General features: G+C 65.2%; 58 protein-coding genes and 1 tRNA gene (2 of these 59 running past the window's edge). 46 read left to right on the top strand and 13 right to left on the bottom strand.

What is annotated here, in order from left to right; all coding sequences use genetic code 11:
* The 3 genes in view from ACK4FK_RS17240 to ACK4FK_RS17230 are tightly spaced (at most 25 nt apart) and all read right to left on the bottom strand, a layout consistent with a single transcriptional unit that may run on beyond the window.
* Positions 1-631 carry the 5' portion of an Hsp33 family molecular chaperone gene (locus ACK4FK_RS17240; protein WP_409746445.1) on the bottom strand. 302 nt of this gene lie to the left of the window's left edge, so the window shows 631 of its 933 coding nt (coding positions 1-631); its start codon is at positions 629-631; the stop codon falls past the left edge of the window.
* Positions 632-656: 25 nt separating this feature from the next.
* Positions 657-1,586 carry an ornithine carbamoyltransferase gene (gene argF / locus ACK4FK_RS17235; protein ID WP_409746443.1) on the bottom strand — a complete coding sequence of 310 codons (930 nt, stop codon included), beginning with the start codon at positions 1,584-1,586 and terminating at the stop codon, positions 657-659.
* Complete coding sequence (locus tag ACK4FK_RS17230) at positions 1,583-2,773, bottom strand: aspartate aminotransferase family protein (protein ID WP_409746441.1); 1,191 nt, start codon at positions 2,771-2,773, stop codon at positions 1,583-1,585. Before ACK4FK_RS17230 ends, argF begins: the two co-directional genes overlap by 4 nt.
* Before the next feature lie 264 nt (positions 2,774-3,037).
* On the opposite strand from ACK4FK_RS17230, the gene ACK4FK_RS17225 reads away from it, so the two are divergent.
* From ACK4FK_RS17225 to ACK4FK_RS17215, 3 genes are all read left to right on the top strand, one after another.
* Entirely contained in the window at positions 3,038-4,204 is a 1,167-nt protein-coding gene (locus ACK4FK_RS17225; protein WP_409746439.1) for an iron-containing alcohol dehydrogenase, read from the top strand.
* Between the two features lie 5 nt (positions 4,205-4,209).
* On the top strand, positions 4,210-4,653 hold the full coding sequence (locus ACK4FK_RS17220) for an acyl-CoA thioesterase (RefSeq protein WP_409746437.1): 444 nt from the start codon (positions 4,210-4,212) through the stop codon (positions 4,651-4,653).
* A gap of 114 nt (positions 4,654-4,767) precedes the next feature.
* Positions 4,768-5,145 carry a RidA family protein gene (locus ACK4FK_RS17215; RefSeq protein ID WP_409746435.1) on the top strand — a complete coding sequence of 126 codons (378 nt, stop codon included), beginning with the start codon at positions 4,768-4,770 and terminating at the stop codon, positions 5,143-5,145.
* Positions 5,146-5,193: 48 nt separating this feature from the next.
* On the opposite strand, the gene ACK4FK_RS17210 is transcribed toward ACK4FK_RS17215, so the two are convergent.
* Both ACK4FK_RS17210 and ACK4FK_RS17205 read right to left on the bottom strand, forming a co-directional pair.
* A complete protein-coding gene (locus ACK4FK_RS17210; protein WP_409746433.1) occupies positions 5,194-5,631 on the bottom strand; it encodes a PaaI family thioesterase in 438 nt (145 codons plus the stop codon).
* 11 nt (positions 5,632-5,642) lie between these two features.
* On the bottom strand, positions 5,643-6,011 hold the full coding sequence (locus ACK4FK_RS17205) for a nuclear transport factor 2 family protein (RefSeq protein WP_409746431.1): 369 nt from the start codon (positions 6,009-6,011) through the stop codon (positions 5,643-5,645).
* Between the two features lie 29 nt (positions 6,012-6,040).
* On the opposite strand from ACK4FK_RS17205, the gene ACK4FK_RS17200 reads away from it, so the two are divergent.
* Positions 6,041-6,514, top strand: coding sequence for a MarR family winged helix-turn-helix transcriptional regulator (locus ACK4FK_RS17200; RefSeq protein ID WP_409746429.1), 474 nt, complete (start codon positions 6,041-6,043; stop codon positions 6,512-6,514).
* Between the two features lie 154 nt (positions 6,515-6,668).
* Here ACK4FK_RS17200 and ACK4FK_RS17195 read toward each other — a convergent pair whose 3' ends face one another.
* Positions 6,669-7,487 carry an ABC transporter permease gene (locus ACK4FK_RS17195; RefSeq protein ID WP_409746427.1) on the bottom strand — a complete coding sequence of 273 codons (819 nt, stop codon included), beginning with the start codon at positions 7,485-7,487 and terminating at the stop codon, positions 6,669-6,671.
* A gap of 69 nt (positions 7,488-7,556) precedes the next feature.
* Between ACK4FK_RS17195 and meaB the strand changes: the two genes are divergently transcribed.
* From meaB to ACK4FK_RS17175, 4 genes are all read left to right on the top strand, one after another.
* Positions 7,557-8,552 (top strand): methylmalonyl Co-A mutase-associated GTPase MeaB, encoded by a 996-nt coding sequence (gene meaB, locus ACK4FK_RS17190; protein ID WP_409746425.1) that lies wholly within the window; start codon positions 7,557-7,559, stop codon positions 8,550-8,552.
* Between the two features lie 2 nt (positions 8,553-8,554).
* Complete coding sequence (locus tag ACK4FK_RS17185) at positions 8,555-9,718, top strand: pyridoxal phosphate-dependent aminotransferase (RefSeq protein WP_409746423.1); 1,164 nt, start codon at positions 8,555-8,557, stop codon at positions 9,716-9,718.
* A gap of 29 nt (positions 9,719-9,747) precedes the next feature.
* Entirely contained in the window at positions 9,748-10,896 is a 1,149-nt protein-coding gene (locus tag ACK4FK_RS17180; RefSeq protein ID WP_409746421.1) for an acyl-CoA dehydrogenase family protein, read from the top strand.
* A gap of 92 nt (positions 10,897-10,988) precedes the next feature.
* Positions 10,989-12,173 (top strand): acetyl-CoA C-acyltransferase, encoded by a 1,185-nt coding sequence (locus tag ACK4FK_RS17175; RefSeq protein WP_409746419.1) that lies wholly within the window; start codon positions 10,989-10,991, stop codon positions 12,171-12,173.
* Positions 12,174-12,191: 18 nt separating this feature from the next.
* Here ACK4FK_RS17175 and ACK4FK_RS17170 read toward each other — a convergent pair whose 3' ends face one another.
* Positions 12,192-12,623, bottom strand: a complete 432-nt coding sequence (locus ACK4FK_RS17170; RefSeq protein WP_409746417.1) for a DUF3293 domain-containing protein — start codon at positions 12,621-12,623, stop codon at positions 12,192-12,194.
* Positions 12,620-13,306 carry a lipid-binding SYLF domain-containing protein gene (locus ACK4FK_RS17165; RefSeq protein ID WP_409746415.1) on the bottom strand — a complete coding sequence of 229 codons (687 nt, stop codon included), beginning with the start codon at positions 13,304-13,306 and terminating at the stop codon, positions 12,620-12,622. Before ACK4FK_RS17165 ends, ACK4FK_RS17170 begins: the two co-directional genes overlap by 4 nt.
* A 148-nt stretch (positions 13,307-13,454) precedes the next feature.
* On the opposite strand from ACK4FK_RS17165, the gene ACK4FK_RS17160 reads away from it, so the two are divergent.
* From ACK4FK_RS17160 to ACK4FK_RS17110, 11 genes are all read left to right on the top strand, one after another.
* A complete protein-coding gene (locus ACK4FK_RS17160) occupies positions 13,455-13,733 on the top strand; it encodes an exodeoxyribonuclease VII small subunit (RefSeq protein WP_409746413.1) in 279 nt (92 codons plus the stop codon).
* Between the two features lies 1 nt (position 13,734).
* On the top strand, positions 13,735-14,646 hold the full coding sequence (locus ACK4FK_RS17155; RefSeq protein ID WP_409746411.1) for a polyprenyl synthetase family protein: 912 nt from the start codon (positions 13,735-13,737) through the stop codon (positions 14,644-14,646).
* Between the two features lie 16 nt (positions 14,647-14,662).
* On the top strand, positions 14,663-16,579 hold the full coding sequence (gene dxs, locus ACK4FK_RS17150) for a 1-deoxy-D-xylulose-5-phosphate synthase (RefSeq protein WP_409746409.1): 1,917 nt from the start codon (positions 14,663-14,665) through the stop codon (positions 16,577-16,579).
* Positions 16,580-16,591: 12 nt separating this feature from the next.
* On the top strand, positions 16,592-17,356 hold the full coding sequence (locus tag ACK4FK_RS17145; RefSeq protein WP_409746407.1) for a TlyA family RNA methyltransferase: 765 nt from the start codon (positions 16,592-16,594) through the stop codon (positions 17,354-17,356).
* On the top strand, positions 17,349-18,638 hold the full coding sequence (locus ACK4FK_RS17140) for a class I SAM-dependent RNA methyltransferase (RefSeq protein WP_409746405.1): 1,290 nt from the start codon (positions 17,349-17,351) through the stop codon (positions 18,636-18,638). The genes ACK4FK_RS17145 and ACK4FK_RS17140 overlap by 8 nt, the downstream gene beginning before the upstream one ends.
* A gap of 65 nt (positions 18,639-18,703) precedes the next feature.
* Positions 18,704-18,777, top strand: a tRNA-Gln gene (locus tag ACK4FK_RS17135).
* A gap of 176 nt (positions 18,778-18,953) precedes the next feature.
* Positions 18,954-20,177 carry a multidrug effflux MFS transporter gene (locus ACK4FK_RS17130; RefSeq protein WP_409746403.1) on the top strand — a complete coding sequence of 408 codons (1,224 nt, stop codon included), beginning with the start codon at positions 18,954-18,956 and terminating at the stop codon, positions 20,175-20,177.
* A gap of 207 nt (positions 20,178-20,384) precedes the next feature.
* Positions 20,385-20,687, top strand: coding sequence for an HU family DNA-binding protein (locus tag ACK4FK_RS17125; protein ID WP_409746401.1), 303 nt, complete (start codon positions 20,385-20,387; stop codon positions 20,685-20,687).
* A gap of 229 nt (positions 20,688-20,916) precedes the next feature.
* Positions 20,917-21,801, top strand: a complete 885-nt coding sequence (locus tag ACK4FK_RS17120) for a UDP-2,3-diacylglucosamine diphosphatase (RefSeq protein WP_409746399.1) — start codon at positions 20,917-20,919, stop codon at positions 21,799-21,801.
* A 132-nt stretch (positions 21,802-21,933) separates the two neighbouring features.
* On the top strand, positions 21,934-22,347 hold the full coding sequence (locus tag ACK4FK_RS17115) for an FKBP-type peptidyl-prolyl cis-trans isomerase (RefSeq protein WP_409746397.1): 414 nt from the start codon (positions 21,934-21,936) through the stop codon (positions 22,345-22,347).
* A gap of 82 nt (positions 22,348-22,429) precedes the next feature.
* Positions 22,430-22,873, top strand: coding sequence for an FKBP-type peptidyl-prolyl cis-trans isomerase (locus tag ACK4FK_RS17110; protein ID WP_409746395.1), 444 nt, complete (start codon positions 22,430-22,432; stop codon positions 22,871-22,873).
* A gap of 6 nt (positions 22,874-22,879) precedes the next feature.
* Here the strand turns inward: ACK4FK_RS17110 and ACK4FK_RS17105 are convergent, their stop codons facing one another.
* Complete coding sequence (locus ACK4FK_RS17105; protein WP_409746393.1) at positions 22,880-23,440, bottom strand: nucleotidyltransferase family protein; 561 nt, start codon at positions 23,438-23,440, stop codon at positions 22,880-22,882.
* A gap of 86 nt (positions 23,441-23,526) precedes the next feature.
* A complete protein-coding gene (acnA, locus tag ACK4FK_RS17100; protein WP_409746606.1) occupies positions 23,527-26,214 on the bottom strand; it encodes an aconitate hydratase AcnA in 2,688 nt (895 codons plus the stop codon).
* A gap of 575 nt (positions 26,215-26,789) precedes the next feature.
* On the opposite strand from acnA, the gene ACK4FK_RS17095 reads away from it, so the two are divergent.
* The 21 genes from ACK4FK_RS17095 (at position 26,790) to ACK4FK_RS16995 (ending at position 46,912) form a co-directional block, all read left to right on the top strand.
* The gene (locus ACK4FK_RS17095) at positions 26,790-28,769 is read left to right on the top strand and encodes an AMP-binding protein (RefSeq protein WP_409746391.1); all 1,980 of its coding nucleotides are present in this window, start codon (positions 26,790-26,792) and stop codon (positions 28,767-28,769) included.
* A 6-nt stretch (positions 28,770-28,775) separates the two neighbouring features.
* Complete coding sequence (locus ACK4FK_RS17090; RefSeq protein ID WP_409746389.1) at positions 28,776-29,564, top strand: ABC transporter ATP-binding protein; 789 nt, start codon at positions 28,776-28,778, stop codon at positions 29,562-29,564.
* An 11-nt stretch (positions 29,565-29,575) separates the two neighbouring features.
* Positions 29,576-30,460: a branched-chain amino acid ABC transporter permease gene (locus ACK4FK_RS17085; RefSeq protein ID WP_409746388.1), complete on the top strand. Its 885-nt coding sequence runs from the start codon at positions 29,576-29,578 to the stop codon at positions 30,458-30,460.
* A gap of 20 nt (positions 30,461-30,480) precedes the next feature.
* On the top strand, positions 30,481-31,545 hold the full coding sequence (locus ACK4FK_RS17080) for a branched-chain amino acid ABC transporter permease (protein ID WP_409746387.1): 1,065 nt from the start codon (positions 30,481-30,483) through the stop codon (positions 31,543-31,545).
* Between the two features lie 127 nt (positions 31,546-31,672).
* On the top strand, positions 31,673-32,983 hold the full coding sequence (locus ACK4FK_RS17075; protein ID WP_409746386.1) for an ABC transporter substrate-binding protein: 1,311 nt from the start codon (positions 31,673-31,675) through the stop codon (positions 32,981-32,983).
* A gap of 75 nt (positions 32,984-33,058) precedes the next feature.
* The gene (locus ACK4FK_RS17070; RefSeq protein ID WP_409746385.1) at positions 33,059-33,898 is read left to right on the top strand and encodes an ABC transporter ATP-binding protein; all 840 of its coding nucleotides are present in this window, start codon (positions 33,059-33,061) and stop codon (positions 33,896-33,898) included.
* 41 nt (positions 33,899-33,939) lie between these two features.
* Complete coding sequence (locus tag ACK4FK_RS17065) at positions 33,940-35,301, top strand: phenylacetate--CoA ligase family protein (protein ID WP_409746384.1); 1,362 nt, start codon at positions 33,940-33,942, stop codon at positions 35,299-35,301.
* A gap of 45 nt (positions 35,302-35,346) precedes the next feature.
* Positions 35,347-35,949: a heme ABC exporter ATP-binding protein CcmA gene (gene ccmA, locus ACK4FK_RS17060; protein WP_409746383.1), complete on the top strand. Its 603-nt coding sequence runs from the start codon at positions 35,347-35,349 to the stop codon at positions 35,947-35,949.
* Positions 35,946-36,614 (top strand): heme exporter protein CcmB, encoded by a 669-nt coding sequence (gene ccmB / locus ACK4FK_RS17055; RefSeq protein WP_409746382.1) that lies wholly within the window; start codon positions 35,946-35,948, stop codon positions 36,612-36,614. Before ccmA ends, ccmB begins: the two co-directional genes overlap by 4 nt.
* A 21-nt stretch (positions 36,615-36,635) precedes the next feature.
* Positions 36,636-37,367 (top strand): heme ABC transporter permease, encoded by a 732-nt coding sequence (locus ACK4FK_RS17050; protein ID WP_409746381.1) that lies wholly within the window; start codon positions 36,636-36,638, stop codon positions 37,365-37,367.
* An 84-nt stretch (positions 37,368-37,451) separates the two neighbouring features.
* The gene (gene ccmD / locus ACK4FK_RS17045) at positions 37,452-37,649 is read left to right on the top strand and encodes a heme exporter protein CcmD (protein ID WP_409746380.1); all 198 of its coding nucleotides are present in this window, start codon (positions 37,452-37,454) and stop codon (positions 37,647-37,649) included.
* A gap of 4 nt (positions 37,650-37,653) precedes the next feature.
* Positions 37,654-38,121 carry a cytochrome c maturation protein CcmE gene (gene ccmE / locus ACK4FK_RS17040; protein WP_409746604.1) on the top strand — a complete coding sequence of 156 codons (468 nt, stop codon included), beginning with the start codon at positions 37,654-37,656 and terminating at the stop codon, positions 38,119-38,121.
* Positions 38,118-40,097 (top strand): heme lyase CcmF/NrfE family subunit, encoded by a 1,980-nt coding sequence (locus tag ACK4FK_RS17035; protein WP_409746379.1) that lies wholly within the window; start codon positions 38,118-38,120, stop codon positions 40,095-40,097. The genes ccmE and ACK4FK_RS17035 overlap by 4 nt, the downstream gene beginning before the upstream one ends.
* A gap of 9 nt (positions 40,098-40,106) precedes the next feature.
* Positions 40,107-40,661 carry a DsbE family thiol:disulfide interchange protein gene (locus ACK4FK_RS17030; protein WP_409746378.1) on the top strand — a complete coding sequence of 185 codons (555 nt, stop codon included), beginning with the start codon at positions 40,107-40,109 and terminating at the stop codon, positions 40,659-40,661.
* A complete protein-coding gene (locus tag ACK4FK_RS17025; RefSeq protein WP_409746377.1) occupies positions 40,655-41,125 on the top strand; it encodes a cytochrome c-type biogenesis protein in 471 nt (156 codons plus the stop codon). The genes ACK4FK_RS17030 and ACK4FK_RS17025 overlap by 7 nt, the downstream gene beginning before the upstream one ends.
* Positions 41,125-42,504, top strand: coding sequence for a c-type cytochrome biogenesis protein CcmI (ccmI, locus tag ACK4FK_RS17020; protein ID WP_409746376.1), 1,380 nt, complete (start codon positions 41,125-41,127; stop codon positions 42,502-42,504). The genes ACK4FK_RS17025 and ccmI overlap by 1 nt, the downstream gene beginning before the upstream one ends.
* 100 nt (positions 42,505-42,604) lie before the next feature.
* Complete coding sequence (locus tag ACK4FK_RS17015; protein ID WP_409746375.1) at positions 42,605-42,883, top strand: hypothetical protein; 279 nt, start codon at positions 42,605-42,607, stop codon at positions 42,881-42,883.
* A gap of 95 nt (positions 42,884-42,978) precedes the next feature.
* Positions 42,979-44,010, top strand: coding sequence for an ABC transporter substrate-binding protein (locus ACK4FK_RS17010; RefSeq protein WP_409746374.1), 1,032 nt, complete (start codon positions 42,979-42,981; stop codon positions 44,008-44,010).
* A 20-nt stretch (positions 44,011-44,030) separates the two neighbouring features.
* On the top strand, positions 44,031-44,804 hold the full coding sequence (locus ACK4FK_RS17005) for an ABC transporter ATP-binding protein (protein ID WP_409746373.1): 774 nt from the start codon (positions 44,031-44,033) through the stop codon (positions 44,802-44,804).
* A complete protein-coding gene (locus ACK4FK_RS17000) occupies positions 44,797-45,588 on the top strand; it encodes an ABC transporter permease (RefSeq protein WP_409746372.1) in 792 nt (263 codons plus the stop codon). The genes ACK4FK_RS17005 and ACK4FK_RS17000 overlap by 8 nt, the downstream gene beginning before the upstream one ends.
* Positions 45,589-45,604: 16 nt before the next feature.
* Positions 45,605-46,912, top strand: coding sequence for an FAD-dependent oxidoreductase (locus ACK4FK_RS16995; protein WP_409746371.1), 1,308 nt, complete (start codon positions 45,605-45,607; stop codon positions 46,910-46,912).
* 15 nt (positions 46,913-46,927) lie between these two features.
* Here ACK4FK_RS16995 and ACK4FK_RS16990 read toward each other — a convergent pair whose 3' ends face one another.
* The gene (locus tag ACK4FK_RS16990; RefSeq protein WP_409746370.1) at positions 46,928-47,407 is read right to left on the bottom strand and encodes a MarR family winged helix-turn-helix transcriptional regulator; all 480 of its coding nucleotides are present in this window, start codon (positions 47,405-47,407) and stop codon (positions 46,928-46,930) included.
* A 191-nt stretch (positions 47,408-47,598) separates the two neighbouring features.
* On the opposite strand from ACK4FK_RS16990, the gene ACK4FK_RS16985 reads away from it, so the two are divergent.
* From ACK4FK_RS16985 to ACK4FK_RS16960, 6 genes are all read left to right on the top strand, one after another.
* Positions 47,599-48,135, top strand: a complete 537-nt coding sequence (locus ACK4FK_RS16985; protein ID WP_409746369.1) for an NUDIX domain-containing protein — start codon at positions 47,599-47,601, stop codon at positions 48,133-48,135.
* Between the two features lie 156 nt (positions 48,136-48,291).
* A complete protein-coding gene (locus tag ACK4FK_RS16980) occupies positions 48,292-49,452 on the top strand; it encodes an ABC transporter ATP-binding protein (RefSeq protein WP_409746368.1) in 1,161 nt (386 codons plus the stop codon).
* Positions 49,445-50,359, top strand: a complete 915-nt coding sequence (locus tag ACK4FK_RS16975; protein ID WP_409746367.1) for a carbohydrate ABC transporter permease — start codon at positions 49,445-49,447, stop codon at positions 50,357-50,359. Before ACK4FK_RS16980 ends, ACK4FK_RS16975 begins: the two co-directional genes overlap by 8 nt.
* Positions 50,356-51,189, top strand: coding sequence for a carbohydrate ABC transporter permease (locus ACK4FK_RS16970; protein WP_409746366.1), 834 nt, complete (start codon positions 50,356-50,358; stop codon positions 51,187-51,189). Before ACK4FK_RS16975 ends, ACK4FK_RS16970 begins: the two co-directional genes overlap by 4 nt.
* Positions 51,190-51,214: 25 nt before the next feature.
* Positions 51,215-52,477 carry an ABC transporter substrate-binding protein gene (locus ACK4FK_RS16965; RefSeq protein ID WP_409746365.1) on the top strand — a complete coding sequence of 421 codons (1,263 nt, stop codon included), beginning with the start codon at positions 51,215-51,217 and terminating at the stop codon, positions 52,475-52,477.
* Positions 52,478-52,542: 65 nt separating this feature from the next.
* A complete protein-coding gene (locus ACK4FK_RS16960) occupies positions 52,543-53,391 on the top strand; it encodes a phosphodiesterase (RefSeq protein WP_409746364.1) in 849 nt (282 codons plus the stop codon).
* 5 nt (positions 53,392-53,396) lie between these two features.
* On the opposite strand, the gene ftsY is transcribed toward ACK4FK_RS16960, so the two are convergent.
* Positions 53,397-54,356 carry a signal recognition particle-docking protein FtsY gene (ftsY, locus tag ACK4FK_RS16955; RefSeq protein ID WP_409746363.1) on the bottom strand — a complete coding sequence of 320 codons (960 nt, stop codon included), beginning with the start codon at positions 54,354-54,356 and terminating at the stop codon, positions 53,397-53,399.
* On the bottom strand, positions 54,353-55,019 hold the 3' portion of the coding sequence (gene mtaB, locus ACK4FK_RS16950) for a tRNA (N(6)-L-threonylcarbamoyladenosine(37)-C(2))-methylthiotransferase MtaB (protein ID WP_409746362.1). The gene runs 587 nt beyond the window's last position; the window shows 667 of its 1,254 coding nt (coding positions 588-1,254); its start codon lies off the right edge, out of view; the stop codon is at positions 54,353-54,355. Before mtaB ends, ftsY begins: the two co-directional genes overlap by 4 nt.

Here is a 55,019-nt window from a genome sequence, read left to right as displayed (position 1 = left end):
TTTCCCAGGCCAGTTCGCGCTCGTCGTCGCCCAGCCCGCCGGCCTGAATCGGCAACTGCTGCAGCAGGATGCCGCCGCCGCGCCAGTAGCGCCGCCCGTCCGTGCCCTTGCGGTGCGCGGCCGCCAGCACCACGCGGGCATTGAGCTGTTCCGATTGCGCGAAATAGGCATGTGCCGCCTCGGCCAGCGTGCTGCCCGAGAGGTCGACAATGCCTTGGTAGCGCTCCATGTCCGGCCCCTGCGGGTCGATGGTGAAGGCGAGATACCCCTTGCCGAGCAGCAGCGGCACCAGGGCGCGTTCCGCGCCGGGGCCCAGTTCCAGGCCGTCCAGCCGCTCGGCATCGAAACTGGCATAGCCGCGCAGGTGGCCGGGCGTGCGGCAATCGGCCACCAGGGTCGAGACCGGCCCGTCGCCCTTGGCCTGCAGCGAGAAGATGCCGTCGAATTTCAGCGCAGTCGCCATGGTGGCGGCCAGGGCCATCGCCTCGGCCAGCAGTTGCGCCACCGGTTCGGGATAGGCGTGACGGCTCAGGATGCGGTCCAGCGCCGGGCCCAGCCGCACCAGGCGGCCGCGCACGTCGCATTGCTCGATCTGAAACGGCAGCGAAAGATCGTCGTGAAGGGAAGGCATGCGCACGCAGTAACTATAGGGCGTTTCAGGCGCCGAAACACCAGGCCAGGATCGCCTTCTGGGCATGCAGGCGGTTTTCCGCCTCGTCGAACACCACCGATTGCGGCCCATCGATCACGTCGGCAGTCACTTCCTCGCCGCGATGGGCCGGCAGGCAATGCATGAAGATGGCATCCTTTGCCGCCTTCTGCATCAGCGCGGCATTCACCTGATAGGGGGCGAGGATCCGGTGACGCCGCTCGGCATCCTTCATGCCCATCGACACCCATGTATCGGTGATCAGGCAATCGGCATCCGCCGCGGCCAGGGCGGGGTCGGCCGTCACGTTGATCTGGCCCTGGCGTTCGGCCGCCCATTGCAGGACTTTCGGGCTGGGCTGCAACTCGGCGGGGCAGGCGAGGTCGAGGCGGAAACCGAACTGCACGGCGGCATGGATCAGCGACGTGGCCATGTTGTTGCCGTCGCCCACCCAGGCCAGCTTGCGGCCGCGGATCGGACCGCGCTTTTCCTCGAATGTCATCACGTCGGCCATCACCTGGCAGGGATGGCTGTCGTCGGTCAGGCCGTTGATCACCGGCACGCTGGCATTGGCGGCCAAGTCGGCCAGGTTCTGCGCCTTGCCGGTACGCATCATGATGGCGTCCACATTGGCCGACAGGATCTTTGCGGTGTCGGCGATGCTTTCGCCGCGGTTGATCTGCAGTTCGTCGGCGCGCACCACGATGGTTTCGCCGCCAAGCTGGCGCATGGCGCTGTCGAAGCTCAGCCGCGTGCGTGTCGAGGGCTTCTCGAAGATCATCGCCAGAATCCGGTCGGCCGCCGGCCGGTCGGGCTCCATCCAGCCTTTCGGCCGGCCCATGCGACCGGCCTTCATTTTCGCCGCGTGGCTCAATATGCCGCGCAGCGTCTCGGCCGGGATGCGGTCGAGATCGAGGAAATGGCGGATTGCGCTCATGCCGCCTGCCTGGCCTTGGCCTGCAGCTTCTGGCAGGCCGCCTCGATGCGCTGGATGCCTTCCGCCAGATCCTTTTCCGGGATGGTGAGCGGCGGCAGCAGGCGCACGGTGTTGTCGCTGGCGGTCACGCCCAGCACATGCTCGTCGCGCAGGGCGGCCTGGAAATCGGAATTCACGCCCTTGGTCTTCACCGCGAGCAGGAAGCCCTGGCCGCGCACTTCCTCGATCACCTCGGGGTAGCGGTCGACCAGCATGGCGAGCTGCTGGCGGAAATACGAGCTGCGCTTCTGCACGCCGTCGAAGAAGCCGGGCTCCAGCATCACGTCCAGCACGGCATTGCCCGCCGTCATGGCCATGATGTTGCCACCAAACGTCGTGCCATGGGTGCCCGGCTTGATTCCGGAGCAGGCCTCGTCCGTGGTGAGGATCGCGCCCACGGGGAAGCCGCCGCCCAGACCCTTGGCCAGCGTCATGATGTCGGGCGTGATGCCGGCCCATTCATAGGCGAACAGCTTACCGGTGCGGCCCATGCCGGTCTGCACCTCGTCCAGAATCAGCAGCAGCTTGTGCTCGTCGCAGATCTGGCGGATCGCCCGCAGCGTCTCGGTCGGCACGGCGCGGATGCCGCCTTCGCCCTGGATCGGCTCCAGCATGACCGCCGCCGTCTCCGGCGTGATCGCGGCTTTCAGCGCCTTCAGGTCGTTCAGCGGCACATGGTCGAAGCCCTCGACCACCGGGCCGAAGCCTTCCAGGTATTTCTTGTTGTTGGTCGCCGCCAGCATGGCGAGCGTACGGCCGTGAAAGGCGCCGTCGAAGGTGATGACGCGGTATTTCTCGGGCTGGCCCTTCGCCGAGAAGTATTTGCGCGCGATCTTCACCGCGCCCTCGTTCGCCTCGGCGCCCGAGTTGCAGAAAAACGCCTTCTCGGCGAAGGAATGCTCGACCAGACGCTGGGCCAGCTTTTCCTGCTCGGGGATCTGGAACAGGTTGGAGACATGCCACAGCTTGGCGGCCTGCTCCTGGATGGCCTTCACCAGATGCGGGTGGCTGTGGCCCAGCGCGGTGACGGCGATGCCCGAGCCGAAGTCGAGATAACGTCGACCGTCGGCGGTGTAGAGGTAAGGACCCTCGCCCCGCTCGAACGCGAGGTTCGCCCTCGCGTAGGTCGACATCAATGCTTCGCTCACGACACGCTCCTGTGGTTGCGGCCCTGCCTATATGACAAAGCCCTGAAACGATGACGCCAGCCCCGGCTTTTTGACGCGGCCGGGCTGGCGGGAAGGGCAGGACTCTAAGGGCCGGCAAGGGCTTAGTCAATTCAGCGAATGTAGCGGGACAATGCCGGGTTCCCGGCGCTTTTTCGGCCATCGCCCTGTCGCGGGGGAAGGCTGGCCGATCCCGGTAAACGGGTGCTAGTGTCTGGAAAACATGACGAATTGCGGGAGGTCGGGATGAGCAGCCTGAGTTTCGAGACCACGCGGCGGGTCTATTGCGAGCCGGGGGCTTCGGCGAAACTGGGTGCCCTGGCGGGCGAACTGGGCATCACCCGGGCCATGCTGGTGACCGATCCGGGGGTGATGAAGTTGGGCCTGCCCCAGGCCGGGCTGGACAGCCTGAAAGCCGCCGGCATCGCGGTCTCGATCTACGACAGGACGGAAGCCGACCCGCCGGAAAAGCTGGTGCACGAGGCCGTGACGGCGGCGAAGGACTTCCAGGCCGATGGCGTGATCGGCTTCGGTGGTGGTTCCTCGATGGATATCGCCAAGCTGGTCGCCTTCCTGCCCCGCACCAGCCAGCAATTGTCCGAGGTCTACGGCGTCGGCAATGCCAAGGGCAGCCGCATGCCGCTGATCCAGGTGCCCACCACGGCCGGCACCGGCTCGGAAGTCACCGGCATCAGCATCATCACCACGGGCCAGAGCGAGAAGAAGGGCGTGGTGTCGCCGCTGCTGCTGCCCGATATCGCGCTGCTGGATGCCGACCTCACGCTTGGCCTGCCGCGCCACGTGACGGCGGCCACCGGCGTGGATGCCATGGTGCATGCCATCGAGGCCTATACGACCAAGCACAAGAAGAACCCGATGTCGGATGCGCTGGCGCGCGAGGCGTTGCGCCTGCTCTCGGCCAATATCCGCCATGTCAGTTCCGAGGCCGGCGCGAAGGACCGCAAGGCGCGCTCCGACATGCTGCTGGGCGCCATGCTGGCCGGCATGGCCTTTGCCAACGCACCCGTGGCGGCGGTGCATGCCCTGGCCTATCCGGTGGGTGGGCATTTCCATGTGCCGCATGGTTTGTCGAATGCCCTGATGCTGCCGCATGTGCTGCGCTTCAACCTCGCGGTCGATACGGCCGCCGCGCAATATGCCGAACTGGCGCCGATCCTGCTTCCCGGAAAAAGCTTCCATTCCGCTGCGGCCGGTGCGGGCGCCCTGCTGGCCGAACTGGAATCGATCATCGACGATGTGAAGCTGGAGAAGCAGCTTCGCCAGGTCGGCATCAGCCACAACCACCTGCCGATGCTGGCGAAGGATGCGATGAACCAGCAGCGACTGCTGGTCAACAACCCGCGCGAGGTTGGCTACGACGACGCGCTGAAAATCTACGAGCAGGCGCTGTAAGCGACATGAGCGAGGTTCTCGACCCCAGGCTGGAAGTGCGGGCGAATTACCGCCACAGCCTGCTGATCCCCACCCGGCTGTCCGACATCGACGTCTACCAGCATGTCAACAACGTGCAGTATTACGCCTATTTCGACACGCTGGTGAACGACTACATGATTCGCTTCGGCGGGCTCGACATGGTCAACGACAAAATCATCGGCCTGCTGGTGGAAAGTGGCTGCCGCTTCCACAAGTCGCTGAACTACCCCGAGACCATCGAGGGCTGCCTGCGCACGGTGAAGCTCGGCAATTCATCGGCGCGGCACGAGATCGCGCTGTTCCGCGCCAATGATCCGCATCCTGCCGCCACCGGCCATTTCGTGCATGTTTTCGTGGAACGCGGCGTGCAGAAGCCGGTGCCGATCCCGGCGAAGATCAGGGCTGCACTGGAGAAGCTGCTGGTGTAGTGCGGCTTCCAGATGCTCACGCGCAAGTGAAGTCGTGCGCTCGGAGTCGCGTCTTTCGTGTCCGGGAAGGCTGCACTAGCGTCGCCTGACGATCGTGCAGCACCGGAGGAGATTATGACGCGCGACATCATTCATACGGCCGAGGCGCCATCATCGCCTGCCTACAGTCAGGCCGTGCGCGCCGCCGGACTGGTCTTTGTCTCGGGCACCTCTCCGCACGATCCGGCGACGGGAAAAATCGCCGGCGACACGATCCAGGAACAGACGCGGCAATGCCTGCGGAATATCTCCGCCATTCTCAAAGCGGCCGGGACCTCGCTGGAGCGCGCGGTCAGCGCCACGGTCGTCATTCTTGATGAAGCGGATTTCGCCGGCATGAACGAGGAATGGGTGAAATGGTTTCCCGCCAATCCGCCGGCGCGGCAGGGTGCGAAGATGCCCGTGCGCATTCCCGGCATGAAAGTCTCGATTGCGATGATCGCCGAAGCCTGAGCCTGCTGGTTTAGCTTTCGTAATCCCCGCCCGGCAGCGCCTACTCTGCTAGACTTTCGCCGCCGGTATGTCGAAGATCATCAGGGCGCTGGAGCCATGCGCGCAAAGCCGGCCTTCTGCGTCGAACAGTTCCGCCGTGGCGCTGGCGGCGCGGCCACCGCGCTGCACCAGCTTGCCGATGGCGCGCAACGGTGCCGACTCCGCCGTCATCGGCCGCGTGTAGTGGATGGTCAGCGCCGTGGTGGTATAGCCCTGGCCGGCCGGCAGCGTGGAATGCAGTGCCAGCGCCATTGCGCCGTCCAGCACGGTAGCGGCATAGCCGCCATGCACGGTGCCAAGCGGATTGTAATGCGCTTTGGAGGGACGTGCGGTCAGCGTCACGCTGCCGGCGTCCACGGCCTGCAGGCTGAAATCCAGGGTGCGACCGATGCCGGGCGGGGTGGCGCCGCTGTCCAGCAGGTGACGCAGGAAACTCAATCCGTCCATGGCAATTTCTCCTAGGCTGCGCCGTAATAGGCTTCGCTGCGCCGGACCAGGCCGTCGTCATCGAAATCCATGTATTCGCTGGCGCGCGTGGTGCCGCTGGGCAGGTCGGCCTGCCACCACACGGTCAGGCGGCGCAGGCCGTCATCCCAGCTGCAGGCTTCCAGCCGCAGATTCGGATGCTTGATATGGCCATAGGCTTTCACCCAGTATGCGCGGATATTCTCGCGTCCCTGCACGCTCGGTTGGCCCGTCAGGCGTTGGGCCAGCGGGCTGCGCATTTCCGCATCGAGGGCCAAATGAGCCACCACCGCATCGATATCCACGGCATTCCAGGCCATCGCCCAGGCGGCGGCAAAGCGTTCGGCGTCGTTTCTGGTCATGACAGCTTCCCTGTCGTGATGGTGCTGTCATGATCCCGCGGCAGGCTTCACAAGTCAATACTATTGACCTGAGAAAGCTGCATCCCCTCGACGAGGCGCTGGAACTGATGCATTTCGGCTTCCGCGGCCTGACCGTGGAGGCCGACCGCTATCTGGATCGCCACGGGCTGACGCGGGTGCATCACCGCATCCTCTATATCCTGGCGCGGCGCGATGATGTCGCCGTGGGCGACCTGCTTGTTATCCTCGGCGTCAGCAAGCAGGCGCTGCATCGGCCGCTCAAGCAGCTGACCGAGCGCAATCTCGTCGCCGTGACCCGCGATCCGGCGCGCCATCGCTTCAAACTCCTGTCGCTCACGGCCGCCGGGCGGCGGCTGGAACAGACCGCCACCGAGTATGAACGCCATGCCATGCAGAAGGCGCTGGATGTTGCCTCGCCAGCCCAGCAGCAGGCCTGGCACCGCATCATGGCCGTGCTGGCCGAGCCGCTGCGCCGGTGCTGACCGCCTGGGCGATGATCAGCCGGCGGAGGCATTGTGGGCCAGGCTCACTTGAAATGTTCTTTTTTACGTTGCTTGCGGCGCTGATGGCGGAGTGCGCCCTCTCTGCCGCAAGCAGCGTTCCGGCGGCATCCGGCTCCGGCCGATCTCAGCTTGATCAGGGCCGCAGGCGGTAACCGCGCTTCAGCAGCAGGTGGCAGAGCACCCACAGGGCCAGCGCCACGCCGCCCAGCGCCACGGCGCCGATCAGCACGTCGCCGTCGGTATGGCCGGTCAGGCCGTAGCGGAAGCCGTCGATCATGAAGAAGAACGGGTTGGCATGGGCGGCGGCATACCAGAAGGGCGGCAGCTGCTGCACCGAGTAGAAGGTGCCCGACAGGAAGGCCAGCGGCGTCACCACGAAGTTGGTCACGGCGGCCATGTGGTCGAATTTCTGGCTCCACAGGCCGGCGACGATGCCGATCAGGCTGAGGATCAGCGAACCGGCGAAGACGAAATAGAGCGCCGCCAGTCCGTCATGCACGCGGATTTCGGCAAACGGCAGCATGGAGAGGCCAACCGCCAGCGCCACCATCAGGCCGCGTGTTACCCCGGCCATGGCATAGGCCACCAGCAATTCGCCGGCCGATAGCGGCGGCATCAGCACGTCGACGATGTTGCCCTGCACCTTCGAGATCATGATCGAGGACGAGGTGTTGGCAAAGGCGTTCTGCGTGGTGGCCATCATGATCAGGCCCGGTGCCAGGAATTCGATGAAGGGCATGCCGCCCACCTGCCGCACGGCGCCGCCCAGGGCCAGGGCGAAGACGGCGAAGAACAGCAGCGTGGTGACCACCGGCGCCAGCACCGTCTGGGTGATCACCTTGATGAAGCGCTGCACCTCTTTGACATACAGCGTCCAAAGGCCGATCCAGTTGACCAGTCCGTAGTCTCTTGGGCCGTGATCGTGGTGTTGCCGGGTGGCGGAAGGCTGCATGGGTCAAACCGGGCGGGAAGGCGGGGCGGATTATTGTCTGGCCGCCTACATAGCGCGTATGGTGCCCCTATGCAAAATCAACCTGGGCAAAAGCAAGCTGGGCAAACCACCGCCTCTGATGCCGCCCCGCCTGACTGGCTGCCCGGCCTGCTGGCCGGCGAGCGGACGGCTCTGGCCCGGGCGATCACGGCGGTGGAGAACGAGACCGCCGAGGCCGCCGCCGTGCTGCAGGGGATCCGCAGCCGGCTGGGCCATGCCCTGGTGGTCGGTTTCACCGGCGCGCCGGGCGCCGGCAAGTCCACCCTGGTCTCGGCCTATGTGGCCGAATTGCGTCGGCGGGATCTGAGCGTCGGCGTGGTGGCAGTCGATCCCTCCAGCCCGCTCACCGGCGGCGCCATCCTGGGCGACCGTATCCGGATGGGCCAGCATGCCGGCGATCCCGGGGTGTTCATCCGCAGCCTCGCCAGCCGCGGCCATCTCGGCGGCCTGTCGCGCACGGCGGCCCGCGTGATCGACGTATTCGATGCCTCGGGCCGCGACGTGGTGGTGGTCGAAACCGTCGGCACCGGCCAGTCGGAAGTCGAGATCGCCGAGATCGCCGATGTGCGCGTGGTGGTGAACGCGCCCGGTCTGGGCGACGACGTACAGGCAATCAAGGCCGGTATCCTGGAGATCGCCGACATTCTGGTGGTCAACAAGTCCGATCTGCCCTTTGCCGAACGTTCGGCCCGCCAGCTCGCCGCCATGAGTGCACAGCGCGGTCCCAATGACTCCCGGGGTCCGGTGCCGGTGCTGCAGACCAGCGCCACGTCCGGCAAGGGCGTGCCCGAGCTGGCCGATGCCGTCGCCGCCATGGGCAAGCGCAAGCGCCCCGATCCGCGCGCCCGCACGCGGCGCCTGCTGCAGAATCTGGTACTCGACCGCCTGCGACGCGGCCTGGCCGAGCTCCCGACTGCGGATATCGACGTGCTGGCCGATGCCGTGCTGGCCGGCCGCAGCGATATCGACGCGGCTTTGCTCAAACTCACCGAACTGCTCGTTTCCCGCCTCCCGCAACAGAAGTGATCATGACAGACGCCCGTATCTGCGAGTCCATCCTCGACCTGCCTGGTTCCCGCATTCGTGTTGTTACCCGCGCCTCGGCCGACATCCCCGACATGATCAAGCTGTGGTTCGGCGAGGGCGACGAGGCTACGCCCGAATTCGTGCGCAAGGCCGCCGCCGCCGCCCTGGAGAAGGGCGAGACCTTCTACGCGCCCAATCGCGGCATTGCGCCGTTGCTGCAGGCGATCAGCGATTACCTGAAGCGCGCCTACGGCGCCGACATCGGGGCCGACCGCATCGTGGTGACGGCCTCGGGCATGAACGCCATCATGATCACCATCCAGTGCCTGATCGAGCCGGGCGACAGCGCCGTGGTGGTCGGCCCGATCTGGCCGAATGGCCGCGCCGCGATCAAGGCGATGGGCGGCGAACCGCGCGACGTGTTTCTGCTGCCACAGGAAGACGGTCGCTGGAAACTCGATCTGCAGCAGCTGTTCGATGCCTGCGACGAGACCACGAAACTGATCATGATCAACAGCCCGGGCAATCCCACCGGCTGGGTGGCATCCGAGGCCGAGCTGAAGGCGATCCTCGATTTCTGCCGCGAACGCGGCATCTGGATTCTCTCCGACGAGGTCTATGGTCGCATCATCTATGGCGGAGCAAGGCATGCGCCGAGCTACTACACGCTGGCGCAGCCGGAAGATCCGGTGGTGATCGTGAACTCGTTTTCCAAAAGCTGGTCGATGACCGGCTGGCGGCTGGGCTGGATCGTGGCACCGCCGCGGCTTTGCGCCGTCGTGGAGAAGATGACCGAGTTCAACATCTCGCATCCCACCACCTTCGTGCAATGGGGCGGCGTGACGGCGCTGAACGATGGCGACACCTATATTGAGGGTCTGGTCGAACGCTACAGCCGCGCCGCCGATATGGTCTACCAGGCGCTGGCGCCGCTGCCGCGCGTGAAGCTGGCCAAGCCGGAAGGTGCCTTCTATGCCTTCTTCGGACTCGACGGCATGACCGACAGCCTGGATACCTGCGTCAACCTGGCGCGCAAGGCCCGCGTCGGGCTGGCGCCCGGCATCGCCTTCGGGCCGGCGGGCGAGGGCCGCATCCGGCTCTGCTACGCAGCCTCGCTGCCCAAGCTGTCCGAAGCCCTCGAACGGCTGGTGCCGCATCTCAGATAAACTCAGAAGAAAAAAGCCGGGAGGAAACCATGAGGCTGATCTACGAGACCGATGAACATGCGCAGCTGCGCGAGCAGGTGGCGCGTTTCGTCGAGCAGGAGGTCCGGCCTCATGGCGCCGCCTGGGAGGAAGCCGGCATGGTGCCGCGCGATGTGCTGCGCCAGATGGGCAGGCTCGGGTTTTTCGGCATCCGCTACCCCGAAGCCTATGGCGGCAGCGAACAGGGCGCGGTGGCCTCGGCGATCCTGGCCGAGGAATGCGGCCGCTCCGGCTTCGGCGGCTTTTCCGCCACCGTCCTGGTGCATACCGACATGGCCTCGCCGCATCTGGCCCATGCCGGCAACAAGCAGCAGCTCGACCGCTGGTTCGCCAAAGTCATCGCCGGCGACCTGATCACGGCTGTGGCGGTCACCGAGCCCGATGCCGGTTCGGATGTGGCGGCCATCCGCACCCGCGCCCGGCGCGACGGCGACGCCTATGTGCTGAACGGGACCAAGATGTTCATCACCAATGGCGTGCATGCCGATCTGTATTTCGTCGCGGCCAAGACCGATCCGGACGCGAAAGGCTCGCGCGCCATCTCGATCTTTGCCGTCGAAAAAGGCACGCCGGGCTTCAGCGTCGGACGCAGCCTGAGGAAGCATGGCTGGCTCTGCTCGGATACGGCGGAACTGGTCTTCGACAATTGTCGCGTGCCGGCCGAGAACCGTCTGGGCGAGGAAAACCGCGGTTTCTACGCCATCATGAAGAATTTCCAGAACGAACGTCTGGTGCTGGGCGCAATGGCCATCGGCGAATGCCGCCGGGCATTGGAGATCACCCGTCAGTATGTGACCACCCGCAAGGCCTTCGGCGGCGTTCTGGCCGACAAGCAGGCGATCCGCCAGCGCCTGGCGATGCTGGAGGCGCGCACCGAAGCGGCGCGGCAGCTGGTCTATCATGCCGCCTGGTCGGTGGATCAGGGCGGCGATGCCGTGCGCGAGGTGTCGATGGTCAAGGCGGTCTGCGGCGAACTGGTCAATGCCGTGACCTATGACTGCCTGCAGTTCCATGGCGGCGCCGGCTATCTGCGCGATTCCGAGATCGAACGCATGGCGCGCGATGCCCGCATCCACCCCATCGGCGGCGGCGCCACCGAGGTGATGCTGGAAGAGATCGCCAAGCGCTGGCCGGCTTGACGTGCACGTAAACCTGACGCAACGGCAGGTTTGCGCAGCGCAAAATTTGGGTCTAGCGTTCGCCCCCAGACCGACAATCGGAGGAAACCAGAATGCGCGAAGCCGTCATCGTCTCCACCGCCCGCACGCCGATCGGCAAGGCCTATCGCGGCGCCTTCAACAACACCGACGCTGCCAGCCTGGGCGCCCATGCCATCCGTGAGGCGGTGAAGCGCGCCGGCATCGAGCCGGGCGAGTTGGACGATGTGGTGATGGGTGCCGCCCTGCAGCAGGGCGCGACGGCGGGCAATATCGCGCGCCTCTGCGCCGTGCGCGCCGGCCTGCCGGTGACCGTCGCGGGCATGAGCGTCGACCGCCAATGCGCCTCGGGCCTGATGGCGATTGCCACGGCCGCCAAGCAGGTGATCCACGACGGCGTGCCGGTTGCCGTGGGCGGCGGCCTTGAGTCGATCTCGCTGGTGCAGAACGAGCACATGAACACCTTCCGTGCCCGTGACGAATGGCTGATGAAGAACAAGCCCGACATCTACATGGCGATGATCGATACGGCTGAAGTGGTGGCCAAGCGCTACGGGATCAGCCGCGAGGCGCAGGATGCCTACGCGCTGGAAAGCCAGAAGCGCACGGCGGCGGCCCAGGCGGCGGGCAAATTTGACGCCGAGATCGTGCCGATGCCGACCAAGATGGCCGTGGTAAACAAGGAGACCAAGGAGGTTTCCTACAAGGACATCACGCTGACCAAGGACGAAGGCAACCGCGCCGACACCACGGCCGAAGGCCTGGCCTCGCTGCAGCCGGTGCGCGGGCCGGACAAGTTCATCACCGCCGGCAATGCCAGCCAGCTTTCCGACGGCGCCTCGGCCTGCGTGGTGATGGAAGCCAAGCTTGCCGAAAAGAAGGGCCTGCAGCCGCTGGGCATCTATCGCGGCATGGCAGTGGCCGGCTGCGAGCCCGACGAGATGGGCATCGGTCCGATTTACGCGATCCCCAAGCTGCTGCAGCGTTTCGGCCTGAAGATGGACGATATCGGCCTGTGGGAACTGAACGAGGCTTTCGCCGTGCAGGTGCTGTATTGCCGCGACAAGCTCGGCATTCCGAACGACCGCCTGAACGTCAATGGCGGCGCGATTTCCATCGGCCATCCCTATGGCATGTCGGGGGCGCGCATGACCGGCCATGCCCTGATCGAGGGCAAGCGTCGCGGCGTGAAATACGTGGTGGTCACCATGTGCATCGGCGGCGGCCAGGGCGGCGCCGGCCTCTTTGAAGTGGCTTAAAGCAGCGAGGTGGCCTGATCAGCCGAGTGCGAGGCGGGTGAGGATCAAGTCCGCCACCCCGCCGCTCGTATAACGAACGATACCGAATTGGCCATAGCGCTCAGCCAGCGCCATGGCCTTTTCCGTTTCCAGATCCAGCACAGCGAAACCCGGTTCGGGCCGCCAGCCATGGCGATCCGGCACACCCAGATGCGGCAGCGTGGTCAGACCCTTTGCCGCGAGTTCCCGCCGCAGGCGCTGGTGCGCCGCCATGTTGCGCGTGACCGGCCGGTGTTTGCTGCGCGGGTTCCACGCATTCAGGCAGGTGATGCTGCCTGCGTTCATCCGGCGCAGAAACGCATCGGCCTGCGGGCTGGGATCATCCAGCCGCAGGCCGATCATGGTTCCGTCCGGCAGGACCACGGCATATGTCGTGCCGCGATAGCCCCGCAGGGTATGCGCGGCGATCACCGGGCCTCGGCCACACTCAGCGCCTGACGCAGCGCATTGGTACCCGGATTGCTGACGGCGTGATCGTAGAGGATGTTGCGCGGATGCGCCTCGCGCCCGTAATAGGCGGTGTTGCGGCTGTGACGGGCAGTGATCACCGCGCCTTCCACGGCCACGCCGGCGGCCAGGCCCTTGCTGCGCGAGTAGGACAGGATGTCGGCGCCCAGATGCGTGGTGGTGGCCGCCTCGATGCCCATGCCGATGGGCCCTGCCGCCACGGTGGCGTCCGCGCCCAGCTTGAATTCGTTGCGCAGGATGGCGTCCACCGCCTTGTTGTTCATCAGCAGCAGCATAACCTCCGAAGCTTCGCCGCCGATCTGCAGGCCGATGGAGCCGGCGCCCATGGTGTAGATGGCGGGTTCGCTCCAGCCCGTGCCGGTGCGGGCCAGCAACACGCCTGAGCCGCCCTCGCCACCGATGATGAAGCTGGCCTTCAGCAGTTGCGGCACCACGAACACGCCTTTGGCCTTGGCCAACTGGCGGCGCATGTCGGCGAACTGGCGATCGGTGGCGAAGCGATCGACGGTGATGCGTGCGGCATCGATCAGATTCTGGTCTTCGGATGCCAGGGCCGGCCGGGATGCGGCCAGCAGGATGCCGGAGCCGAGCAGGGCGGTGGTCAGCAGGTGGCGGCGGGTCAACATGGGATGTCCCTTTCCGGGTTGGCAAAGTCGTGAACGCAATATATTGCTTACGCAATGGCATTGCATCCCCATAGGTAGGATTGTGCCATGGGTTGTTGGGTCTTCACCCCACCCTTAGACTGTGGCGGCATTGTGAAACGGAGGCGGCATGTCGAAGGCGAAGGATGCGGCGGAAAATGCCCCTGAGGCGATTCCCGCCGATATCGCGAGCTTGAGCTTCGAGGATGCCCTGCGGGCGCTGGACGAAATCGTCAAGAAGCTCGAATCCGGCAAGGTCGACCTTGAAGAATCGATCGCGCTTTATGGCCGGGGCGCCCTGCTCAAGCGCCATTGCGAGGTTAAGCTGAAGGCGGCGGAAGAAAAGATCGAAAAGATCGTGATCGGTGCCGACGGCCAGCCCGGCACCCAGCCTTTCAAGGCCGACTGACATGACCGGGCAGCCGTCGCTTGCGACGGCCATGCGGGAGGTGGCGGCCGCCGTCGAGGCCGAGCTTGACCGCCTGCTTCCCAGGCCCGCCGGTCCAACTGCAAGGCTGGACGAAGCCATGCGCTATGCCGCGCTGGGCGGCGGCAAGCGCCTGCGCGCCTTGCTGGCGGTGGCGGGCGGCGACCTGTTCGGCGCGCCGCGCCAGGGCAGCCTGCGGGTGGCGGCGGCCATCGAGATGCTGCATGCCTATTCGCTGATCCATGACGATCTGCCCTGCATGGACAACGACGACCTGCGCCGCGGCAAACCCACCGTCCACAAGGCTTTCGATGAGGCTGCCGCCGTGCTGGCCGGCGACGGGCTGCAGGCCCTGGCGTTTGAAATCCTGGCCGATCCGGCCACCCATGAAGATGCCGGCATCCGTGCTGAACTGGCGCTGGGGCTGGCCCGGGCGGCCGGACCGCGCGGCATGGTGGGCGGCCAGGCCATCGACCTGGCGGCCGAGATCCGCACGGCGGCCGGACGGCCGCTGGATTATGCGGAGATCGCCCATCTGCAGGCGCTCAAGACCGGGGCTCTGATCGCCTATGCCGCCGAATCCGGGGCGATCCTGGGGCGGGCCGGCGTGGAAGACCGGGCCGTTCTGCGCGATTATGCCGCCGATCTGGGGCTGGCTTTCCAGATCGCCGACGACATCCTGGATCATGAGGGTTCCGTCGCCGAGATGGGCAAGGCGGTGGGCAAGGATGCCGGCGCCGGCAAGGCCACGTTCGTTGGCCTGCTGGGGCCGGAGGGCGCCAGGGCCAAGGCCCGGGCGTTAACCAATTCGGCCTGCGACCGTCTGTCCCGTTTCGGGCCGGCCGCCGCGGTTTTACAGGAGCTGGCCGAGTTTGTTATAACCCGCCGCTCGTGACACAATCGGATCAGCAATGATCAGCAACCGCACTCCCCTGCTGGATACCGTGCGCACGCCGGCCGACATCCGGCAGTTCGACATCGACCAGCTCAAGCAACTCGCCGACGAGGTACGCCGCGAGATGATCGATGCCGTCTCGGTGACCGGCGGTCATCTCGGTGCGGGCCTCGGCGTGGTCGAGCTGACCGTGGCTGTGCATCACGTCTTCGCCACGCCCGAGGACAGGCTGATCTGGGATGTCGGCCACCAGGCCTATCCGCACAAGATCCTCACCGGTCGGCGCGACCGCATCCGCACCCTGCGCCAGGGCGGCGGCCTGTCGGGTTTCACCCGCCGCTCGGAAAGCGAATACGATCCCTTCGGCGCCGCGCATTCCTCCACCTCGATTTCAGCCGGCCTCGGCATGGCGGTGGGCCGCGACCTCAAGGGCGGCAGCAACAACGTCATTGCCGTGATCGGCGATGGCGCGATGTCGGCCGGCATGGCATACGAGGCCATGAACAATGCCGGGTCGATGGACTCGCGCCTGATCGTGATCCTGAACGACAACGACATGTCGATTGCGCCGCCGGTCGGCGCCATGAGCGCCTATCTGTCGCGGCTGCTGTCTTCGCGCTCCTATATGGGCCTGCGCCAGCTTGCCAAGCAGCTTGGCCACAAGATCCTGCCCAAGAGCCTGGCGACGGCGGCCGAGAAGGCCGAGGAATATGCGCGCGGCATGGTCACCGGCGGCACGCTGTTCGAGGAATTGGGCTTCTATTACGTCGGCCCGGTGGATGGGCATAATCTCGAGCATCTCGTGCCGGTACTGAAGAACATCCGCGACAACGGCAATACCGGCCCGGTTCTGATCCATGCCGTGACGCAAAAGGGCAAGGGCTACGGCCCGGCCGAGGCGGCTGACGACAAGTATCATGGCGTGTCGAAATTCGATGTCGTCACCGGCGCCCAGGCCAAGCCCAAGGCCGGCCCGCCCAGCTATACCAAGGTATTCGCCCAGAGCCTGATCGCCGAGGCCGAACGCGATGACAAGATCGTCGCCGTGACGGCCGCCATGCCCTCGGGCACCGGGCTCGACCTGTTTGCCAAGCGCTTTCCCGACCGCTGTTTCGATGTCGGCATCGCCGAGCAGCACGCCGTCACCTTCGCGGCCGGCCTGGCCTGCGAGGGCTTCAAGCCGTTTGCGGCGATCTACTCCACCTTCCTGCAGCGTGCCTACGACCAGGTGGTGCATGATGTGGCGATTCAGAAGCTGCCGGTGCGCTTTGCCATCGACCGCGCAGGCCTGGTCGGCGCCGATGGGGCGACCCATGCCGGCAGCTTCGATATCGCCTATCTCGGCTGCCTGCCCGACATGGTGCTGATGGCCGCTGCCGACGAGGCGGAACTGATGCACATGGTGGCCACGGCGGCAGCGCTGGACGACCGCCCGTCGGCCTTCCGTTATCCGCGCGGCGAGGGACTTGGCCTCACCCTGCCGGGTCGCGGTTCGATCCTGCCGCTGGGCAGGGGCCGCACCCTGCGCGAAGGCAGTTCGATCGCGATCCTTTCTTTCGGTGCGCGCCTGGCCGAGGCCATGAAGGCCGCCGACGATCTGGCGGCGCGCGGCCTGCCGACCACCGTGGCCGATGCGCGTTTCTGCAAACCGCTCGATACCGACCTGGTGCGCCAGCTTGCCCGCCACCATGAAGTGCTGATCACCATCGAGGAAGGCTCGGTCGGCGGCTTCGGCAGCCATGTGCTGCAGTTCCTCAGCCATGACGGCCTGCTGGATCACGGCCTGAAGGTGCGGCCGATGGTGCTGCCCGACATCTTCATCGACCACGATACGCCGGCGAAACAGTATGACGCGGCGGGGCTGAACGCGCCGCAGATCGTTGCCATGGCGCTGTCTGCGCTTGGCCGCTCCGGCCTTTCCGTTCGCGCATAAAGCAGGTCCGTCATGAAGCCCGCCAAGATCCGCCTTGACCAGGCGCTGGTCGAGCGCGGCCTGGCGGAAAGCCGGGCCAAGGCGCAGGCCGCCATCATGGCCGGGCTGGTCTTCTCGGGCGAGAAACGGCTGGACAAGCCGGGGCAGGCCGTCGCGGCCGATGTTCCGCTGGAACTGCGCGGCAAGCCGCATCCCTGGGTCAGCCGCGGCGGCGTGAAGCTGGCGCATGCGATAGGGCATTTCGCTTTGAGCCCGCAGGACCGCATCTGCATCGATGTCGGCGCTTCCACCGGCGGCTTCACCGACGTGCTGCTGCAGCATGGCGCCGCCAAGGTCTACGCCGTGGATGTCGGCGAGGGACAACTGGACTGGAAGCTGCGCAACGATCCGCGCGTGGTGGTTCTGGAAAAAACCAACGCGCGCCATCTGAATGCCGCGCTGGTTCCCGATCCTATCGATTGCGTGGTCTGCGATGCCAGTTTCATCGGCCTGCAGATCGTGCTGCCGGCGGCGCTGGCGCTGGCCCGGCCGGGGGCCTGGGCGGTGGCGCTGATCAAGCCGCAATTCGAGGTCGGCCGCGAGCGCGTGGGCAAGGGCGGCGTGGTGCGCGATCTGGCCCTGCACGAGGAAGTCTGTGTCCGCATCCGCGACTGGTGGGATGCCCTGCCGGGCTGGCGCGTGATCGGCATCGAGCCGAGTCCGATCCTGGGACCGGAGGGCAATCGCGAATTCCTGATCGCGGCTGAGAAAGACATTGATGGGAAGCGCGATGCGTGACGTGGAAGGCGTGATCGAGCGGATGGGCGGGCAGGGCCATGGCGTGCTGACCCATGACGGCATCCGCTATTACGTGCCCTTCACGGTGCCGGGCGACCGCGTCGCGGCGAAGGTGGGCGAGGAACGCGGCGATGGCTATGCCGCCCATGTCAGTGTGCTGGAAGCGGAAGGACCTGATCGCGTCGAGCCGCCCTGCCGGCATTTCCAGGCCTGCGGCGGTTGTGCCCTGCAGCATTGGGCGGAAGCTCCCTATAACGCCTGGAAGCGCGACAAGCTGGCGGCGGCGCTGGCCCGGCGCGGCTTTGAGCAGCCGCCTGTCGCCGATCTGGTCACCGTGCCGGCAAATTCGCGCCGCCGCGCCGAATTCATCCTGCGGCGCGTGAAGGACCGCGTGCTGCTGGGCTTTCACGAGGCGGCCAGCCGCAAGATCGTCGATCTGGAAGACTGCACCGTGCTGCGGCCTGCGCTGCTGGCGCCCTTGCCGGCCCTGCGCGGCGCATTGATCGAGGTGCTGGGCGATGGCTGGGCTGTCGACCTCAAGCTCACCGACACCGAAACCGGACTGGACGCCCTGATCACCGGCAAGCTGAAGATGCGCGTGCAGGAACGCATTGCCCTCAGCAGGGCTGCGAAAAGCATTGGCCTGGCCCGCCTGAGCTGGCGTTTCGATCCGCGCAGCGAACCGGAATTGCTGTATCAGGGCGAGGCTCAGCCGCTGGTGCGTTTCGGCACGCGCGGCGTGATCCTGCCGCCGGGTGGCTTTTTGCAGGCGACAGTCGAGGCCGAGCAGGCGATGGCCGATTTTGCGCTGGATGCATTGAGGGACGCGAAACGCGTCGCCGACCTCTTTTCTGGCTGCGGTGCATTTGCGCTGCGACTCGCCGAAGCCGGCAAGACCGTGCTGGCCGCCGATGCCGACCGGCCCGCCATAGCCGCCCTGCAGGCGGCGGTGAAAACGGCCGGCCTGGCCGGACGGTTGACGGCGCAGGCGCGCGACCTGGAGCGCCAGCCGCTCACGCCGGCCGAACTTAAAAAACTCGATGCCGTGCTGCTCGATCCGCCGCGCGCCGGCGCCAAGGCCCAGGCGCAGCAGCTTGCCCTGGCGGCGGCGGCGGCCGGCGCGGCGCCCGGGATCGTGGTGATGGCTGCCTGCGATCCCTCCAGTTTCGCCCGCGACGCCCGCACGCTCGCCGATGCCGGCTGGCGGCTGGAAAAGGCGGTGCCGATCGACCAGTTCCGCTGGTCGCCGCATCTGGAAATCATCAGTATTTTCAGGCGCTAAGGCCGGCGAAGAGCAGGGGTTGCAAAGCACTGGCGGACGGGCTATACCCCGCACCCGATCCCTGCTGGGGGATCGTCTAACGGTAGGACCCCAGACTCTGACTCTGGTTGTCTAGGTTCGAATCCTAGTCCCCCAGCCAATTCTCCCCGACAATCAGGTTTCCGTTTCAGGCATCGCAGACATGCAGATGCTTTCGCGTTGCACGTCGCTCTCATCCTGCGCCTGATCCCTGCATCGCGGGTTGGTCCGTGGCCGGATTAGAGCTATAGGATTGCTTGTCTCGCCCGATCCTTCACGCCCGGCCTCGAACCGGGCATGACCAGCCATCCGGTACTCGCCCTGTCCGAATCTCGCCGCCGCCCGCCATCCGTCGTGATTCTGGTCGCCATGTCGGCGATCGGTCCGATGGCGCTCAATATTTTCATGCCATCGATGCCTGGCCTGGCCCGGCATTTCCAGGTCGATTACGGCCTGGTGCAATTGACCCTGACGATCTACCTGATCGGCCTCAGCGTGGCGCAGCTGGTCTATGGCCCCTTGAGCGACCGTTATGGCCGCCGCCCGGTGCTGCTCTGGGGCCTGGCGATCTTCTGCCTGGGCAGCCTGGTCTGCACGTTGGCGCCTTCGATCGAATTTCTGATGCTCGGCCGCGGCCTGCAGGCGATCGGTGGCTGCGCCGGACTGGTGCTGGGACGCGCCATCATCCGCGATCTCTACGACCGCGACCGCTCGGCCGCAATGATTGGCTACGTCACCATGGCGATGTCGCTGGCCCCGATGTTCTCGCCGGCGCTGGGTGGCTATCTCGACACCCTGCTCGGCTGGCGCGCCAGCTTTGCCTTCTGCGTCCTGGCAGGCGCCATCGTGCTTGCCGCGGTGCTGCTGACCCTGCCGGAAACCCTCGCCGAACCTGGGCTTGGCGAGGGAATCGGCCCGATGCTGCGCAGCTATGCCGGCCTGCTGCGCTCGCCCGCCTTTTGCGGCTATGCCCTGCAGACGGCCTTCACCTCGGGGGTGTTTTTCGCCTTCATTGCTGGCGCGCCGTTCGTGGTGGTGACGGTGATGGGGCTGCCGCCCTCGGCTTACGGACTGTGGTTCATCGCCGTTTCGGCAGGATATCTCACCGGCAACTTCTTCACCGGCCGCTATGCCGTGCGGCTGGGCGTGGATCGCATGATCGGCATCGGGGCGCTGATCGGCCTGCTGGGCATTCTGGCGCTCGCCACCACCGGGTGGCTCGGCCTGCTGACATTGCCGGGCCTGTTCCTCCCCATGGCGGTGGTGGCCCTGTCGAACGGCCTCACCCTGCCCAACGGCACGGCGGGCGCGGTATCGGTCAATCCTCGCGCCGCCGGCGCGGCCGCCGGTCTGTCGGGCGCCCTGCAGATGCTGGTCGGGGCCGGCGCGGCCGTGCTGGTTGGCTACGGCCAGGATCACGATCCGACCCAGTATCCGATGATCTGGACCATGCTGGGCAGCGGCCTGCTGGCCGTGCTGAGCTTCGCGATCGCGGCGAAAGTCCGCGCCGGGCGCGCCTGAAGTCGGCCTGCTGACGGGCGCGGATGCGATAAACCCGCATGTTTTGCGGCTCCGATTCGATCCGGATGCCAAAAAACCGCATGTCTAGCGGATTTTTGCGCTTTCCCCGATGGGCAAGAGGCCGGCGCGGTGCTATGGAGGATTCGGGAACCAACTCCCGATTCGTTCATAACAGCATCTGACGCATCTTTTCTGAGGAGAGAGACCATGGCTAAAGCGGCCGCCACCAAGACGGTTACCGTGACCGCGAAGCAGATCGCCACCGCGCTGGCCGAGAAGCATGAGCTTCAGAAGAAGGCCACTGCCGGTCTGTTCGAGGAATTCTTCACCGCCGTGACCAAGTCGCTGAAGAAGGGCGAGCGCGTTCGCCTCGGCGACCTCGGCATCCTGCAGGTCCGCAAGCGTGCCGCCCGCATGGGCCGCAATCCGCAGACCGGCGAGCCGATCAAGATCAAGGCTTCCAAGAAGGTTGCCTTCCGCGCCTCCAAGGTGCTGAAGGAAGCGATCTGATCCGTCCCAAAGGACGCCATCGATCCAGGGCCTGCCTCACGGCAGGCCCTTTTTCGTTGCGGCCCATCTTCATTGCCGTCCATCGCGCCGGGGTACTGTCACCGTTCCGTCATGTGGGTCATGGAAATTTCACGGGACAAGTTCCGGGCCGGGATTCATCTTCCCGGCCAAGAATTTGCCGTCGCAGCGATTCGACGTTGGCGCCGGCGGAAGCAGGTGACCGATGAACATGGCGCTCCGTCCCGCCCGCTACCGCACCATATGGATCTCCGACATCCATCTGGGCACGCGCGGCTGCAAGGCCGACCTGCTACTGGAATTCCTGAAATACACCGAGGCCGACACGATCTATCTGGTCGGCGACATCGTCGACGGCTGGCGGCTGAAGCGTTCCTGGTACTGGAACCAGAGCCAGAACGACGTGGTGCAGAAACTGCTGCGCAAGGCGCGCAAGGGCGCCAACGTGATCTACGTGCCGGGCAACCATGACGAGGCGCTGCGCGACTTCATCGAGGATAGCGGCCTGCAGTTCGGCGGCATCACGGTGCAGATGGAGGCGATCCACGAAACCGCTGACGGGCGCAGGTTCCTGGTCACCCATGGCGACCATTTCGACGGTATCGTCACCTGCGCGAAATGGCTGGCTCTGCTGGGCGATGCCGCCTATGGCTTCGCCCTGGGGCTGAACACCTGGTTCAACCACCTGCGCCGCCGCATGGGCCTGCCCTACTGGTCGCTGTCGGCCTATCTGAAACACAAGGTCAAGAACGCGGTCGAGTTCATCTCCGATTACGAACAGGCCATCGCCGAGGAGGCCCGCCGCCGCCATGTCGACGGGGTGGTCTGCGGCCATATCCACCATGCCGAAATCCGCGAGATCGACGGCATCCTGTACTGCAATGACGGCGACTGGGTGGAAAGCTGTACCGCGCTGGTCGAGCATGCCGATGGCCGGCTGGAGATCCTGCGCTGGGCCGAACTGCGGGAAAACCTGGGCTCCTTCCTGCTTCCGCTCGGCGAGGAAGGCCATGAAACCGGCGAATCAGAGGGCGAATTCCAGCCCGATTCCAGGGACGGGGGGCGCCCGCAGCCGCTGCCCCTTCCGGCCGGCTGAGGTCATTCCGAGCCCGAGCCCACCCGCAGGCCGGGTAAATTCCGCGTCAGGAGCCGATTCGCCCGCCGGTCTACCCCGGAACCCGCCCGACAACTATGGGCAGCGGCCGGATTGCTTGCTATGGTTATCCACATGGGAGTGCTCTCATCGATACTCGGTGCCATCGGCATCGGGGGCAAACAGGAAGCCGTCAACCTGCGTCAGACCCCGTCTGGCATGCGGTCAGGGGATATTGTCGTCGGAACCGGCGACAAGGCCGAACCGGGGAAGATGGTCACCGTGCATTACGCCGGCTGGATCTGGGAAAACAACAAGCCGACCCGGATGTTCGATTCCTCCTACAAGCGTGGGCAGCCCTTCGAGTTCCAGCTTGGCCAGGGCAAGGTGATCAAGGGCTGGGACGAAGGCGTCTCCTACATGAAGGTGGGGGGCAAGCGTGCCCTGCTGATCCCGCCCTACCTGGCCTATGGTGCCAAGGGCAACGGCCGCATCATTCCGCCCAACGCCACGCTGTTCTTCGAGATCGAGCTGGTCGGCGTCCGCTAAGCGGGCGTTCCCTCGGCCTTGCTGTCGCCGCATTCCGGCGGCAGGCTTCGCCGTGTCGTTATGTCTATCCGGAGCCTTCAGAATGTTTTCGTCCCGTCGAGCTTTCGCTGCCGCCGTGCTGACCGGCTTGTCCTTGGCCGTCCTGCCGCTTGCAACGTCGGTTCTGGCCCAGGAGCAGGTCACGGCCTCGGGCCTGCGCTATACCGAGGTCAAACCCGGCAACGGCGAAACCGCCCGCCGCGGCCAGACCGCCGTGGTGCATTACACCGGCTGGCTGATGGAGGCTGGCCAGAAGGGGCGCAAGTTCGACTCCTCGCGCGATCGCGGCCAGCCTTTTGCCTTTCCGCTTGGCGCCGGCCGGGTGATCAAGGGCTGGGACGAGGGTGTGGCCGGCATGAAGACCGGCGGCCATCGCACGCTGGTGATCCCGCCGCAGCTTGGCTATGGCGCGGCCGGTGCGGGCGGCGGCGTGATCCCGCCGAATGCCACGCTGATCTTCGATGTCGAACTGATCGAGCTCAGGTAAGGCCGCTCACGCCAGTCCTTCGACCTGCACGCGGGGCCAGCGCAAAGGCCAGTTCTTCTGCGCGACCCGCGCACGATATTCCTTGATCTTTCGCTGGCCGTTCGGCGTCGGTCTGACCCGGCCGGCCAGCAGATCCTCCACGCCATGCGGTGCGACCAGGCGCAGTTGGTCATCCGCCGTCAGGCTGATTCCGATGGCGGTGGGCGTTTCCAGCCACTGGCTGATGGCATGCGCAGTGTCGCGATAGGCGGGCTCACGGTTCTTGATATGCATGCGTGCCATGTTGCGCACCGACCAGACCTGGCTGATCCGATCGGCCGTCAGCCGGGCCTCGGCGGCATTTTCGACCTCACGGCCCGTATTGGCCGCATCGAAATAGACGATATCGATATCGTTGAGCGGCGTGCGCTGCGTGAAGCCGCAGAGCCGGTCCCAGACCAGGCTGCGCACGAAGCCGGCTCCGATGGCCCAGTCGGGCAGGCTAAGCTTGCGTGCCACCCACAGGATATCCATGGCCCAGGGATCGGCGGCGATGATGTCGATGACGGTCTGTTCGGCGGAGGGCATCGGATATGTATAAAACCAAAGCCTGAAAAACAAAAACGGCCGGGGTTGCCCCGGCCGTTTTCGTGTCTGCGGAATGACGGTTTCGCTTACGCGGCCTTGGCCAGGTTGCGCAGCACGTAATGCAGGATGCCGCCGTTCTTGTAGTAGTCGATCTCGTCCAGCGTATCGATGCGGCACAGCACCTCCACGGTCTGGGTCGTGCCGTCGGCGCGGGTGATGGTCACCGGCGTCTTCATGCGCGGCTTCAGGCCGGTGGCGATGCCCGAGATGTCGAACTTCTCCGAGCCGTCCAGCTTCAGGTCGAAGCGGGTCATGCCGTTCAGGAACTGCAGCGGCAGGATGCCCATGCCGACCAGGTTCGAACGGTGGATGCGCTCGTAGCTTTCCGCGATCACGGCCTTCACGCCCAGCAGGATGGTGCCCTTGGCCGCCCAGTCGCGCGACGAGCCGTTGCCGTATTCCTTACCGGCCACGATCACCAGCGGGGTGCTGCTGGCCTTGTATTTCATCGCGGCGTCGTAGATCGACATCACCTCGCCATCGGGCATGTGCTTGGTGATGCCGCCTTCGGCGCCCGGCACCATCTCGTTCTTGAGGCGGATGTTGGCGAAGGTGCCGCGCATCATCACCTCGTGGTTGCCGCGACGGGCACCGTAGGAGTTGAAGTCGGCATAGGCGACGCCATGGTCGGTCAGGTACTTGCCGGCCGGGCCGTCCTTCTTGATCGAGCCGGCGGGCGAGATGTGGTCGGTGGTGATCTTGTCGCCCAGGATCGCCAGCACGCGTGCGCCCTTCACATCGGTGATCGGTGCCGGCGTGGTGCTCATGCCCTCGAAATACGGGGGATGCTGCACGTAGGTCGACTTCTTGTCCCAGCCATAGGTCTGGCCGGTGCCGACCTTGATCTTGCGCCACAGCGGGTCGCCCTTGAACACATCGGCATAGCGCTTCTTGAACATCGCCGGCGTCACGTACTTGCGCACGGTGGCCGCGATCTCCTTGTTGGAGGGCCAGATGTCCTTCAGGTAGACCGGCTTGCCCTTGGCGTCATGGCCCAGCGGCTGGGTGGTGACGTCGATGCCCAGGTTGCCGGCCAGCGCATAGGCCACCACCAGCATCGGCGAGGCGAGGTAGTTCGCCTTGGTCAGCGGGTGGACGCGGCCCTCGAAGTTGCGGTTGCCCGACAGCACCGCGCCGACTACGAAGTCGTTGTCGGTGATCGCCTTCGAGATGTTGTCGGGCAGCGGGCCCGAATTGCCGATGCAGGTGGTGCAGCCATAGCCCACCACCTGGAAGCCCAGGGCATCCAGCGATTTCTGCAGGCCCGACTTGGCCAGATAGTCGCTCACCACCTGGCTGCCCGGCGCCAGCGATGTCTTCACCCACGGCTTGGTCTTCAGGCCCTTCTTCAGGGCGTTGCGGGCCAACAGGCCGGCGCCCAGCAGCACGCTGGGGTTGGAGGTGTTGGTGCACGAGGTGATCGCGGCGATCACCACGTCGCCATGGCCAAGGTCGAAATTGGCCTTCTCCACCTTGGCGCGGAAGTCCAGCGCGGTCTTCTTGCCGTAGAAGTTGCCCATCGCGTCCTTGAACTCGGTCGCGGCGCGGCTCAGCGGCACGCGGCCCTCGGGGCGGGTCGGGCCGGCCAGCGAGGGCTCGACGGTCGACAGGTCGAGTTCCAGCGTGTCGGTGAAGACCGGCTCGGGCGCCTTCGGCGTGCGCCACAGCCCTTGAGCCTTGGCATAGGCTTCCACCAGCTTGATGCGCTGCGGGTCGCGGCCCGATGCCTTCAGATAGGCAATCGTCTCGGCATCGACCGGGAAGAAACCGCAGGTGGCGCCGTATTCCGGGGCCATGTTGGCGATGGTGCAGCGGTCGGCCAGCGACAGTTCGTCCAGGCCGGGGCCATAGAATTCGACGAACTTGTTCACCACGCCCTTCTTGCGCAGCATCTGCGTCACCGTCAGCACCAGATCGGTGGCCGTGGTGCCTTCCTTGGGCTTGCCCGACAGGCGGAAGCCAACCACTTCAGGCAGAAGCATGGAGATCGGCTGGCCCAGCATGGCAGCTTCGGCCTCGATGCCGCCCACGCCCCAGCCCAGCACGGCCAGGCCGTTCACCATGGTGGTATGGCTGTCGGTGCCGACCAGGGTGTCGGGATAGGCCACCTCGGTCTTGCCGTCCATGCCGGTCCACACGGTCTGGGCCAGGTATTCAACGTTCACCTGATGGCAGATGCCGGTGCCCGGCGGCACGACGCGGAAATTGTCGAACGCGGTCTGGCCCCAACGCAGGAAGGCATACCGCTCACCGTTGCGTTCGTATTCCAGGTCGACGTTCTTCTGGAAGGCCGACTTGGCGGCCGAGTAGTCCACCATCACCGAATGGTCGATGACGAGGTCGACCGGCGAGAGCGGGTTGATCTTCTTGGTGTCACCGCCAAGTTTGGTCATGGCATCGCGCATGGCGGCAAGGTCGACCACGGCGGGCACGCCGGTGAAGTCCTGCATCAGCACGCGGGCCGGGCGATAGGCGATCTCGCGGTCTGAACGCTTGTCCTTCAGCCACTGGGCCACGGCCTTCAGGTCGTCGACGCTGACGCTGCGGCCGTCTTCATAGCGCAGCAGGTTTTCCAGCAGCACCTTCAGCGAATAGGGCAGGCGCGACAGGTCGCCCAGGCCGGCCTTCTCGGCTGCCTTGATGCTGTAATAGGCGTAGGTCTTGTTGCCGACCTTCAGGGTGCGGCGGGTCTTCAGGGTATCCTGGCCGACCACGATGGGAACGGCACGGGCGGCGCCGGCGCCTTTGACCTTGGCGACGGGGGCCGTCTTCTTCACGGCTTTCTTCACGGACTTTGCCGCGGGCTTGCGGACCGCCGCCTTTTTCTTGGCAACCTTCGTCTTGGCAGCCTTCTTCGCGGCCTTGCGGGCCACGGCCTTCTTTGCCGTCTTCACGGCCCGACGTGCGGATTTCGCGGCTTTTGCGGCTTTTTTGGCGACCTTTTTGGCTTTGGCCTTCGCGGGGCTTTTGCGCGCCTTGGCGGCCTTGCGCTGGGTCTTCTTCGCGGCTTTCACGGGGCGATCCTTTCGTTACGGAACGTAAAGAGGGAAAGGCTGGTAAAGCGGGCGGAAAACCCGCAGCGGATGCCGCAAATAGGTGCCGCAAAATCATGGGTTTGCCAAGCTCTTTCGGCTGGAGGAAACTTCAACTTGGGTCGAAATTTAGGCAATGCGACGCATGCTCAGCGCCGTCTTCAGCCACCCCTTGACGGCCTACTGTCCGTACGCTTATCAACGAGACAATAACGACGGCATGGCCACAGGCTGCGCCGCGTATGAGGAGGCCACATATGTCCGAGACGTCGGCAATGCCTGACGGGCGCGACCCGTTGGGACGCGATACTATCCCGAAATTCATCGCCTATAACGCGCAGCATCGCCGCGACCGCCCGGCCATGCGCGAAAAGGATCTCGGCATCTGGCAGAGCTGGACCTGGGGCGAGGTTGCCGGCAAGGTGCGCCAGCTTGCCTGCGGCCTGGCGGCCATGGGTTTCCGGCGGGGCGACAAGCTGGCCATCATCGGCGACAACCGGCCCGAACTGTACTGGGCTTTGGCCGCCACCCAGGCCCTGGGCGGCATTCCGGTGCCGATCTACCAGGACAGCGTGGCCGATGAGGTGCAGTACGTCATCGACCATGCCGAGGCCCGTTTTGCCTTGGCCGAGAACCAGGAGCAGGTGGACAAGCTGCTGTCGATCAGGGATCGGCTGCCGAAGCTGGAAATGATCATCTTCAGCGATCCGCGCGGCATGCGGCATTACGATCAGCCCTACCTGTGCGACCTTGAAAAGGTGATGGCCGGGGGCGATGCCCATGGCCGCACGCATCCGCATTTCTTCGATGAGGAAATGGCCAAAGGCCGGGGCAGCGATATCTCGCTGATCTGCTATACCTCCGGCACCACCGGACGGCCCAAGGGCGTGATGCTCAGCCACGACAATGTGGTCCGCTCGGCCAACCTGGCGATCAATTTCGACAAGATCAACGAAAACGACGAGATCCTGGCCTATCTGCCGATCGCCTGGGTGGGCGACAATTTCATTTCCTATGCCGAGGCGGCCATCGCCGGCTTCTGCGTGAACTGCCCGGAATCGGCCGATACCGTGCTGCAGGACCTGCGCGAGGTGGGGCCGACCTATTTCTTCGCCCCGCCGCGCATCTTCGAGAACCTGCTCACCACGGTGATGATCCGCATGGAGGATGCCAGCGCCATCAAGCGCGGCATGTTCCACTACTTCATCGGCGTGGCCAAGCGGGTCGGTCGCGCCATTCTCGAACGCAAGTCGGTGTCGCTGGTCGACCGGCTGCTCTATGCGCTTGGCGACCTGCTGGTCTATGGGCCGCTCAAGAATGTGCTGGGCGTGTCGCGCCTGCGGCTCGCCTATACCGCCGGCGAGGCGATCGGCCCCGACATCTTCGACTTTTTCCGTGCGCTGGGCATCAATCTCAAGCAGCTTTACGGCCAGACCGAATGCACGGTCTATCTGTGCATGCATACCGATACCGATGTGCATCCCGACACCGTCGGTCCCCCGGCGCCGGGCGTGGAGCTGAAGATCGACCCGACCAGCGGCGAGGTGCTGTATCGCAGCCCCGGCGTGTTCGTCGGCTATTACAAGAACGACGAGGCCACGGCAGAAACAAAGACGCCGGAAGGCTGGGTGCATACCGGCGATGCCGGCGTGTTCACAGACGGCGGCCATCTGCGCATCATCGATCGCGCCAAGGATGTCGGCCGGCTGAACGACGGCTCGCTGTTCGCGCCGAAATACGTCGAGAACAAGCTGAAATTCTTTCCCCACATCAAGGAGGCGGTGGCCTTCGGCGACAAGCGCGACTATGCCGCGGCCTTCATCAACATCGACCTGGCCGCGGTCGGCTCCTGGGCCGAGCGCAACGGCATCGCCTATACCTCGTATTCCGATCTGGCGGGCCGGCCTGAAGTCTACGACCTGATCAAGGGCTGCATCGAGAAGGTGAACCGCGACCTGTCGTCGGACAGCAGCATGGCCGCCAGCCAGATCCAGCGCTTCCTGATCCTGCACAAGGAACTGGATGCCGATGACGGCGAGCTCACCCGCACCCGCAAGGTGCGCCGCCGCATCATCGCCGATCGTTACGGCGAACTGATCGAGGCACTGTACTCGGATCGCGATTCCATCGCGGTGGAAGCCAAGATCACCTTCGAGGACGGGCGCACCGGCACATTCAAGGCCAACCTGAAGGTCGCTTCTGCCGAAACCTATGCCACCATGCGCAAGGCGGGCTGACATCCCATGACCGTACAGAAGACAATCGGCCCGACCCTGTTGAAGGTCGATAACATCAGCTTGTCGTTCGGCGGCGTGAAGGCGCTGACCGACATCAGCTTTGAAATCCGCGAGCACGAGATCCTGGCCATCATCGGCCCGAACGGCGCCGGCAAGTCGTCGATGCTCAACTGCATCAACGGCTTCTATCACCCGCAGCAGGGCACCATCACCTTCCGCGGCCAGACCCGCAAGCAGATGCGCCCGCACGAGGCAGCCAGCCAGGGCATCGCCCGCACCTTCCAGAACATCGCGCTGTTCAAGGGCATGTCGACGCTGGACAACATCATGACCGGCCGGCTGCTGAAGATGAAGGCGGGCCTGCTCTCCTCGGCGATCTACAAGGGCCCGGCGGAGCGCGAGCAGATCGAGCATCGCGAATTTTGCGAACGCATCATCGACTTCCTGGAAATCCAGGCGATCCGCAAGGTGCCGGTCGGGCGCCTGCCCTATGGCCTGCAAAAGCGCGTCGAGCTGGCGCGTGCGCTGGCTGCCGAGCCCACCCTGCTGCTGCTCGACGAGCCGATGGCGGGCATGAATCTGGAAGAGAAACAGGACATGTGCCGTTTCATCCTGGATGTGAATGACGAATTCGGCACCACGATCTGCCTGATCGAGCACGACATGGGCGTGGTGATGGACATTTCCGACCGCGTGGTGGTTCTGGATTACGGACGCAAGATCGGCGACGGCTCGCCCGACGAAGTCAAGAACAACCAGGCGGTTATCGACGCCTATCTCGGCGTACAGCATTAAGGGGGCACGGGATGGCGTTCTTCTTAGAAGTGCTGATCGGCGGCCTGATGGCCGGCGTGATGTATTCCCTGGTCGCGCTCGGCTTCGTGCTGATTTTCAAGGCGTCGGGCGTCTTCAATTTCGCCCAGGGTGCGATGGTGCTGTTCGCCGGGCTGTTCTTCGTCGGCTTCATGGAGCTGGGCGTGCCGATGCTCGTCTCGCTGCTGCTCACCGTTGCCGTGATGGTGCTGCTGGCCGGCGCGATCGAGCGTCTGGTGCTGCGGCACCTGGTGAACCAGGAGGGCATCATCCTGTTCATGGCCACCATCGGCGTGTCGTTCTTCCTCGACGGCTTCGGCCAGACCATCTGGGGCAGCAACGTACGCCAGCTTGATGTGGGCATTCCGACTGACCCGATCTTCCTGATGGATGGCGACATCCTGATCCAGTCCTTCGACCTGTGGGCCGCCCTGGTCGCCGGCACCCTGCTGGCCAGCCTGGTGGTGTTCCAGAAAACCCGCATCGGCCGCGCGCTTCGCGCCGTGGCCGACGACCATCAGGCCGCCCAGTCGGTTGGCATCCCGCTCAACGTGATCTGGATCATCGTCTGGGCGATTGCCGGCCTTGTCGCTCTGGTGGCCGGCGTGATGTGGGGGTCCAAGCTGGGCGTGCAGCCGGCCATCGTCAGCCTCGCGCTGAAGGCGCTGCCGGTGCTCATCCTGGGCGGCTTCACCTCCATTCCGGGCGCCATCATCGGCGGCCTGATCATCGGCGCCGGCGAGAAGCTGGCCGAGGTCTATATCGGGCCGATGGTCGGCGGCGGCATCGAGAACTGGTTTGCCTATGTGGTGGCGCTGGCCTTCCTGCTGATCCGGCCGCAGGGCCTGTTCGGCGAAAAGATCATCGAACGCGTGTAGCGGCGGCGAGGGGAACGACCATGTTTTATCGCGAATCCGGTCAGTACAAGACCAGCTACCGCGCCGACCAGGCGATCTTCACCATTCCGCAGGACAGGGTATTCTTCGTCATCCTGATGGCGCTGGCGCTGGTCGGGGTGCCGATGGTGGCGACCGACTACATCTACACCGCGCTGCTGATCCCTTTCCTCTGCCTCTCCCTGGCGGCGCTTGGGCTCAACATCCTGACCGGCTATTGCGGCCAGCTCTCGCTCGGCACCGGCGCGTTCATGGGCGTGGGCGCGGTCTCGGCCTGGAACCTGGCGGTCCGGCTCCCGGAGCTGAACCTGCTGGTGGTGTTCGTCCTGGCCGGCCTGATCACGGCGCTGGTTGGCATCGTGTTCGGCCTGCCCTCCATGCGCATCAAGGGCTTTTATCTTGCGGTGGCGACGCTGGCGGCGCAGTTCTTCCTGCCCTGGCTGTTCGTCAAATGGGGCTGGCTGACCAATTACAATTCTTCGGGCGTCATCACCGTGCCGCCGCTGGAGCTGTTTGGGTGGACCATCAACACGCCGATGGAGAAGTACCTGTTCGCGGTGGTGCTGATCGCAGTCCTGACGCTGGCGGCGAAAAACCTGGTGCGCAGCAATCCGGGGCGGCAGTGGATGGCGATCCGCGACATGGATATCGCGGCCGAGATCATCGGCATCCGCCCGGTGCTGGCGAAGCTGTCGGCCTTTGCCGTTTCCTCATTCTATGTCGGCATCGCCGGCGCGCTGTACCTGTTCGTCTATCTCGGTTCGACCGAACCGGATGGCTTTGGCATCAACCTGTCGTTCCAGGTGCTGTTCATGGTGATCATCGGCGGGCTGGGCTCGATCCTGGGCAATTTCCTTGGCGCCTTCTTCATCCTGCTGCTGCCGATCTTCCTGACCCGCGTGCCGCCGGCCCTGGGCTTCGACCTTTCCACGGCCATGGTTTCGCATCTTGAATTCATGGTGTTCGGCGCCCTGATCGTGTTCTTCCTGATCGTGGAGCCGCATGGCCTGGCGCGACTCTGGCAGATTACCAAGGAAAAGCTGCGGATATGGCCCTTCCCCTATTAAGAAGGGTTAAGAGGGGCGGAAAGGCGCCAATCCACGCCGAAACCGTGTTGTACCGCATTGTCGGCATGCTAGTTTAACAGCAACGCCCGTCATAAAGAGGCGGGTTAAAACCGGGAGGACGAAAGAGATGAAAGCTTCCAAGTGGATTGCGTCCCTTGTCGTGGGCGCGACCTTGGCCGGCGGCGCTGCTGTCGCGCTGGCCCAGGAACAGATTATTCCATCGATGGTGTACCGCACCGGCCCGTTCGCGCCGAGCGGCATTCCGGTCGCCGACGGCTTTGCCGATTACATCAACCTCGTCAACGAGCGCGACGGCGGCGTCAATGGTGTCAAGCTGCGCAACGAGGAATGCGAGACGCAGTACAACACCGAGCGCGGCGTTGAATGCTACGAGCGTCTCAAGGCGCTGGGCGGGACCATCTTCAGCCCGTATTCCACCGGCATCACCTATGCCCTGATCGACCGCGCCCCGACCGACAAGTCGGTGATCTTCTCGATGGGCTATGGCCGCGCCTCGGCCACCGTCGGCAACATCTTCCCCTGGGTGTTCACGGCACCCGCCACCTACTGGGGCGGCGCCTCTGCCGGCATCCAGTACATCGCCAAGGAACTGGGCGGCAAGGATAAGATGAAGGGCAAGAAGGTTGCCTACGTCTATATCGACATCGCCTATGGCAAGGAGCCGATCCCGGTCTTCCAGAACTACGCCCAGGAACTCGGCTTCCAGCTTGAGCTGGTGCCGGTGCCGGCACCAGGCCTGGAGCAGAAGTCGATCTGGCTGCAGATCCGCCAGATGCGGCCCGACTACGTCTACCTGCAGGGCTGGGGCGCGATGAACGCCGTTTCGCTCAAGGAAGCCGCGGCTGTGGGCTTCCCGCGCGAGAAGATGATCGGTGTGTGGTGGTCGAGCCAGGACAGCGACGTGCAGGCTGCTGGCGCCGCGGCCAAGGGCTACAAGGGCCTGACCTTCCATGGCGCGTCGAAGGACCTGCAACTGCTCAAGGACATGAAGCAGTATGTCGTCGACAAGGGCAAGGCGTCGAACGGCGGCAAGCATTTCGGCGAAATCGGCTATCTGCGCGGCGCCATGAACGCCATGCTGACGGTCGAGGCCCTGCGCTCCGCCCAGGAAATCCACGGCAAGGGCAAGGTGATGAACGGCGAGCAGTCGCGCGACGGCTTCGAAGCCATCAACCTGACTGACGACAAGATCGCCAAGCTGGGCCTGAAGGGCTTCCTGCAGCCGCTGAAGCTGGCCTGCGACAACCACCTGGGCGACGGCAAGATCCTCGTTGTGCAGTGGCAGGGCGACCAGTGGAAGCCGGCCAGCGACTGGATCCTGCCGGAAAACCAGAAGCTGTGGCCGCTGTATCTGCGCGATGCCGAGACCTATGCCCGCGAGAAGAACATCGCCTCGCGGGTCTGCAAGCCGTCGTAAGACGCCAACACTCCCCCGCCGGCACCGCCGGCGGGGGATTTTCTTTGCTGCTTCCGCTGAACGGATTCCCGATCCATGACCGCCCAGACGCATATCCAGGCGAACATCGCCGCCCAGCCGCTGCTGTCCGTCAACAACATCGAGGTGATCTACAATCACGTGATCCTCGTGCTGAAGGGCGTGTCGCTGCAACTGCCCAAGGGCGGCATCGTGGCCCTGCTCGGCGCCAACGGCGCGGGCAAGACCACCACGCTGAAGGCGATTTCCAATCTGCTGCGCGCCGAGCGCGGCGACATCACCAAGGGCCATATCGACTATCACGGCGAGCGGATCGACCAGCTCAATCCTTCGGCCCTGGTCAAGAAGGGCCTGATCCAGGTGATGGAGGGGCGGCATTGCTTCGCCCATCTCACCGTCGAGGAGAACCTGATGACCGGCGCCTTCACCCGCTCCGATGGCGGCAAGGCGATCGCTCAGGACCTTGAGAAAGTCTACACGTATTTCCCGCGCCTGAAGGTGCGCCGCAAGTCGGTGGCGGGCTATACGTCGGGCGGCGAGCAGCAGATGACGGCGATTGGCCGCGCGCTGATGAGCCGACCCGACACCATCCTGCTGGACGAGCCCTCGATGGGGCTGGCGCCGCAGCTGGTCGAGGAAATCTTTGAGATCGTGCACAAGCTGAACAAGGAAACCGGCGTCAGCTTCCTGGTGGCCGAGCAGAACACCAACATGGCGCTGCGCTATGCCGATTACGGCTACATCCTGGAAAACGGCCGCATCGTGATGGACGGCGAGGCTCAGAAATTGCGCGAGAATTCCGACGTGAAGGAATTCTATCTCGGTCTCGGCGCCGGTGGCCGACGCAGTTTCCGCGACGTGAAGCATTATCGCCGGCGCAAGCGCTGGCTGGCCTGATCGCATCGGGATCTCAGGGTCGAGAATCGCAGGAGAATGCCGTGACGCGCGCGAGCAAAGCGAAGTCGGGAAAGCCGAAGGCTGTTAAGGCGTCTAAAACCAAGAAAGCGCCTGTAACCAAGACAATGAAGGTGCGCGCCGACGAGTATTTCGACAAGCGCGAGATCCGCTCGCCGGCGGCGCGATTGAAAAGCCAGATCGCGGCTTTGCAGACGCTGATCGCCCATGCCAAGAAGGCCAGCCCCTATTACCGCGATATCCTGAAGGACGTGAAGCCGGCGAAGATCACCTCGCTGGCGGCCCTAGCCAAGCTGCCTGTGACGCGCAAATCCGATCTGGCGCCGCGTCAGAAGGCAATGCCGCCGCTGGGCGGCCTGCTGGCCGGCAAGCCGTCCGAGATCGCCAATGTCTTCCAGTCGCCCGGGCCGCTGTATGAAGCCTATGGCCGCCCGACCGCGAAGATGAAGGACCCCTGGCGCTTCGCCCGCGCCATGTGGGCGGCGGGCTGCCGCCCCGGCGATCTGGTGCACAACACGTTTTCCTACCACCTCACGCCGGCCGGCCGCATGACCGAAGGTTCGGCCCATGCCATCGGCTGCCCGGTCTTTCCCGCCGGCGTCGGCAATACCGAGCTGCAGCTTGATGCCATCATCCAGTTGCAGCCGCGTGTCTATTGCGGCACGCCGTCCTTCCTGAAGATCCTGCTCGAGAAGGCGAAAGAATCCGGCAAGCCGGCTACGTCGCTGACAAAAGGCCTGGTCGGCGGCGAGGCCCTGCCGCCGTCATTGCGCGCCGAGCTGAAAAGCCTGGGTGCCGAGGTGCTGCAATCCTATGGCACGGCGGAACTCGGCCTGATCGCCTATGAATCGAAGGCGATGGAAGGCATGATCCTGGACGAGGACGTGATCGTCGAGATCGTGCGCCCGGGTACCGGCGATCCGGTGGCGCCGGGCGAGGTGGGCGAGGTGGTGGTCACCGTGCTGGCCAATCCGGTCTATCCCATGATCCGCTTCGCCACCGGCGACCTTTCCGCGATCCTGCCGGGCATCAGTCCGTGCGGTCGCACCAACACCCGCATCAAGGGCTGGATGGGCCGGGCCGACCAGACCACCAAGGTAAAAGGCATGTTCGTCACGCCGGGCCAGATCGGCCAGGTGGCGGCCCGCCATCCCGAGATCGCCCGCGCCCGGCTGGAGGTCAGTTCGGAGAACAACCTCGACGCCGTGGTGCTGAAGATCGAGGCGAAGGGGCATGTCTCGACCGTGGATGCCACGGCGCTGGCGAAAGCGGTTGCCGAGAGTTTCCAGTCCGTGTGCAAGTTGCGCGGCCATGTCGAGGTGGTGGCCACGGGCAGCCTGCCCAATGACGGCAAGGTGATCGCCGATCTCCGCACCTATCAGTGAGACTCTGGTCAGTAAAGACCTGAAAAGGCTAAACTCCGCCGCGTCATGGCGTTGGCGGTCGAACGGCTCGTCTGCATCCGCGGCGAGCGTCAGCTTTTCTCCGATGTGAATTTCCGCCTCGCGGCCGGCGAGGCGCTGCTGCTGCGCGGCCCGAACGGCAGCGGCAAATCCAGCCTGCTGCGCCTGCTGGCCGGCTTCCTGCCGGCCGCCGCCGGCCGGGTGCAGCGGGACGAGGAAGCCCGGCTGTTCTATGTCGGCCACCAGGATGCCGTGAAGCCGCAACTCAGCACCGAAGACAACCTGGTTTTCTGGGCCCACCTGCAGGGCCTTGATGGCGCGGAGGCGCACGCGCAATCCGTCGCGGCGCTTGAAGCCGCCGGTCTGTTGCGTCAGCGCCGCCTGCCGGGGCGCTATCTGTCGGCCGGGCAGAAGCGCCGCCTGGCGCTGGCCCGGCTGCTGATCGCGCCGGCCGATCTGTGGCTGCTCGACGAGCCGACCAATGCGCTGGATACCGCCGCCGTGGCCTGGCTGGGTGGCGTGCTGGCCACGCATCGGGCGCGCGGCGGCATGGTGATTTTAGCCAGCCATGTCGATGTGCCGCTGCCCGATGCGCGCCGCCTCGACCTGCCGGAAGGCCGCCAGTCATGACGAGGGCCTTCCTTGCCATCGTCGGCCGCGACCTGCGGGTGGGCTTCGGCGCCCAGGGCGCCATGCTCACCACCTTGCTGTTCTTCGTGCTGGCGGTCAGCCTGTTTCCCCTGGGCGTCGGTCCCGAGCCGCAGATTCTGGCCCGCATCGCCGCCGGCGTGATCTGGGTGGCGGCTTTGCTGGCGGCGATGCTCTCACTCGACCGGCTGTTCCAGACCGACCAGGAAGACGGCACCCTCGATCTGCTGGCGCAGACACCCCTGCCGCTTGGCCTCGTCGCGCTGGCCAAGACGCTGGCGCACTGGCTCACCACCGGCCTGCCGCTAACTGTGATCGCGCCCCTGCTGGCGGTGATGATGCAGATGGATGCCGCCGCCATGCCGGTTCTGCTGCTGGCCCTGTTGCTGGGTACCCCGTCGCTGAGCCTGATCGGCGCCATCGGTGCGGCGCTCACCCTGGGTGCCCGGCGCGGTGCCGTGCTGGTGCCGCTGATCACATTGCCGTTAGTCATACCGGTGCTGATCTTCGGCGTCGGTGCCGTGGAGGCCGCCGCCTACGGCCTCACCCCCGCGCCGCATCTGCTGCTGCTGGGCGCCTTCCTGGCCGGCAGCCTGGCGCTCAGCCCCTTTGCCATCGCCGGCGCCATCAAGCTGGCCTTGGAGTGAACCCGGCCCTATAAAGCGCCCATGCATGCCCTTGCCAACCCCGCCCGTTTCCTGCGCCTGATGGGTGCCATCCGCCCTTGGGCGGCTGGCATCGCGATACTGGGCCTCGGCATCGGCCTGGGCTGGGGTCTTTTGTATTCGCCGCCGGATTACCAGCAGGGCGAGACGGTGCGGATCATGTATATCCACGTGCCCTCGGCATGGATGGCGATGTTCGTCTACGCCGCCATGGCGACGGCCTCGGCCGTGGCGCTGGTCTGGCGCCATCCGGTGGCCGAACTGGCGGCCAAGGCCTCGGCCCCGGTAGGGGCGGCCTTCACCCTGATCTGCCTGGTCACCGGCTCGCTCTGGGGTAAGCCGATGTGGGGTACCTGGTGGGTCTGGGATGCCCGGCTCACCTCCATGCTGATCCTGTTCTTCCTCTATCTCGGCTATATCGCCCTGTGGGAAGCCTTCGACGATCCCGGCCGCGCCGGCCGCGCCGCCGCCATTCTGGCCCTGGTCGGCGCCGTCAACCTGCCGATCATCAAGTTCTCGGTCGATTGGTGGAACACCCTGCACCAGCCGGCCAGCGTGCTGACCCTGGAGGGGCCCAAGATCCATCCCGATATCCTCTGGCCCCTGCTGATCACCGCGCTCGGGGCCAAGGGTTATTACGTCTGGGTGCTCAGCCTGCGGGTCAGGGCCGAAATCCTGCAGCGCCAGGCCCGTATCCTGCGATTTTCGGCCGCGACGGATCGCCGCGCGACCTAGCCATGGGCTAGCCGTTCGCCTGCGAAGACTATATTTTCACCCGACCGTTGGCCGCAGGGGCCAAGGGAAGCAAAGGGTTAACTCGTGTACTGGTCATCGCTCGGCGATTTCCTGGCCATGGGCGGCCACGCCGCCTTCATCTGGCCGTCCTTTGCCATCGCGATCCTGCTCCTGCTCGGCCTGGGCCTGCAGAGCCGGCTGGCCATGATTGCGGCCGAACGCGAGCATGCCGAGGCAAGGCTCGAAGCCGGCCGGGACGGCGAGGGGCGGCGCGATGCGTAAGGGCATGTCGCGCAAGCGCAAGCGCCTGCTGGCCGTGCTGGGCCTCGTGGCGGGCCTGGGCGTCGCCGTGGCGCTGATGCTCTCGGCCTTCAACGAGAATCTGGTCTTCTTCCACAGCCCGTCCGATGTGGTGGAAAAACAACTGCCGGCCGACAAGCGCTTCCGCATCGGCGGACTGGTGGTGCAGGGCAGCGTGAAGAAGGACGGGCTCAACACCGAATTCGCCGTAACCGACATGCGCCATGAAGTGCGCGTCAGCTATACCGGCATCCTGCCCGACCTGTTCCGCGAGGGGCAGGGCGTGGTGGCGAATGGCAAGCTCGACCGCGAGGGACGCTTCGTCGCCTCCGAGGTGCTGGCCAAGCACGACGAGAATTACATGCCGCCGGAAGTGGCCGATGCGCTGAAGAAGTCCGGCCAGTGGCATGAAAAAACTGGCGACCATCTGAAAATGGTGAAGCCCGGCTCATGATTGCCGAACTCGGCCATATCGCCCTGATCCTCGCGCTCTGTCTGGCGCTGCTGCAGGGCATCCTGCCGCTGGTCGGCGCCGCCCGCGGCATCGATGGCTGGATCGCAATGGGCCCGCAGGCCGCGCTCGGCCAGGCCGTGCTGGTGGCGTTTGCCTTCGGCTGCCTGACCTATGCCTATGTGACGTCGGATTTCTCGGTGCTGAACGTGGCCGAGAATTCGCACACCCTGAAACCCATGCTCTACAAGATCAGCGGCGTGTGGGGGAATCACGAAGGGTCGCTGCTGCTCTGGATTCTGATCCTGGTGGTCTTCGGCGCCGCCGTCGCCGTGTTCGGCGGCAACCTGCCGGCCACGCTGAAGGCCCGGGTGCTGGCCATCCAGGGCCTGATCGGCGTCGGCTTCCTGGCATTCATCCTGTTCACCTCCAATCCATTCGCCCGGCTGTTGCCGCCGCCGCTGGAAGGCCGCGGCCTCAATCCCCTGCTGCAGGATCCGGGTCTCGCCTTCCATCCGCCGTTTCTTTATCTCGGCTATGTCGGCTTCTCGGTGGCGTTTTCCTTCGCAGTCGCCGCCCTGATCGAGGGACGGGTCGATCCGGCCTGGGCGCGCTGGGTACGACCCTGGACGCTGGCGGCTTGGTGCTTCCTCACCCTCGGCATCGCGCTCGGTTCCTGGTGGGCCTATTACGAACTGGGCTGGGGCGGCTGGTGGTTCTGGGACCCGGTCGAGAATGCCTCCTTCATGCCCTGGCTGGCCGGCACGGCCCTGCTGCATTCCGCCATCGTGGTGGAAAAGCGCGACACGCTGAAGAGCTGGACCATCCTGCTCGCCATCCTCACTTTTTCGCTCAGCCTGCTTGGCACCTTCCTGGTGCGCTCGGGCGTGATCAATTCGGTGCATGCCTTCGCCACCGATCCCACGCGTGGCGTCTTCATTCTGCTCTTTCTCGCCGTTGTGGTGGGTGGCAGCCTGGCGCTCTATGCGCTGCGTGCGCCCGCCTTGCAGGGGGTCGGTGTTTTTGCGCCGATCAGCCGCGAAGGCGCGCTGGTGCTGAACAACCTGCTGCTGGCGGTGGCCACGGCGGCGGTCCTGCTCGGCACGCTCTATCCCGTGGCGCTGGATGCGATCAGCGGCGCGAAGGTCTCGGTCGGCCCGCAGTATTTCAACGCCGTGTTCATTCCGCTGATGGCGCCGCTGGTGGCCGCGATAGCGGTCGGGCCGCTGCTGGCCTGGAAGCGCGGCGATCTGGCCGCCGCGCTTCAGCGCCTTGTGCCGGCTGCTATAGCTCTGCTCGTCGCGCTGGCTCTGGGCCTGTGGCTGATGGATGCAAAAAACTTCTACAGTCTGCTCGGTCTGGTTCTGGCCGCCTGGCTCGGCATCGGTGCGCTCTGCGAGATGGCCCTGCGCGTCAAGCTGTTCAGTGCGCCGCTGTCGGAGATGCTTAACCGTGCCCGGTTTCTGCCGCGTGCCGCCTGGGGCATGACGGTGGCGCATATGGGTGTCGCCATGCTGGTGCTGGGCATCGCCGTCTCCGAAACCTGGCAGGTCGAGGTGCAGCAGGTGATGAAGCCGGGCGAGGTGGCGAAAGTCGGGCCGGTGGAATACCGCTTTCTCGGCGTGCAGCCCGTCAAGGGGCCGAACTACACCGCCCAGCAGGGCCGTTTCGAGGTGCTGGAGAATGGCCGCGTGGTGCGTGAGATGCGCCCGGCCCAGCGGCGCTACCAGCAGCCGCCGATGGAAACCACCGAGGCGGCGATCCGGCCCTCGCCGGTGGCCGATCTCTATGCCGTGGTGGGCGAGGGCAATGCCGAAACCGGCTGGGCCGTGCGGCTGTATTGGAAGCCGATGGTATCCTGGATCTGGATCGGCGCGCTGGTCATGACTCTTGGCGGCATGCTGTCGCTTTCCGATCGCCGCCATCGTGTCGGTGCCCCGGTGCGCCGGCGCCAGGTCGCGCCGTCGGCGGCCGAATAGGAATTGCGCATGCGCCTTGCCTATGTGGCTCCGCTGGTCGTTTTCGCGCTGATCGGGCTTGGACTCGCCGTCGGCCTCACCCTCAATCCGCGCGAGATTCCGTCCGCCCTGATCGGCCGGCCGGTGCCGGAATTCTCATTGCCGCCGGTGCAGGGCCGCACGCTTGGCCTCGCTACGGCCGACCTGAAGGCCGGCGAGCCCAGCGTGGTGAATGTATTCGCCTCCTGGTGCGTGCCATGCCGCGTCGAGCATCCGCTGCTGCTGGCGCTCAAGCGCGACAATCTCGCGCCGATTCACGGCCTGAACTACAAGGACGATCCGGCTGACGTGGCGAAATGGCTGGACCAGCTCGGCGATCCCTTCACCCGCACCGGCGCCGACCGCAATGGCCGCGTTGGCATTGACTGGGGCGTGTATGGCGTGCCGGAAACCTTTGTGGTCGACGGCAAGGGCAACATCGTGTGCAAGCATGTCGGTCCGCTCACCGACTGGGACATGGACAACAAGATCCGCCCCCTGCTGCGCGATCTGAAGGCGGGTCAGCCGAGCAAGGTGAAATGCTGAAACGTTTCACGCTCCTGTTTGTGCTGCTGCTGGCCGCCCCTGCCGCGGCCCAGCATCTGGACGACCGCCTGGCCGATCCGGTGCAGGAGCTGCGCGCCCGCGAATTGTCACGCGAATTGCGCTGCCTGGTCTGTCAGAATCAGTCGATCGAGGATTCCAATGCCCCGCTGGCCCGCGATCTGCGCCGCATCGTGCGCGAGCGCGTCGCAGCCGGCGACAGCGACCGGGCCATCCTGGACTATCTGGTGGCGCGCTATGGCGAGTGGGTTCTGCTCAAGCCGCGCTTCAACCTGCAGACCCTGCTGCTCTGGCTCGGCCCCGTGCTGTTCCTCGTCATTGGCGGCATGATCGTTTTCTTCCTCTATCGCCGCCAGCGCATGGCGCCGACCCCGCCTGCCGCGCCGCTGGATGCCGAGGAGCAGAAGCGGCTCGCGGCGCTCCTCGATGAAGGAGAGCGGCGCTGATGCTGTGGCTCGGTTTTGCCCTGCTGGCGCTGGTGGCGCTGGGTTTCCTGCTCTGGCCGCTGCTGCGCCAGCGACGCGCGGAATCGGATCGCAAGGCGCATGACCTGGCAGTCTACCGCGCCCAGCTTGACGAGGTGGCGCAGGATCTGGCGCGCGGCGCGCTGAGCGAGGGCGAGGCGGCGGCTGCGAAACTGGAAATCCAGCGCCGGCTGCTGCGTGCCGATGCCGCCAGCGATTCATCTGTTGCCAGTCCGGCCGGCCGCGACATCCGACTTGCCACCATGATCGCCCTGGTGCTGGTGCCGCTGCTGGGTGGCGGGCTGTATCTGGCGCTGGGACGTCCCGATGCGGCCGAGTTCAATCTGGCCCAGGCGCGCGCCCGCGCCGAGCGCGAGGCGCAGCTGCGCCAGGATACCGAGCGCATGATCGTGCAGTTGCGCGAACGGCTGGCCGCTTCGCCCGAGCGTACCGATGGCTGGCTGATGCTGGGCCGTTCGCTGCTGCTGACCGACCGGCCTGCCGAGGCCGTCGAGGCGTTTGATCGTGTCATCGCGCTGCAGCCCGGCGAGGTCGAGGCCTATGCCCTGCGCGCGGAAGCCTTGACGCTGGCGGCGGATGGTTCGGTCACCGAGGCGGCGCAGCGCGACTTCCGCGCCGTGCTGGAACGCGACCCCCAGCATCCCGGCGCGCGGTATTATCTCGGTCTTGCCCGTCTGCAGCAGGGCGATACGCGCGGCGCCTATGACAACTGGTACGCGCTGGCGGCCGACAGTCCCGCAGATGCGCCCTGGCTGGAAACCGTGCAGAGCCGCCTGCGCGAACTGGCGCCGCGTCTGGGAATCGCGCTCGCCCAGGCCGTGCCGCAGCCCAAAGCAGCCGAAGGCCCGGGACCAGACCAGTCCCAGGTGGAGGCGGCCCAGATGATGTCGGAAGCCGAGCGCGCCGAGATGATCCGCGGCATGGTGGAGCGACTGGCCGAACGGCTGAAGGAAAATCCGGACGACGCCGATGGCTGGCTGCGGCTGGCCCGCGCCCGCGAGGTGCTGGGCGATGTTGATGCCGCCCGCGAGGCCCTGCGCCGCGCCGTGGCGCTGCAGCCCGACCGGGTGGAAAGCCGCATGGCGCTCGCTTTCAACCTGGCTGGCGCCAGCGTGAGGAGCCGTGACCCGCTGCCCGCCGAGGCGATAACCGAATTCCGCGCCGTACTGCAGCGCGCCCCCAACCATGCCCAGGCCCTCTGGTTTGTCGGTCGCGGCGCCTATGAGGCCGGGGACAAGGCCGGCGCGGCCGAACACTGGAACCGCCTACTGGCCCTGCTGCCGCCCGGCTCGCCCGAGGCGCGCGAACTCTCCGAGCGTATCGTCAGCCTGACGCGCTGAATCGGCAGGCGGCCTTGGCCCGTTAACTTTCGTTTAAGGGAGTCCTGCGCGTAATCGGGCCGGGTTGAGGGGCCATTCCGGCCTCCGGACTGGGTGAGTCATGGCCGTCGGACCAAGCAACAATCTTCTTTCCGCGCTGTCGCAGCTGCAGGGTTCGGCCCGTCCGCCCGCGTCGCAGCCGCGCCCGCCCCAGCAGAGCCAGAACAGCTTCGCCGCCCAGCTCGGCGGCGTGAATGCGATCCGCGCCAATGCACCGGCGATGCAGACCGCCGCGCAGGTTGCAGAGCAGCCGCAAACCACGACCGCTCCGGCCCAGCAGTCGAGGCCGATCCCGGCCCGCGGCGGCTATCTCGGCCAGTACGTCAATATCGTGGTCTGATTCAACCGATCGTATACGGCCGGTTTGATTGACGCCGCCGGACCCGGCGGCTAGCTTTGCCCCCTCATAGCCATACAAGAATTTGGGGGAACGCCATGATATCGCGCCGTCCGCTGCTCGCCATTTGCGCCGCCATTCTGCTGTCGCCTGCCATCGCGGCGGCACAGCCAAAGGACAAGGTCGCCATCTCGGCGCTGCCGTTCATCTCCACCGCGCCGATTTTCATCGCCAAGGAACGCGGCTATTTCGATGCCGAGGGCATCGATCTCGACATCAAGATCTTCAATGCGGCCCAGGCCGTGGCCGTGGCCGTGGCTTCCAACGACACCCAGTTCGGCATCACCGCCTTCACCGGCGGTTTCTTCAACCTGGCTGGCAAGGGCGCGCTGAAGGTGATCGCGGCGCAAAGCCGCGAAGAGCCGGGCTATAATTTCGTCGCCTATGTCGCCTCGAAGAAGGCCTATGACGCCGGCTTCCGCTCGCCGAAGGATTTCGCGGGCAAAAGCGTGGCGATCACCACGGTGGGTTCCAGCTTTCACTACAATCTCGGCATGCTGGCCGACAAATACGGCTTCAAGCTCGACAGCGTGCAGATGAAGCCGGTGCAGTCGATCCCCAACATGATGGCGGCACTGTCGGGCGGCCAGGTGGATGCCACCATACTGCCGGCCAACAATGCGCTGAAACTCGAAGAAGAGGGCGCCGGCAAGATCATCGGCTGGGTGCATGAGCATACCCCCTGGCAGCTTGGCGTGCTGTTTGCCTCGTCCAAGATCGTGAAGGAGCAGCGCCTGCTGGTCGAACGCTTCGTGCGCGCCTACCAGAAGGGTCTGGCCGATTACGCGGCCGCCTTCCTGGCCAAGGATTCCCAGGGCAACCGCATGATCGGCGAGAAGGCGCTAGCCCTGATGCCGGTGCTGGAGAAGTGGGTGCAGCCAAAGCCGAGCATCGACACCGTGAAAGTGGCCGCCAATTACATGGATCCGCAGGGCCGCCTGCTGGTGAAGAACATCTATGACCAGCTCGCCTGGTATCAGGCCCAGGGCCTGGCCGACAAATCGGTGAAGGCTGAGGAATTCCTCGATCTCAGTTTCGTGAAGGGCCATCTCGACCTGCCGAAGCGGTAAGCGGCCGGCAGGCAAAGACCATGCAGGTGGTGCTGGATGGGGTCGGCTACGCCTATGGCGAATTGCCGGTCCTGCAAGGGATCAGCTTTTCGGTTGCCGAAGGCGAGACGGCAGCCCTGATCGGGCCGTCGGGCTGCGGCAAGTCCACCCTGCTCAATCTCGTCGGCGGCCTGCTGCAGCAGCAATCGGGCCGCATCACCACGCCGGGCACGCCGCCGCCCGGCTGTCTCAATCCGCTCACCTTCGTGTTCCAGGATTTTGCCCTGCTGCCCTGGCGCAGCGTGGCTGGCAATGTTGCCCTGGCGCTGGAACATCATGCCTTGGGCCGCGCCGAGCGCGAGGCACGCATTGGGGAGGTGCTGAACCTTTGCGGCTTGGCCGATTTCGCCAATGCCCTGCCGAAACAGCTTTCCGGCGGCATGCGCCAGCGCGTCGGCATCGCCCGCGCGATCGCGGTGAAACCTGCCGTGCTGCTGATGGACGAACCGCTTTCGGCGCTGGATGCGCAGACCCGCGAATTGCTGATGGAAGACCTGGTGGCGATCTGGACGCGCGAACGCACCACCACGCTGTATGTGACGCATAATCTGTCGGAGGCCGTGCGGCTGGCCGACAAGGTTGTGGTGCTGTCCCGCCGGCCGGGCCGGATCAAGCGCATTGTCGCGATCCCGGTGCCGGTGGCGGATCGCCACAAACCCGAACATACCGCTGCCTTGCAGGCCCTGCAGGACGAACTCTGGAGCCTGATCAAGACCGAGGCGCAGGTGGCAGACCGCGAGGTGCAGGATGTCTGAAACCCATCCAACCGTGCCTTTCCGTGGTCGCGGTTTTGTACCGGCCACCAGGCGCTGGGCGCCCTGGCTTGCCTTCGCGCTGATTATCGCGGCCTGGGAGATCGCCTCCGACACCGGCCTGCTGCCGGCCCTGTTCATGCCCGCGCCGCACGAGGTGGTGATGGCGCTTTACGACCTGCTGGCCGATGGCCGGCTGGTGGGCCATATCACCGCCTCGCTGCAGCGCATCGTCGGTGGCTGGCTGCTGGGCAGCTTTGCCGGCCTGTGTTTCGGCTTTGCCATGGGCATCTTCGTGCTGGCCCGCTCGGTCGGCCTGCCGGTGGTGGCGGCCCTGTTTCCCATCCCGAAGATCGCCCTGCTGCCGCTGTTCATCCTGTGGTTCGGCATCGGCGAACCTTCCAAGATCGCCACCATCGCCCTCGGTGTTTTTTTTCCCACCGTGGTCAGCACCTATTCGGCGGTCGATAACGTGCCGCGCAACCTGATCCGCATGGCGCAGAGCTTCGGTCTCTCTACGGCGGCAATCGTGTGGAAGGTGGTGCTGCCCGGCGCCATGCCCGGCATTCTTGCCGGTTTCCGCATCTCGTCCTCGATTGCCCTGATCCTGGTGGTGGCAGCCGAGATGATCGGCACCCAGGTTGGCATCGGCGCCTTCGTGCTGGCTGCAGGCAATCTCATGCAGACCGACCAGCTGGTCGGCGGCGTGGTGCTGCTCTCGCTGCTCGGCCTGACCATAAGCTGGCTGCTCGGGATCGCCGAGAAAATCCTGCTGCGCTGGCGCTAGGGCGGATGGATCAGCCATGACCGATCATCCGATCCCGGCCACCCGCATGGTGCGGCAGGATGGCCTCGCGCCGCCGCGCGTGCTGGAGGCCGACATCGTCGTGCTGGGCGCCGGCATCAGCGGCATTTCGGCGGCGCTGGAAGCCACAAGGCTGGGGCGCCGCGTCGTGCTGGTCGATGCCGGGCAACAGCTTGGCGGACAGTCCACCGGCAGCCTGCTGGGCACCTTCTGCGGCTTCTATTCCAACGGCCCCGATCCCTATCGTGTGGTCTACGGCATTGTGGACGAGATGTTCGCGCATCTGAGGAAGGCCGATGCCTTCCATCTGCGCCGCGGCCGCAACAGCTACATTCCGCTCTATCAGGAACAGGCGCTGGTGCGCTGGATCGAGCAGGCGGTGCATGGCGCCGGGATCGACGTGCTGCTGGGCGCCATATTGCTGGGTGTGAAACGCGATGGCGGGCGTATCGAGACTTTGTCGCTCGCCACCCGTTTCGGGCCGGTGGAGCTGCGCGGCCAGGGCTTTGTTGATGCCTCCGGCGATGCCGCACTGAGTTACGGCGCCGGCTTCGCCTGCCGCGAACCGGTCAGTCCTATCATGGGCACGCTGATGTTCACCCTGGAAGGTTTCGACGAGGCGGCCGCCCTGCAAATCGACCGCTGGGCGATGCAGGCGCATCTGGCCGAACACGGGGGTCGTTATGGCCTGGTGCGGCGCGACGGCTTTGTTTTCGCCTTCCCCGGCAAGGGTCAGGCCACGGTGAACATGACCCATGTGGAGACGCCGCTTGATCCGTTGGGGCTGGCGGCCGCCCAGGCCGAGGGTCGTGCCCAGGCCGACCGCGTGGTGGACTTCCTGCGCGGCGAATATCCGCAGGTCTTCGGCTCCGCCCGCGTGCGGCAATACGGCATGCTCGGCATCCGCCAGACGCGCTGGATCGTCGGCGGCCACAGCATCATGCTGGACGAGGTGCGGCGCGGCACGAAGCCGGCCGATGCCATCCTGCGCTGCTCCTGGCCGGTCGAACTGCATGATCGCGCCGAGGACGTGCATTGGGAGGAATTCGGCGACGACCACCTGCATTACGTGCCGCTGCGCGCCATGCTGCCGGTCGGTGCCGACAATCTGGTGGCCGCCGGCCGCTGTATCGACGGCGATCCGGCCGCGCTCAGTTCGGTGCGCGTGATGGGCCCGTGCATCGCCATGGGCGCGGCGGCGGCCCATGCGCTCGATCTCGCCGGCGCCGGCTCGGTGCAGCAGATCGACATTGCCGCCCTGCAGGGGCGGCTGGCCGACAACCTGACACGCTGCGACCGCGATTAGGCGGCCGCAGGCAGGTCAGCCGCGCTGTTCGAGCGTTTCCACCAACTGACGCAGCAGGGCGATGAAATCGGCACGCTTGGCAGGCGAAAGCGGTTCGAGGATGCGCTCCTGCGACCGCATCACGCCGGGCTGGGCCGCGCGCAACTGCTTTTCGCCGTCTGCCGTTACCGCCAGGGCATTGGTGCGCCGGTCGGTTTCGGTTCGCTGGCGCACCAGCAGGCCGCGCTTGATCAGCCGCGCCACCATTTCCGCCACGGTCGACCGGTCGATGCCGGTCTGCCGCACGAGATCCACCTGGCTGATGCCGCTGTTCTGGTAGATCGCAAGCAGCAGCGCGAATTGCCGCGGCGTCAGGCCGTTGCTGCCCACTTCGGCAGTGTATAGGTCGACGGCGAGCTGCTGGCAGCGCCGCAGCAGATGGCCCGGCGCCTCCTGCAGGTTGAAGCTGCCGAGCGTATCGCCGGCCGCTGCATGGGTGGTCTTGTCCCCCGACATGGGACCTCCCTATTTTATGGTTATTGTTGTTACGCCTACCTGTTACTGGACGGTTTTTGAGTACCGCTTCTCAGTTCACTGATAAAACGCCATTCCGAGGCTGCTCGTCCAGAGGGAGCTGTAATAAATTCAGGCTCCAGGCGATTGTGTGCATACAAACTTGCTTGACGGCGCAACCAAAGAAACCGGTTATGCAGAATCCCAAGAAATATCGATTTTCCGAGCGCATGCCCGACGGGGACAACCGCGATCGTCTGGTCTGCGACGATTGCGGCTGGATACATTACGTCAACCCAAAGGTGGTCGTCGGTGCGGTAATCGGACATGACGGCAGGATCCTGCTCTGCCGCCGTGCCATCGAGCCGCGCAAGGGCTTCTGGACCATTCCGGCCGGTTATATGGAAGAACGCGAAACCTCGGAGGCCGGGGCCGCGCGCGAGGCCAGGGAAGAAGCCTGCGCCGAAATTAAGATCGATGCCCTGCTGGCGGTCTACAACATCCCGCGCATCAGCCAGGTGCAGCTGATCTACCGGGCCACGCTGGCCGCTCCCGATTTTGCCGCCGGCCCGGAATCCCTGGAAGTGCGGCTGTTCGCCTGGGACGAGATTCCCTGGGCCGATCTGGCATTTCCCTCGGTGCACTGGGCACTGAGCCATTACCGGGCGGTGCAGGGGCTGGAGCGGTTTCCGGCGCATACCAATCCGCCGGGCGAGGTCGGGAATTACTGATTCCACGGACTGCTGATCGACAGGTCTAGAACGGCCACCGCCATCGTCTAGCGATTCCTTCGTTCCGTCACCGAAGTGCCGTGAACCGGTCACGGCGCATTCATCGGTATGCAAAGAGCCGCGCTTAAGGCTTCCCCACGCAAGGGGGATAAAGCCATGGCCGGAGTCGTGATCGAGGCAATCCGCAAGTCCTTTGGGGCCACACAGGTTCTGAAGGGCGTTTCCCTGGATATCGCCGATCGCGAATTCATGACCCTGGTCGGCCCTTCCGGCTGCGGCAAAAGCACGCTTTTGCGCATCATTGCCGGTCTGGAGCAGCAGGACGAGGGCGATATCAGCATCGGCGGCACCAGCGCCGGACACAAACGTGCCGCCGACCGCGATCTGGCGATGGTATTCCAGTCCTATGCCCTCTACCCGCATCTATCCGCCCGCGACAACATCGCCCTGCCGCTGACGATGCGGCGATTGAATGCTTGGCAGCGCCTGCCCCTGTTGGGCCGGCTCCTGCCTGGCACGTCAACCGCACGGGCGACCATCGCCGGCGAAGTCACGCGCGTGGCGGAAATCCTGCAGATTAGCCATCTGCTTGAGCGCAAGCCGGCACAGCTTTCGGGCGGCCAACGTCAGCGCGTCGCGCTCGGCCGCGCCATGGTGCGGCACCCGGCTGCGTTCCTGATGGACGAGCCGCTCAGCAACCTGGATGCCAAGCTGCGCGAGCATATGCGAACCGAGATCGCCCAGCTCCACCAGCAACTTGCTGCCACGTTCATCTACGTCACGCACGATCAGGCCGAGGCGATGACGATGTCGGACCGCATCGCCGTAATGATGGATGGTGAAATCCTGCAGGTTGCGGGGCCTGACGTGATCTATGCCGATCCGGTCGATCTGCGGGTGGCCGAATTTATCGGCAGCCCGAAGATCAATGTGGTGCCGGCAGAGATTGATGGCGATGGCATCTTACGCGTCGGTGCCGCCCGTTTCGATATTGCTACTGCCCTGCCGCCAGGCAGCCAGCTCAGGCTCGCCTTCCGGCCGGAGGCGGCGGAACTCGACGCGTCTACGCCGGCCACGCTGTCGGGCCGGGTGGTGATCCGCGAGAATCTTGGTTCCGATTTGCTGGTGCATGTGCGGCTTGATGCCGCCGCCGATCCGGTGATCGTGCGGCTGCCGGCGCGCCAGCTAGGTGTACGCGAAAACGATCGCATCGGCCTGCATGTCCCGGTCGATCGCATATTGCTGTTCGCCAGTGACGGTCGACGGCTGCATGCCCGGCCGCAACCCGCGCAGGCACGGGAGTTGGCCTATGGCTGAGGCCATCCTGCACCAGACAGCGCCCCGGCGCTGGCAGATCGACCGCGCGGCGGTGCCGTATCTGCTGGCCGGGCCGGCTGTCGCCCTCATGCTGCTGCTGCTGATCGGGCCGGTGCTCACCGTGCTGCTGCTGTCCTTCACCGACTACCAGCTCGGCGCCGGAGGCGTGGCTTTCATCGGATTCGAGAACTACGTCGAGCTGGCCGGGGAGAAGGTATTCTGGAAATCCCTGGGCAATACGCTCGCCTATGTCGGCGTGGTTGTTCCGGCGTCGGTGGCGCTGGGGCTTGGCGTGGCGCTGCTGATCGAAAGCGGCCGGTCTTGGCGGGCCTTTTACCGGGCGGCCTTCTTCGTGCCGGTGATGGCCACGCTGATTGCCATGGCGATCGCCTGGGAATTCATGCTGCACCCGCAATTCGGCCTGATCAACCTGATGCTCAGGCCGCTTGGCATGCCGGCGCAGAACTGGCTGAACGACCCCGGGCTCGCGCTCTGGGTGCTGGCCGTGATCGGCATCTGGCAGTCTTTCGGATTCAACATGGTGCTGTTTCTAGCCGGCATCGTCTCGATCCCAAAGCATCTCTACGAAGCCGCCGAAATGGATGGCGCGCGCAGCAGTTGGGAACGCTTCCGCCTGGTCACCTGGCCGATGCTGGGGCCGGTGACGATGTTCGTGGTGGTGATCACCGCGATCCGTTCCTTCCAGGTCTTCGACACCGTGCACGCGCTCACCAAGGGTGGGCCGGTCAAGGCAACGGAGGTGCTGCTCTACACCATGTATGCCGAGGGCTTTGAATTCCTGCGTTCCGGCTATGCCGCCGCCATTGCAGTGATCTTCCTGATCTTCGTCCTGATCCTCACCGTGATCAAGGCAAGGCTGCTCGATCGCAGGGTGCATTACGGATGAACGCGCAATCCTCCGGTCTCCGTTTTGTGCTGCGACATGCGGTGTTGCTGGTCGGCGTGGCTGTCGTGCTGTTGCCGTTCGCCTGGATGATCGCCACCTCCTTGAAACCCGATGCCGAGATTTTTATCAGCGAAATCCGCTGGTGGCCCGACAAGCTCCATGCCGTCGAGAATTACAGCCAGGCGTTCACCAAGGCGCCGCTGGCCCGTTTCCTGCTCAATGGCGTCATCGTCACCGTTTCGATCTTTGTGCTGCAGGTGATCGTTGCCCTGCCAGCGGCCTATGCCCTGGCCAAGCTGCGCTTCTATGGCCGCGAAACCCTATTCGCCCTGGTGTTGCTCTGTCTGCTGATCCCGCCACATGCCATTGCCGTGCCGCTGTTTCTGCTGTTTCACCACCTGGGCATCCTCGACAGTTACGCCGCCCTGATTGTGCCATGGATCATCTCGGTATTCGGAATCTTCCTGATGCGGCAGTTCTTCATGACCGTGCCCGACGATCTGATCGACGCTGCCCGCATGGATGGCATGTCGGAATTCGCCATCGTCTGGCGCGTCATGCTGCCTACTGCCGTTCCGGCCATCACCGCATTCGGCATTTTCTCGGTTATCGCGCACTGGAACGACTACTTCTGGCCGCTGATCGCACTCAACAGCGAGCAGTATTACACGCCGCCGCTTGGCGTTATCAGCTTCCGCAACCAGGAAGCCGGAACCTCCTATGGGCCGCTGATGGCGGCGGCCACCATCATCATCATGCCGCTCGTCATCGCTTTCCTGCTCGCGCAGAAGCGGTTCATCGAGGGCATCGCATTCACCGGCCTGAAATAGGCCGCAACAGGAGAGGAGAGAGTCTATGCGCAAGATGATTATGGCGGCCGCAGCCGTACTGATGGGGGTATCCACCGCCCATGCAACCGAGATCGTGATCCAATATCCCTATGGCGAATTGTTTAACGGCACGCACCAGCAGATCGCAGCGGAATTCGCCAAGAAGCGGCCTGATATCAAGGTCACGTTCCGCGCGCCGTATGATTCCTACGAGGAAGCGACGCAGAAAATTCTGCGCGAGTCGATCACCAAGCAGATGCCGGATGTTACCTTCCAGGGGTTGAACCGCATCCGCATCATGGTGGATCGCAATATCGCCGTGCCACTGGATGATTTCATCAAGGCCGAGAAGAACTTCGAAACCGAAGGGTTCCACCAGGCGATGTTCGACATCGGCACGCAGCAGGGCAAGGTCTACGCGCTGCCTTTCGCCATCTCGCTGCCGATCGCCTACTACAACCTCGATCTCGTAAAGAAGGCGGGTGGCGACCCGAACAACCTGCCCAAGACCTGGGATGAGGTCTTCGTGCTGGCCAAGAAGATCAAGGCGCTCGGCAGTGACGTCAATGGCGCCACCATCGCCTGGGACATCACCGGCAACTGGCTGTGGCAGGCCCCGGTATTCAGCCAGGGCGGCAGCATGCTGAACGCCGATGAAAGCAAGGTCGCTTTCGACGGTCCGGAAGGGCAGTTCGCGATCAATGTCTTCGCGCGTTTCGTCCGGGATGCGCAGATGCCGAACCTGACGCAGCCGGACATGCGCGCCGCTTTCGCTGCGGGCAAGACAGGCATTCATTTCACCTCCACTTCGGACCTGGCCAAGGTGACTGAAATGGTCGCCGGAAAGTTCCAGCTCAAGACCCATCATTTCCCGGATGTGAAGCCGGGTGTCGGCCGCCTGCCGGCCGGCGGCAATCTTGGTGTGATCACTGCCACCGATCCGGCCAAGCAGAAGGCAGCCTGGGAAGTGATGAAATTCTGGCATGGCCCGGAAGGTGCCGCGATCATGGCCAAGACGACGGGCTACATGCCGCCGAACAAGAAGGCCAACGACGTCTACCTGAAGGATTTCTACGAGAAGAATCCGAACAACTACACCGCGGTCAGCCAGCTCAGCCTGCTGACCAAGTGGTATGCCTTCCCCGGCGAGAACGGCCTGAAGATCACCGACGTGATCAAGGATCACCTGCAGTCGGTAGTGAACGGCCAGCGTGCCGGCGAGCCGCAGGCTGTGCTGAAGGACATGGCCCGCGACGTGCAGAAGCTGCTGCCCAAGACGCGATCCTGACCTGACCATGCGGGCGGGGCGGACCGAAATCCGCTCCGTCCGTCTTCATTTAGAAAGGCTGCCGCATGACCAAGCTGATCCACATCACCGATACCCATCTCGTCGAACCGGGTCGTCTGCTGTATGGCCTCAACCCGCAGGCGCGCCTTGCCGCCGCCGTTGACGACATCAACCGCAATCATCCCGATGCCGCCCTGGTGGTGATCACCGGCGATCTCACCCACTGGGGCGAGAGCGTGGCGTACGAGGCCTTGCGCGAGGTGCTGGACGACCTGATTCCGCCCTGCATCCCCTTGCTGGGCAATCATGACGATCGGCCTACATTCCGCGGGGTTTTCCCCAATGTGCCGGTGGACGAAAACGGCTTCATCCAGGGTCGTTATGACGTGGCAGAAGGGCGATTGCTGTTTCTCGATACCAATCAGCCCGGCACCCATGCCGGCTGGTATTGCGAGCAGCGTCAGGACTGGCTGCGGCGTCAGCTCAGCGCCGCTGGCGAGAAGCCGCTGTTCGTCTTCATGCATCATCCGCCCTTCGAGGTCGGCATCGGCCCGATGGACCGCATCGGCCTGATCCAGCGCGAGCAGGTGGCGGCCCTGATGCGGCCACATCGCCAGAATCTGCGGCATGTGTTTTTCGGCCATGTACACCGGCCGATCGTCGGCAGCTGGATGGGCGTGCCGTTCTCCACCATGCGGGCAACCAACCACCAGGTCTGGCTCGATTTCCGCGCCGAACAGCTTGCGGCCGTGCCAGGCAGCCACGAACCTCCGGCCTATGCCGTGGTGATCCTGCGCGGCGAGGATGTGGTGATCCACTTCCATGATTATCTCGATGACAGCCGCAAATTCCCGCTCGGCGGCCAGACCCAGGACGAGCGCGAATACGCCTATACCTTCGAACCGGCGGAGTGATCGGCCTACTGGCCGGGCTGTTCCAGCCCGGCCAGTGCCTGGGCGAATCCCGCGGCGGAAAATGGCTGCAGGTCGGCCGCCTGCTCGCCGACGCCGATATAATGCACCGGCAGGCCGAATTTGTCGGCAATCGCCACCAGCACGCCACCGCGCGCCGTGCCGTCCAGCTTGGTGATCACCAGCCCGGTCACGGCGCAGATTTCCTTGAAGGTGGCCACCTGGCTCAGCGCGTTCTGTCCCGTGGTGGCATCCAGCACCAGCAGCACGTGATGCGGCGCCTCGGGCAGCTGCTTCTTGATCACGCGCACGATCTTGGCCAACTCGCCCATCAGGTCGGCCTTGTTCTGCAGCCGGCCGGCGGTATCGATCAGCAGCACGTCGATCTTCTGTTCGCGTGCCTGCGTCACGGCATCGAAGGCCAGACCGGCTGCATCGCTGCCGGTCTCGCGCGCCAGCACGGGCGCCTTCACCCGCTCGCCCCAGACCTTGAGCTGTTCGATGGCGGCGGCGCGGAAGGTGTCGCCAGCGGCCAGCATCACGCTTTTGCCGTCCTCGCGCAGGCGCGCGGCGATCTTGCCGATGGTGGTGGTTTTGCCCACGCCGTTCACGCCCACCACCAGCACCACCTGCGGCCTGTCGCCTTCCAGCGCCAGCGGCCGTTCCACCGGCCGCAGCAGGCCGGCAACGGAATCAGCGAGGGCGGCGCGGATTTCCTCGGCCGAGATGTCCTTGTCGAAACGGTCTTTGGCGATATCCTTGACGATGCGCGCGGCCGTGCTCACGCCCAGATCCGCCTTGATCAGCGTCTCCTCCAGGTCGTCCAGCGCGTCCTGGTCCAGCTTGCGTTTGGTGAAGAGTGCGCCGATCTGCTCGCCGAGCTGGCCGGCCGACCGCGACAGGCCGGCCTTCAGGCGGCTGAACCAGCCCGGCTTCTTCTCGGTGGTATTGTTCTCGGCCTCGCTCATGCGGCCTCCAGCCATAACTTGCCGTCATGCGCCGCCGCGATGCGCGCGGTGACGACGCTGCCTTTTTCCATGCTGTCCGGCAGGATCACCGGCGCATAGGTCTCGTCGCGGCCCAGGCCCTGCTGCTCGACCAGGATGCTGGCTTGGCTGCCGATGCGGCTGCTGAGGAAACGGTTGAGCGCAGCATCGGCGCGACGGCGCAGATCGGCGGCGCGCGCCCGGCGCAGTTCGATGGGCAGTTGCGGCATGCGCGCCGCCGGCGTGCCGGGACGGGGCGAATAGGGGAAGACGTGCACGAAGGCCAGGCTGGCTGCATCGATCAGCTCCGCGCTGCGCTGGAATGCATCGTCGCTTTCGGTCGGGAAGCCGGCGATCAGATCGGCGCCCAGCGCGATGCCGGGCCGCAGGGTCTGCAGCCTCGCCGCGACCTCCAGCGCCTGCCGGCGGCTATGCCGCCGCTTCATGCGCTTCAGGATCAGGTCGTCGCCGGCCTGCAGGCTCAAATGCGCGTGCGGCATCACGCGCGGCTCTTCGGCATAGAGCCGGAACAGATCCTCGTCGATCTCGGCGGGATCGAGCGACGAGAAGCGCAGCCGTTCGATCTGCGGCACCAGATCCAGCAGCCGGCGCGTCGCCTGGCCCAAAGTCGGCCGGCCGGGCAGG

The sequence above is a fragment of the Ferrovibrio sp. genome (assembly GCF_046297895.1).
Lineage (GTDB): Bacteria > Pseudomonadota > Alphaproteobacteria > Ferrovibrionales > Ferrovibrionaceae > Ferrovibrio.
The sequence above is the reverse complement of the archived record's forward strand: the minus strand, read 5'-3'. Positions and strand labels throughout refer to the sequence as shown.

Bases quoted from the DNA above. Each gene is read 5' to 3' on its own strand.
- argF (WP_409746443.1), bottom strand. From the start codon at position 1,586: ATGAGCGCAATCCGCCATTTCCTCGATCTCGACCGCATCCCGGCCGAG.
- ACK4FK_RS17225 (WP_409746439.1), top strand. From the start codon at position 3,038: ATGAGCAGCCTGAGTTTCGAGACCACGCGGCGGGTCTATTGCGAGCCG.
- ACK4FK_RS17220 (WP_409746437.1), top strand. From the start codon at position 4,210: ATGAGCGAGGTTCTCGACCCCAGGCTGGAAGTGCGGGCGAATTACCGC.
- ACK4FK_RS17215 (WP_409746435.1), top strand. From the start codon at position 4,768: ATGACGCGCGACATCATTCATACGGCCGAGGCGCCATCATCGCCTGCC.
- ACK4FK_RS17210 (WP_409746433.1), bottom strand. From the start codon at position 5,631: ATGGACGGATTGAGTTTCCTGCGTCACCTGCTGGACAGCGGCGCCACC.
- ACK4FK_RS17205 (WP_409746431.1), bottom strand. From the start codon at position 6,011: ATGACCAGAAACGACGCCGAACGCTTTGCCGCCGCCTGGGCGATGGCC.
- ACK4FK_RS17200 (WP_409746429.1), top strand. From the start codon at position 6,041: ATGATCCCGCGGCAGGCTTCACAAGTCAATACTATTGACCTGAGAAAG.
- ACK4FK_RS17195 (WP_409746427.1), bottom strand. From the start codon at position 7,487: ATGCAGCCTTCCGCCACCCGGCAACACCACGATCACGGCCCAAGAGAC.
- meaB (WP_409746425.1), top strand. From the start codon at position 7,557: ATGCAAAATCAACCTGGGCAAAAGCAAGCTGGGCAAACCACCGCCTCT.
- ACK4FK_RS17185 (WP_409746423.1), top strand. From the start codon at position 8,555: ATGACAGACGCCCGTATCTGCGAGTCCATCCTCGACCTGCCTGGTTCC.
- ACK4FK_RS17180 (WP_409746421.1), top strand. From the start codon at position 9,748: ATGAGGCTGATCTACGAGACCGATGAACATGCGCAGCTGCGCGAGCAG.
- ACK4FK_RS17175 (WP_409746419.1), top strand. From the start codon at position 10,989: ATGCGCGAAGCCGTCATCGTCTCCACCGCCCGCACGCCGATCGGCAAG.
- ACK4FK_RS17165 (WP_409746415.1), bottom strand. From the start codon at position 13,306: ATGTTGACCCGCCGCCACCTGCTGACCACCGCCCTGCTCGGCTCCGGC.
- ACK4FK_RS17160 (WP_409746413.1), top strand. From the start codon at position 13,455: ATGTCGAAGGCGAAGGATGCGGCGGAAAATGCCCCTGAGGCGATTCCC.
- ACK4FK_RS17155 (WP_409746411.1), top strand. From the start codon at position 13,735: ATGACCGGGCAGCCGTCGCTTGCGACGGCCATGCGGGAGGTGGCGGCC.
- dxs (WP_409746409.1), top strand. From the start codon at position 14,663: ATGATCAGCAACCGCACTCCCCTGCTGGATACCGTGCGCACGCCGGCC.
- ACK4FK_RS17145 (WP_409746407.1), top strand. From the start codon at position 16,592: ATGAAGCCCGCCAAGATCCGCCTTGACCAGGCGCTGGTCGAGCGCGGC.
- ACK4FK_RS17140 (WP_409746405.1), top strand. From the start codon at position 17,349: ATGCGTGACGTGGAAGGCGTGATCGAGCGGATGGGCGGGCAGGGCCAT.
- ACK4FK_RS17130 (WP_409746403.1), top strand. From the start codon at position 18,954: ATGACCAGCCATCCGGTACTCGCCCTGTCCGAATCTCGCCGCCGCCCG.
- ACK4FK_RS17125 (WP_409746401.1), top strand. From the start codon at position 20,385: ATGGCTAAAGCGGCCGCCACCAAGACGGTTACCGTGACCGCGAAGCAG.
- ACK4FK_RS17120 (WP_409746399.1), top strand. From the start codon at position 20,917: ATGGCGCTCCGTCCCGCCCGCTACCGCACCATATGGATCTCCGACATC.
- ACK4FK_RS17115 (WP_409746397.1), top strand. From the start codon at position 21,934: ATGGGAGTGCTCTCATCGATACTCGGTGCCATCGGCATCGGGGGCAAA.
- ACK4FK_RS17110 (WP_409746395.1), top strand. From the start codon at position 22,430: ATGTTTTCGTCCCGTCGAGCTTTCGCTGCCGCCGTGCTGACCGGCTTG.
- ACK4FK_RS17105 (WP_409746393.1), bottom strand. From the start codon at position 23,440: ATGCCCTCCGCCGAACAGACCGTCATCGACATCATCGCCGCCGATCCC.
- ACK4FK_RS17095 (WP_409746391.1), top strand. From the start codon at position 26,790: ATGTCCGAGACGTCGGCAATGCCTGACGGGCGCGACCCGTTGGGACGC.
- ACK4FK_RS17090 (WP_409746389.1), top strand. From the start codon at position 28,776: ATGACCGTACAGAAGACAATCGGCCCGACCCTGTTGAAGGTCGATAAC.
- ACK4FK_RS17085 (WP_409746388.1), top strand. From the start codon at position 29,576: ATGGCGTTCTTCTTAGAAGTGCTGATCGGCGGCCTGATGGCCGGCGTG.
- ACK4FK_RS17080 (WP_409746387.1), top strand. From the start codon at position 30,481: ATGTTTTATCGCGAATCCGGTCAGTACAAGACCAGCTACCGCGCCGAC.
- ACK4FK_RS17075 (WP_409746386.1), top strand. From the start codon at position 31,673: ATGAAAGCTTCCAAGTGGATTGCGTCCCTTGTCGTGGGCGCGACCTTG.
- ACK4FK_RS17070 (WP_409746385.1), top strand. From the start codon at position 33,059: ATGACCGCCCAGACGCATATCCAGGCGAACATCGCCGCCCAGCCGCTG.
- ccmA (WP_409746383.1), top strand. From the start codon at position 35,347: ATGGCGTTGGCGGTCGAACGGCTCGTCTGCATCCGCGGCGAGCGTCAG.
- ccmB (WP_409746382.1), top strand. From the start codon at position 35,946: ATGACGAGGGCCTTCCTTGCCATCGTCGGCCGCGACCTGCGGGTGGGC.
- ACK4FK_RS17050 (WP_409746381.1), top strand. From the start codon at position 36,636: ATGCATGCCCTTGCCAACCCCGCCCGTTTCCTGCGCCTGATGGGTGCC.
- ccmE (WP_409746604.1), top strand. From the start codon at position 37,654: ATGTCGCGCAAGCGCAAGCGCCTGCTGGCCGTGCTGGGCCTCGTGGCG.
- ACK4FK_RS17035 (WP_409746379.1), top strand. From the start codon at position 38,118: ATGATTGCCGAACTCGGCCATATCGCCCTGATCCTCGCGCTCTGTCTG.
- ACK4FK_RS17030 (WP_409746378.1), top strand. From the start codon at position 40,107: ATGCGCCTTGCCTATGTGGCTCCGCTGGTCGTTTTCGCGCTGATCGGG.
- ACK4FK_RS17025 (WP_409746377.1), top strand. From the start codon at position 40,655: ATGCTGAAACGTTTCACGCTCCTGTTTGTGCTGCTGCTGGCCGCCCCT.
- ccmI (WP_409746376.1), top strand. From the start codon at position 41,125: ATGCTGTGGCTCGGTTTTGCCCTGCTGGCGCTGGTGGCGCTGGGTTTC.
- ACK4FK_RS17015 (WP_409746375.1), top strand. From the start codon at position 42,605: ATGGCCGTCGGACCAAGCAACAATCTTCTTTCCGCGCTGTCGCAGCTG.
- ACK4FK_RS17010 (WP_409746374.1), top strand. From the start codon at position 42,979: ATGATATCGCGCCGTCCGCTGCTCGCCATTTGCGCCGCCATTCTGCTG.
- ACK4FK_RS17005 (WP_409746373.1), top strand. From the start codon at position 44,031: ATGCAGGTGGTGCTGGATGGGGTCGGCTACGCCTATGGCGAATTGCCG.
- ACK4FK_RS17000 (WP_409746372.1), top strand. From the start codon at position 44,797: ATGTCTGAAACCCATCCAACCGTGCCTTTCCGTGGTCGCGGTTTTGTA.
- ACK4FK_RS16995 (WP_409746371.1), top strand. From the start codon at position 45,605: ATGACCGATCATCCGATCCCGGCCACCCGCATGGTGCGGCAGGATGGC.
- ACK4FK_RS16990 (WP_409746370.1), bottom strand. From the start codon at position 47,407: ATGTCGGGGGACAAGACCACCCATGCAGCGGCCGGCGATACGCTCGGC.
- ACK4FK_RS16985 (WP_409746369.1), top strand. From the start codon at position 47,599: ATGCAGAATCCCAAGAAATATCGATTTTCCGAGCGCATGCCCGACGGG.
- ACK4FK_RS16980 (WP_409746368.1), top strand. From the start codon at position 48,292: ATGGCCGGAGTCGTGATCGAGGCAATCCGCAAGTCCTTTGGGGCCACA.
- ACK4FK_RS16975 (WP_409746367.1), top strand. From the start codon at position 49,445: ATGGCTGAGGCCATCCTGCACCAGACAGCGCCCCGGCGCTGGCAGATC.
- ACK4FK_RS16970 (WP_409746366.1), top strand. From the start codon at position 50,356: ATGAACGCGCAATCCTCCGGTCTCCGTTTTGTGCTGCGACATGCGGTG.
- ACK4FK_RS16965 (WP_409746365.1), top strand. From the start codon at position 51,215: ATGCGCAAGATGATTATGGCGGCCGCAGCCGTACTGATGGGGGTATCC.
- ACK4FK_RS16960 (WP_409746364.1), top strand. From the start codon at position 52,543: ATGACCAAGCTGATCCACATCACCGATACCCATCTCGTCGAACCGGGT.
- ftsY (WP_409746363.1), bottom strand. From the start codon at position 54,356: ATGAGCGAGGCCGAGAACAATACCACCGAGAAGAAGCCGGGCTGGTTC.